Here is a 57671-nt window from a genome sequence, read left to right as displayed (position 1 = left end):
AATATTTTCTGGTGTATCAAATTGGATCACACGGCCTTCACTCATGATGGCGATACGGCTTGCTAGCTTAATCGCTTCATCCATGTCATGGGTTACAAATACGATCGTTTTTCCCAAGCGCTCTTGTAAATCTTTGACAAGGTCTTGCAAAGAATCACGAGTGATGGGATCAAGCGCACCGAATGGCTCGTCCATCAAGATGATATCTTGATTCGCTGCAAGGGCACGAACGACTCCAATACGCTGCTGCTGCCCACCAGATAATTCATGTGGGTAGCGATCTAACATCTCACGGGGCAATTCCACAAGATCAATCATTTTTTCAGCTGTTTTATTCCGTTCTTCTTGACTGACTTTCAACAATTTTTGGACAAGAGTGATATTTTCACGGATCGTCATGTGAGGCATCAATCCAATACTTTGGATAACATAGCCGATCTGACGTCGCAATTCCACTGGATCAATTTCTTGGATGGATTTTCCATCAATCAAAATTTTCCCTTGTGTTGGATCAGTCATTCGGTTGATCATCCGCATCGTCGTCGTTTTTCCGCTTCCGCTCGTACCGATAAAACAAATGAACTCACCCTTTTCAAATGAAAGATTGACGTCCTCTACAGCGACTTTTCCACCTTTATAAATTTTTGACACATTTTGAAATTCAATCATGGTGCCACCTCTTTTTCTATTTTCAATGAAGAACTATCTATTACTAGTATGCCTAAAACAATGAAAAAATACAAATAGGGTAGTTTTTTTATTTAGGAAAACAAAAAATAGAAGTGAAAAAGTGCTGATTTTGCCAACAGAACGAAAAACATGATAGAATGATGAAGCACATGATAGAAAGTGAGTGACGATATGTTAACAACAGAAGATTTTGATTTTGACTTGCCGGAAGAATTAATCGCACAAACACCATTAAAAGACCGCGATCATTCTCGTTTACTTGTTTTGGATCGGAAAACTGGAGAGATGGAAGATAAACATTTCCATGAAATCATTGAAGAGTTACAGCCTGGTGATGCGCTAGTTATGAATAATACACGAGTTCTGCCTGCTCGTTTATATGGAGAAAAACCAGATACTGGTGCGCATTTAGAAGTCCTTCTTCTAACGAATACACAAGGAGATACGTGGGAGACATTGATCAAACCTGCGAAACGTGCCAAAGTTGGGACAAGAATCTCTTTTGGTGATGGCAGATTGCAAGCAGTAGTGAAAGAAGAATTGGAACACGGCGGACGGATCATTGACTTTGAGTATGAAGGAATTTTTCTAGAGATTCTTGAATCATTGGGAGAAATGCCATTGCCTCCATATATCAAAGAACGTCTGGAAGACCCAGATCGCTATCAAACTGTCTATGCGAAAGAAAATGGTTCTGCTGCAGCGCCAACAGCTGGATTGCATTTTACGAAAGAATTACTTGATGAGATCGAAGCAAAGGGTGTGGAATTAGTCTATCTGACACTACATGTAGGGTTAGGTACATTCCGACCTGTCAGCGTAGATAAAATTGAAGAACACCATATGCATAGTGAATTCTACCGTTTGACGGAAGAAGCAGCTGAGCGATTGAACCAAGTACGTAAAAATGGCGGGAAAATCGTGGCTGTCGGAACAACTTCAATTCGAACATTAGAAACGATTGGAACGAAATTTAATGGAGAAATCAAAGCAGACAGCGGATGGACTGATATTTTCATTACGCCTGGCTATGAATTCAAAGTGGTAGAAGCTTTCTCAACTAATTTCCATTTGCCAAAATCGACTTTAGTCATGTTAGTTAGTGCCTTTGCAGGAAGAGAATTGACTTTATCTGCTTACCAGCATGCGATTGAAGAGCGCTATCGTTTCTTTAGTTTTGGAGATGCGATGTTCGTGAAATAAGGTTATGAAAAACCGCTAGTTTTGAATAACAAAAAAGCTTTACAAAGATTTTATGACAAAGAAAAAGCCGAGCTCTCGATAAGCTCGGCTTTCTTGTACCTCGGAAGGATTCAAATAAACAGAAATGATTGTAACTTTCCATCATACATGCAAAGCACGGTGTTGAATTTCTTCATGTTAAACAAAAATTTTGTTTTCGTTACATCTTCAACATTTGAAACATCTCTTGTTCCTATTCAATTTTCAGACGTTTACGTTATTCAATTGTTACGTATCGCATTACTTCTTGTTTCGGATACTTCGTGATCCAAACATCCATACGCATTCACTATTTATAGGTTTGTACTCTACACGCATGTCTGGGTGAAACCTGTACTTCTAACAACTTTGTTTGCTTACACTGTTCTATCGAGAAATTCTTCTGTCTATTTGATGGTATCCTCCTTCCTTACATCTATATAATAGCATTATTTGGTAGCGTTTGCAAATATAAGCACTTTAGATTTTACGCTTTCTTAACAAATAATCGATAAGCCCTTTATTTGAAGTAAATAAAAAAAGGATGTTATAGTAAAATAAGTACCTTTTTTTGTACGAAGATTTTAAAGGAGGAAATAGGATGGAAGAATACAAGCAGACAATAGAAGAAGTAAAGAAGGTAACAGAAGCAGATCCAGATACTGGGTTGTCTTCACAAGAAGTGGATGAACGGCGAAAAAAGCAGGGATTGAATAAATTCGATGAGGCGCCGAAAGAATCGATGATCAAAAAATTCTTTCGAAGCTTGTCCGATTTTACAACGATCATCCTTCTTGTAGCAGCGGTGATTTCCTTTTATACCGCATTTGCTACAGAACATGGGGATTTATTTGAAGGACTGCTGATCATCGCTATCGTTGTGATCAACTCGGTATTGGCGATTGTCCAAGAAGGAAACGCAGAAAAAGCACTGGAATCCTTGCAAGATATGAATAAACAAACGGCAACTGTCATACGAGACGGCAAAGTGACCACTGTTGAGTCAGAGCAACTGGTAGTGGGTGATATTCTTGTTTTAGAGTCCGGTGATGCTATTTCTGCCGATGCCCGTTTGATCGAAGCATCACAATTACGTGTAGAAGAATCGGCGTTGACTGGAGAAAGTGAAGCAGTTGAAAAAGATGCAGCATTTATTGCTGAAGAAGATGAGCCATTAGGTGACCAATTTAATATGGTATTTAAAGGATGTACGGTTGCTGCAGGTCGTGGGAAAGCTATCGTCACAGCCATTGGTATGGCAACAGAAATGGGTAAGATTGCGGATCTTTTGAACGAAAATACTATGCAAAAAACACCTTTACAGGTCCGATTGAATCAGTTAGGCAAACGAATCAGTATGATCGCTTTAGCGGCTGCGGCTTTAGTATTTGTGATTGGTGAACTGCAAGGAGAACCACTCCTTGAGATGTTCATGACTTCGATTTCCTTAGCTGTTGCAGCTGTACCGGAAACCTTGACTGTTATTGTTACGTTGACACTTGCATACGGTGTGCAGAAGATGGCGAGGAAACATGCGATCATCCGACAGTTGCCAGCAGTTGAAACGCTAGGAACCGCTAATGTTATCTGCTCAGACAAAACAGGAACGCTGACACAAAATGAAATGCGCGTCCGCCGGGTATGGAGCAAAGAAGATGAAGTAACGAATATCGAAGATTCAATGACGAACAGCGCGATGGAAATATTGAAAATGGCTGCACTATGTACAGATGTGACGGTCGAGCAAGAAGATGACGACCTTGTTATCAAAGGTAATCCAACAGAAGTAGCCATCGTAAGGGCTGTTGAAGAGAATTATCATACAAAAGCAGAATTAGAAGAAAAATATCCACGAGTAAACGAGCTTCCTTTTGATTCTGAACGAAAAATGATGACAACAGTTCACCAAATGGGCGAAAAATACATCTCAATCACCAAAGGAGCATTCGATGTTCTTGCTCCGCGCTTTAGTTCAGGCGATGTAGAACAAGCGGCGATCGTTAATGATCGCTTTGGTAAACGGGCACTGAGAGTGATTGCTGTTGGTTATGCTACTTATGACGAAGAACCGCAAGATATTTCTTCTGAAGCACTGGAAAAAGACTTACGTTTGATTGGTCTGATCGGAATGATCGATCCACCACGTCCAGAAAGTAAAGGAGCAATCAAGCGAGCGAAAAAGGCTGGCATCAAAACAGTCATGATCACTGGAGATCATGTGGTAACTGCCAGTGCCATAGCGAAAGAATTAGGTATCTTGAAGGATCCGTCAGAAGCACTCTCAGGATCAGAACTGCATCAATTATCAGACGAAGAATTAGATGCGCGTGTCAAAGCTCTCTCTGTCTATGCTCGGGTAACGCCAGAAGACAAGATCCGGATCGTCAAATCTTGGCAACGTACGGGTGCAGTCGTAGCGATGACTGGGGATGGTGTGAATGATGCACCAGCGTTGAAAGCAAGTAACGTTGGGTGTGCCATGGGGATCACAGGAACAGATGTGGCGCAAAGTGCCGCAGATATGATTTTGACGGATGACAACTTTGCGACGATCGTAGACGCTGTCAGTCAAGGACGTTCGGTTTATCAGAATATTCGTAAAGCTATCAACTTTTTGCTAAGCTGTAATATTTCGGAGATCTTTATTGTTTTGTTTGCGATGCTGTTAGGCTGGGGAGCGCCATTCACAGCTGTGCAACTACTGTTTGTCAATGTAGTTGCCGATGGACTTCCAGGATTTGCTTTGGGAAGAGAACCAGCAGAACACGGCATCATGGATCAGCCTCCTATTCCGAAAAACGAAGGGATCTTTGCTCGAGGCTTGTTGCAAAAAATCGCCATAAACGCAGGAGTCTTCACCATCGTAACGCTGTTTGGTTACTATTTAGGTAGTTATGTCGATACTATTAGCCCATGGGTAGATGCAAGTCAGCATGTCGGTCAAACTGTTGCATTCTTGATCTTAGCTTATTCATCGATTTTGCATGTGTTCAATGTACGCAGCAGCCAATCGATCTTCAAAGTCAATTTAGCAACCAATAAAGCTTTGTTGGAAATGGCGTTACTGGCATTAGCTATTACAACGGCTGTGGCTTTGCTGCCGTTTACGCAAGAACTATTCGGCCTAGTACACATCAGTTTGAATCACTGGTTCTTGGTAGGGATTTTATCTATCGTACCAATCGCGGTCAATGAACTGATCAAGTTCCATCGATTACCGGAAGCAGAAGAAGAGGAATGATTAACTGTTTCTAAGTTGATTTTCTTTTTACTGGAACTATACAAAAAGGAGGTGTGACATGAATGTTGTCACACCTCCTTTTTGCTAATGGGCTGAATGTTTCTTTTACTGCCTCTCGATAAACGGTGTTCTCCTACCAACCCCTCGGTCACAAGTCACACTCTCTTTTAAATATCTTTTGGCAATTGTTCATAAAATGCTGCTTTTGTTGCGGAAATGTATGGGCTGAGCCATAGATAACCAATACCAGCAGTTGCTAATGCTAAGATATGCCAGCCGATAAATGAAAGATCTAACCAGAAAAGTTGTCCTTTATAACCATCCATCAATTTTCGACTTGCAGTGATCGTATCCAGTACTTTAGGTGTTTGTCCTGTTTCTTGGACGATATCGTAGTAGATAAAATAGCTTTGAGAATAAGAATAGCTTTTAATGATTCCAGGAATAACTAATAGCAAACCCCATAATGTTGTAAAGATCGAGATCAGCACAGCTAAGCCGATCACTCCGCCGATAAACAAACCTTTGAATCCACGAAATGCATCTTTGAATGGTTCGATCTGATCTTTTTGTCCACGTAAAATATCAAGATAAGTCCAAGAAATACCGCTCATGAACAAAGCGCTAATGATGCTGGAAATAATTCCGCCACTGCCTCCTGAACTACCGCCTCCTGAAGTTGTCGCATCTGAGACGCTCGCTGATCCATCATATATGGTGGTGGCAAATAAGATAATAGGAATCATAATAAGAAGAATAGCAGCAATACCAATCAATGTAGGGATTAGATTTAGTAAAACAGCTTGTCCCCAACGTCCTTTTAGACTCTCTTTTGCTTGGCGTTTTAATTCTGCAGAAGATTGCATGATTTTTCCCTCCTTTTCTTTAATAACACCAATATACCATGTATCAAAAAATATTTCTGTCATAATGTTTTTCTTTTTTTTTGTTATTCATAAAAAAAGGATAAAAAAAAGAATATTAAATAAAGTAGAAGGAAGCCGAGGGAACTTGCAAAAAGCACTTGAAACGATTATGATGGTGGGAGTTGTCAAGATATTTTATATAGAAAGTAGGGAAATGAATGACGCAACCTGCCATTCGCTATCGTTTAATCAAGAAAGAAAAACATACTGGCGCGCGTTTAGGGGAATTGATCACGCCACACGGAACTTTCCCCACACCAATGTTCATGCCAGTAGGAACATTAGCTACAGTAAAAACAATGTCCCCAGAAGAGTTGAAAGAAATGGGTGCTGGCGTTATTTTAAGTAATACATATCATTTATGGCTACGCCCTGGTGAAGACTTAGTAGAAGAAGCTGGCGGACTGCATAAATTTATGAACTGGGATCAACCGATTTTAACAGATTCAGGCGGCTTTCAAGTTTTTTCATTAAGTGATATGCGGAATATCGAAGAAGAAGGCGTGCATTTCAAAAATCACTTGAACGGTTCGCGTATGTTTTTATCACCAGAAAAAGCAATCAACATCCAAAATAAATTGGGCTCTGATATCATGATGAGTTTTGACGAATGTCCACCATTCGATGAAAGTTACGACTACGTGAAAAAATCAGTAGAACGTACGTCTCGATGGGCAGAACGAGGATTGAAAGCTCATGCTAACCCAGACCGTCAAGGATTATTTGGAATCATCCAAGGAGCAGGATTTGAAGATCTTCGTCGTCAAAGCGCGAAAGATCTAGTCGGGATGGATTTCCCTGGTTACTCAATCGGCGGGTTATCTGTCGGGGAACCTAAATCAGAAATGAATCGTGTATTAGAATTCACTACACCGTTGATCCCCGAAAACAAACCACGTTACTTGATGGGTGTCGGTGCTGCTGATTCATTGATCGATGGTGTTATCCGTGGAGTAGACATGTTTGACTGTGTCTTGCCTACTCGAATCGCTCGAAATGGCACATGTATGACTTCTCAAGGCCGTCTAGTAGTGAAAAATGCGAAATATGCCCATGATTTCCGTCCAATTGATGAGAAATGTGATTGTTATACATGTAAAAACTATACACGTGCCTATATCCGCCATTTGATCAAATGTGATGAAACATTTGGGATTCGTTTGACTTCTTACCACAATTTATACTTCTTGTTGAATCTAATGAAACAAGTACGTCAAGCAATCATGGATGATAATTTGCTTGAATTTAGAGAAGCCTTTTTTGAAGAATACGGGTTCAATAAAGAAAACGCAAAAAGCTTCTAAAGGAAAATCTTTTAAAAATTAAGTAAAAAACTAGTGTTAGCAGCATTTTTCTGCTAAAGTGTTTTTTGTAGATACAGAATTAGTGAGGTGAAAAAAATGGGAACATTACCAATGCTTGTGATGTTTATCGCGCTATTAGCAATGTGGTTTTTTATGTCACGTTCGCAAAAAAAACAACAGCAAGAACGTCAAAACTTGTTAGATAGCATGAAACCAGGTGATTCAGTCGTAACTATCGGCGGATTACATGGAGTTGTTTCAGAAATCGACAATGACAAACGGACAGTTGTTTTAGACTGCGAAGGGATCTTCCTTGAGTACGATCGTGCAGCAATCAAAACGGTCAAACCAGGAACTGTCGTAACAAATGATGCAACGACTACTGTTGAAACAACAGAAGAACCAGCTGAGACAGTTGAAGTAAAAACTGAAACAACAGAAACGCTGGAAGAGACAGAAGAGAAGAAAGAAAAATAAGTATCAAAGCTTATTTAAAGACGAGGTAGGGCAGAAAGATGTCCTACCTCATTTTTTATTCAAAAAAGAAAGAGATAAGAGTATAGGATATATTGCTCAATATTGAATAATCGGGTGTGTCATATAAATAATAATAAATAACTTTATATATTTTTCTATACAAACACCTGTAAATAAAGCAATTTTATATTTAAAAATAACTGTGAAAAAAATCACAAAAAAGTGTTTACATAGAAAAACAAATATTGTATGATATACATGTGAATGATTTAACAAATAACCATGACCCATTAGGAGGATAATGATGGCTAAAGTAATGGAAAAAGAAAAAACGAAGACAATTGACGTACAAGCAATGATTGATGATTTGGCAGAAAAAGCAAATGCAGCATTGAAAGAAATGGAAAGCTTTGATCAAGAAAAAGTGGACCATATCGTGCATGAAATGGCAATGGCAGCTTTAGATCAACATATGCCATTAGCGAAGATGGCTGTGGAAGAAACAGGCCGCGGTGTTTACGAAGATAAAGCAATCAAAAATATGTATGCGTCCGAATATATTTGGCATAATATCAAACATGATAAAACAGTTGGTGTGATCAATGAAGATGTCCAAAAAGGATTGATTGAAATTGCTGAACCAGTCGGTGTGGTTTGCGGAGTAACTCCAACAACGAATCCGACTTCCACAACGATTTTCAAATCAATGATCGCGTTGAAAACAAGAAATCCGATCGTTTTTGCTTTCCATCCAAGTGCCCAAAAATCTTCTGCAGAAGCAGCACGAGTAGTACGTGATGCTGCTATCGCTGCCGGAGCTCCTGAAAATTGTATCCAATGGATCGAACATCCTTCGATCGAAGCGACTTCTATGCTAATGAACCATCCAGGTATCGCGATCGTCTTAGCGACAGGTGGAGCTGGAATGGTCAAGTCTGCTTACTCTACAGGAAAACCAGCTTTAGGTGTAGGTCCAGGTAACGTACCAGCTTATATTGAAAAAACAGCAAAAATTAAACGTGCAGTGAACGATTTGATCGTTTCGAAAACATTTGATAATGGAATGATTTGTGCTTCTGAACAAGCTGTGATCGTGGATAAAGAAATCTATGCAGCAGTAAAAGCAGAATTCCAAGCACACCAAGTTTATATCGTAAAACCAGATGAATTGCAAAAATTGGAAGATGCAGTGATGAACGAAGGAAAATATGCGGTCAATCCATCAATCGTTGGACATTCTGCGATGGAAATCGCAAAATTGGCAGGAATCAGTGTACCAAAAGGAACGAAAATGCTGATTGCTGAATTGGAAGGAGTAGGCCCAGATTATCCGCTATCAAGAGAAAAACTTTCTCCAGTTCTTGCCATGATCAAAGCTAACAACACGGACCATGCGTTTGATTTGTGTGAAGGTATGTTGAATCTTGGAGGATTAGGACATACAGCAGTTATCCATTCAGAAAACGAAGAGTTGCATGTCAAATTCGGTCTTCGAATGAAAGCTTGTCGTATTTTAGTGAATACACCATCTGCAGAAGGCGGCATCGGTGATATCTATAACGAAATGATTCCGTCATTGACTTTGGGATGCGGTTCTTATGGTAAGAACTCTGTTTCTCGTAACGTCTCTGCTGTAAACTTAATCAATGTCAAAACTGTAGCGAAACGGAGAAATAACATGCAATGGTTCAAATTACCGCCAAAAATCTTCTTTGAAAAGAACTCTCTATTGTACTTAGAGAAAATGGAAAACGTTGAACGTGTCATGATCGTTTGTGACCCTGGTATGGTCCAATTCGGTTACTGCGATACAGTTCGTGAAGTATTGGCACGACGTAAAAATGATGTGAAGATCGAAGTCTTCTCAGATGTTGAACCGAACCCATCGACAAATACCGTATACGCAGGAACGAAACTGATGGCAGACTTCAAGCCAGATACAGTAATCGCTCTTGGAGGCGGTTCTGCAATGGACGCAGCTAAGGGAATGTGGATGTTCTATGAACACCCAGACACATCTTTCTTTGGTGCAAAACAAAAATTCTTGGATATCCGTAAACGGACATATAAGATCGACAAACCAGAAAAAACACAATTCGTATGTATCCCGACAACATCAGGGACTGGTTCTGAAGTAACGCCATTTGCGGTCATCACTGACAGTGAAACACATGTGAAATATCCGTTAGCAGATTATGCATTGACGCCAGATGTCGCAATCGTCGATCCTCAATTCGTCATGTCAGTTCCCGCATCTGTCACAGCAGATACCGGGATGGATGTGTTAACACATGCAATCGAATCCTATGTTTCAGTCATGGCTTCAGATTATACACGTGGATTGAGCCTACAAGCAATCAAGTTAGTCTTTGACTATTTAGAAAAATCAGTAAAAACACCTGATATGGAATCACGTGAAAAAATGCACAACGCTTCTACAATGGCTGGTATGGCGTTTGCTAACGCATTCCTAGGTATTTGTCACTCAGTCGCACATAAAATCGGCGGGGAATACGGGATCCCTCATGGACGGACAAATGCGATTCTTTTACCGCATATTATCCGCTATAATGCAAAAGATCCACAAAAACATGCGATGTTCCCTAAATATGACTATTTCCGTGCAGATACAGATTACGCAGATATTGCAAAATTCTTAGGTCTGAAAGGCGAAACAACAGAGGAATTAGTCGAAGCTTTAGCAACGGCTGTTTATGAATTAGGAAAATCTGTCGGCATCAACATGAGTCTAAAAGCTCAAGGAGTCACACAAGAAACACTAGATACAACCGTAGACCGTATGGCTGAATTAGCTTACGAAGACCAATGTACGACAGCTAATCCGAAAGAACCATTGATCTCTGAATTGAAACAGATCATCATTGATGCTTACAACGGATAAGCAAAAGAAAGCGTAGAAAAAAGATAAGAAAATAGATGAAAAAGAACTTGGAAAACGTTGTTTCTCCAAGTTCTTTTTTTAATTTTCAAGTAACTGAAAGTTACTTTTGTTATTTAACATTTAGGTCAATTTTAGACAGTTTTTGTTCAAAAAGCGATATTTATAGTGGACGGTATTACTGCTATATTAAGGATATAAAATGAAAGCGTTTAAAAAGGTGGCGTAAAGATGATTATTAAAGAAGAGATTTTTGTACCTAAAGAATTAGTGAAAGAAAAAATTGACCTGCTCGTTGAAAACCTGACAACGATCAAAGACGATAATGGTGAATTTTTGTTGGACTTTGATGGACTGAAAGTAGATGACAAGAGCTGGACAGTGTGGAATTGGCCACAAGGTGTCGGTCTATATGGTATTTATAAAAATTACCAGATGACAAAAAATCCTCGCGCTTATCAAGTGGTCAATGAATGGTTTGAGGATCGTATGGAAGAAGGCGCTCCGCCCAAAAACGTCAATACAATGGCACCGCTATTGACTATGGCTTACTTGTATGAAGACACGAAAGATTCACGCTATTTGCCTTATTTAGAACAATGGGCAGAATGGGTCATGAATGACATGCCTCGGACAAATGAAGACGGGTTACAGCATGCCACATATGGACCGGAAAATAAGAATCAGTTGTGGGACGATACATTGATGATGACAGTGCTTCCTTTGGCAAAAATCGGGAAACTGTTGAATCGCCCAGAATATTTAGAAGAAGCTCGTTACCAGTTTATGATCCATATCAAATACTTGATGGATAAACGAACAGGATTGTGGTATCACGGCTGGACGTTTGAAGGAAATCATAACTATGCCGAAGCATTTTGGGCTCGTGGAAACTGCTGGTTGACGATTGCTATTCCAGAGATCATTGAAATCTTAGAATTATCGAAAGAAGATGCATTGCGCAAATTATTGATCGAAACACTTGAAGCACAAGTGCGTGCATTAAAAACTTATCAGTCTGAAAGCGGTTTATGGCATACGTTGTTGGATGATCCTTCTTCTTACGTAGAATCTTCTGCAACTGCAGGATTTGCTTACGGTATTTTGAAAGCGGTCCATAAACGTTATTTACCACAAGAATATAAAGAAGTCGCTTATCGTGCTATCCAAGGATTGCTTGAACAAATCGATGAAAAAGGAGAAGTTCAAAACGTTTCAATCGGGACAGGAATGGGGGACAGTTTAGATTTTTATCGGAATATCGGAATCACAGCAATGCCTTATGGACAGTCGTTAACGGTGCTTTGTTTGACAGAATTGCTCGTCTCTTATTGTTAAAAGAAAGGAAACCCATATGAAAAAACATCACTGCTGTTTGCAGCAAGTTCGCTTAGCCTAGGTCTGCTAGGTCTAAGCGGCTGCGGAAATAATTCTAGTGTGGCAACTGTCGCAGATGCAGACGTAAATGAGATAGTTACCTTGCGCTTTGCTTATGCAAGCAACAGCCAGCCAGTAATTGATGCAATGAATGAATTTGGGCGTTTAGTAAAAGAAAAAACAGATGGTTCCGTACAGATCCAGTATTTCCCAGATGGACAACTGGGTGGAGAACGTGAACTGATCGAATTGACACAGTCAGGAGCAGTAGATTTCACAAAAGTAAGTGCCTCAGCGTTGGAAAGTTTCTCTAAAGATTATTCGATTTTTTCAGTTCCTTATCTATTCAATGATGAAGAACATTTCTTTAAGGTGATGGATAATGAAGAAATAATGGAGCCAATCTACCAATCGACCAAAAATTTAGGATTTACCGGATTGACCTATTATGATTCTGGTCAGCGCAGCTTTTATATGGTAGACGGTCCGATCCATACGCCGGAAGATTTGAAGGGAAAGAAGATCCGTGTGATGCAAAGCGAAACCGCTATCAAAATGGTAGAGCTTTTAGGCGGTTCGCCCGTACCTATGGGAAGTGATGAAGTGTACACGTCTCTTCAATCCAATTTGATCAACGGATCAGAAAATAATGAATTTGTCTTGTATACAGCTGGACATGGCGGGGTAGCTAAATACTATTCTTATGATGAGCATACACGTGTGCCAGATATCATCATCATGAATGATGCCATCAAAGAACAGCTAACTGATGAGCAGGAAAAAGCCATTGAAGAAGCAGCGAAAGAATCAACGGTTTTTGAAATTGAAGCTTTTGCAAAAGCAATTGAAGAAGAAAAAGCTTTAGCACAAGAAGAACATGGAGTCCAATTCAATGATGTAGATAATACACCGTTTCGAGAGGCAGTTGCCCCACTTCATGATATATTCAAAAACGATCCTACCTACAAAGACCTTTATCAAAAGATCCAAGAGCAAGGAGCGTAGCTGTGATGAAAATGATTTTAAACAAGGTATTAGAGATCCTGGGAGCTGTTTTGCTTGTTGGGATGGTCGCTGTTGTTTTATGGCAAGTATTTTCCAGAACGGTTTTAGGAAATCCAAATACGGTCACGGAAGAACTTGTTCGATTCGGTCTTGTCTGGTTTGCCATGTTGTCTTCCGCGTATGTTGTGGGACAAAAAGCACATTTAGCCGTAACGGTTTTAAGTGAAAAATTAACTGGCAAAAAAAGTAAAATTTTAGAAGTTGTTGTTCAAAGTTTATTTCTGGTATTTGCTGCGATGATCATGGTGTATGGCGGATGGAATGCTGTCACATTGACAATGGGGCAGATCTCGCCTTCTTTAAGTATTCCTATGGGATATGTTTATCTGTCAGTACCTGTATCGGGGGTACTCATCATTATCTATAGCCTGATCAATCTAATCGATACATTAAGCAACAAGCCAGCAATTCAAGAAAAAATATAAAATTGGAGGAATAAAATGGCAATAGAAGCCGGATTAGTGTTATTTTTTGTGTTTGTTGTGTTGCTTGTATTAGGGATGCCGATTGCTATAAGTATTGCATTCTCATCGATGATGACTTTATTGTTAGTTATACCGTTTGATGTTTCTGCTTTTAGTTCAGCTCAAAAAATGGTGGGAAGTATCAATAGTTTTTCGCTGATCGCTATTCCGTTTTTCGTTCTCTCGGGCATTATCATGAATAATGGAGGGATAGCTAAGAAACTAGTGGATTTTGCGATGTTGTTCGTCGGACGCGTACCGGGGGCTTTAGCTCATACGAATGTGTTAGGGAATGCTTTATTTGGTTCCATCTCTAGCTCGGCCATTGCCGCTTCTACCGCGATTGGTGGAGTGTTGATCCCTCAGCAAGTGGAAGAAGGATATGACCGGAAGTTTGCGACAGCGGTCAATATTGCGTCAGCTCCGACAGGTATGGTCATTCCTCCAAGTACTGCTTTTATCATGTATTCACTTGTTGCTGGTGGTGCTTCGATCTCTGCTTTGTTTATGGGAGGTTATCTCGTAGGCGCTTTGTGGGCGCTAGGAATCATGCTAGTAGCATTCATTGTTGCTAAAAAGAATAAATACCCTGTTGTCGAAAAAGGACAGATGGCTCATGCTGGAAAAATAATAAAAGAGGCGATTCCTAGCCTTCTATTGATTGTCATCATTATCGGTGGTATCTTGACGGGGATATTTACAGCAGTAGAAGCTTCAGCGATAGCTGTCATTTACTCCCTATTGATTGCTATGTTTTACTATAAAACGGTAAAACTAAAAGATATACCTAATATGTTGTTTCAATCAGTAGCAATGTCAGGGACGATCATGTTCTTATTAGCTACTTCTTCCATGATGTCTTTCGCCATGGCGTTTACCGGTATTCCTCAGGCAATTAGTTCGTTGATTATGGGCGTAACGGATAATAAATTTATTATTCTGTTATTAGTCAATCTTGTGTTATTACTGGTGGGTATGTTTATGGATGTGGCGCCTGCTATCTTGATTTTTACACCAATATTTTTACCAATCGTCACAAGTGTAGGGGTTGATCCTGTACATTACGGGTTGTTTTCAATCATGAATCTGTGTGTAGGCTCCATCACGCCGCCAGTAGGTACAGGACTATATGTCGGTGCAAGTGTAGGAGGCGTAAAAGCAGAGGCAATGCTGAAACCACTTCTTCCGTTTTATGGGATTATCCTAGTTGTCTTGTTTTTGATTACCTATTTCCCGCAAATCGTCATGTGGCTACCCAATATGCTGAGTTAGGAGAATAATTATGTTAAACATTACAATTAGAGGACATGATCTTTCCCAAGTCCAAACGATAGAAGATCTTGCAGAAAAAACAAAAGAACAAGGGATCCATACACTGCAGCTCGCCTTAGGTCTTTCGTTTCCTGCAATACCTTCTGGCGCAAATGAAATCAATTCTGGGATGGGAAATTATGTCAAACGAGTTTTAGAAAAGCAAGAAGTGACTGTAGGAATTTTAAGTTGCTATATCAATATGATTCATCCAGATTTAACGATACGAGAAGAGTTGCTGACAAAGTTCGAGCAGTATCTTCGCTATGCTTCTTCCTTTGGTGCGTCGATGGTTGCTTCGGAAACTGGATGTGTCTTGCCGGAAATCCAATATACGGAAGAAAATTTCACAGATGAAGCATTTGCTGAAGCAGTGTCCGTTATCCGTCGCTTGGTAAAAGCTGGAGAAAAATACCAAATGATGGTGGGGATAGAACCAGGTTTGAATCATCCGGTGTATTCTTTAGCAAGAGTAGAGCAGCTGATCCAAGCAGTGGATTCGGACTATCTGGGAATCATTTTAGATCCGACAAATTTGATCACAAGTACTGATTATCAAGAACAAGTCCAATTGGTAGAAGAAGCTTTTGAGCGTTTTGGTGAAAAAATATGTGCGGTTCATTTGAAAGATTTTCGTGTCGAACAGGAAAAAATCGTGCCGGTAAATTTGGGAGACGGTATGATCGAGTACACAAAAATCAAAGAAATCATCAAGAAGAACCGTCCGTATCTGTATGTGGTTCTTGAAGAAACAAAAGATGATGGGATTCGTTATGGAAGAAGTCTTCTTGAATAATGTAAAGAATACATTGATTAACTAATATTTAGAATGGAGGGGGCGGGGCTAGAAGATGCCACGTCTCTTCTTTTTTATAAGAGTATATAAAAGCAGCTCTTTTTGATTACAAAAAACGTGGTATAATAAAATTGTGCATAAGTGAACAAAAGGAGGTGCGGCACATGCTCCAAAAGAAAATCAGCGGTGAACAAGTCAATACGATGGTTTCTGATCAGTATGAAATCTATCATGTCAAAGATGTCGTCAGCCAAAATAAAACGATCTATCATCATCATGATTTCTATGAGATCCATGCTACATTAAAGGGAGAAGCGACTTTTTATTTGAACGGACGACAATTTACGATCAAAGCAGGAAGTGTGCTGCTCATCCATTCCAATGATTTGCATCGTATCGTCCGCCAATCTTCAGATGTATTCGAGCGTGTCTATATCTTTGTCACCCCTTCTTTTCTAGAAAGTCGTTCCACGCCATGGTCTAATCTATCGGCTTGTTTTCAACCAATGGGAGAAAAGAGGAGTCGTGTATTGCAAATAGAACAGGAAGTATTGAAGCAAAAATTATCATTTATCGACCATCCTCCTGATAAAAAAATTTACGGTGAAGACATAAAATATGAACAAGCTCTGGTAGAATACTTGATTTTTCTCAATCAAGTTGTACAAAAAGAAGAGAGTGCGCAAGAACAGAATGCTGTAGTTCCTAATGAGCGTGTGGAACAAATGTTACAATATATCTCAAAAAATTTATCTCATCCGCTTTCTTTAGAGGAAATGGAAAAGCAGTTTTTTGTCAGCAAATACCATATCACACGAGAATTTAAAAAGTACACTGGATTTACGTTTCATCAGTATGTAATGAAGAAAAAGCTGATCTATGCCAAGCACTTGTTGCGAGAGTACCGCAGCTCTAGTGCTGTATATAGTAAAAGTGGTTTTTCGTCTTATCCGCATTTTCTGAAAGCATTCAAGAGAGAGTTCGGCATAACGCCTAAAGAATTTTTGAAACGTGATACACAGAAACAGTTGGTTCATTATGAACATTTTGAAGATGAACAATGAGAATGATCACTAAAAAATAACCGCAGTAGCTGCTGTTGTTTATATAGAAGCAGAAACTGCGGTTATTTTATTTTTATCTATATATTTCAAAATATTTTGAAAAAATGACGTACATATTATATGAATCAGCTGAATTTACGGAAGTCTCTCGGCGATAGTCCTGTTTTTGCTTTGAACAGGCGGCTAAAGTAAGCAAAATTCTCAATCCCTATTTCTTCGGAAATCATTCGAACCGTAAATTCTGTATACCGAAGAAGGTCTTTAGCGTAAGAAAGTTTTTTGCTGATCAAATAATCGATTGGTGGAGAACCGATAAATTTGGAAAAATCTTTGCTCAGCTGATATTTATTCAATAAGAATTGTTGTTCTAATTGATCAAGTGTAATCGTTTCTTTGAAATGTTCGTCTAAGTATTGCTTCAGTTTGTAAACGTAGGCGGGAATATCCTCTTCTTCGAAATCTAGCTGATACTTTTGCAAAATCAGTTCATTCAGCAACTCGTGGATAGCTACAGAGGACTGGAAATCGGTACGGGCATTCGTGCCTTGTTGCATGTGGATCAATTCTGTGATCAAATGGTGGATCTTGTTTTCTGATGGATCCCCTGTTGAATGGAAGGTGTTATGGCCGTCTTTTGTGAACTCCTGATAAAATGATTGGACGTTCTGACCATTCAAATGGATCCAATCCATTTCCCATGGTTCTTCGCTGATCGTTTGATAACGCTGATATTCTTGGCAGTCAATAAAAAATAAGTCTCCAGCTTTTAGCTGTTGCTGATTATCATTATATGTAAGCGAACCTTCGCCAGACAAAGTAAACTTTATCAAGTAAGAAGGTAAATGTGCTCGTTCAGTATAGTAAGGGATTGGTGCTTTGAAGTAACCGATTTCTTGGATATAAAAAAATAAATTCCTGCTTCTTTGTGTAGGCGTCAAGATCACTCTTTTTGAGTCTTCCGACCATGAGTGGTTGGCTTTTTCCCAGTAATCCATGTAAACACTCCCAACTTGTCAAGATAATGCAATTATATACCAAAATAGTGTGAAGCAAAATATAAGATTCTGTATTATGATAGCATTGTTAATAAATGATAACGCTTTATTAATAAAGTGCTAATCAACAATAAAGTAAAAGAGGTGGAGAAATGAATCCAACATTTGTTGCCATCGATATCGGTGCATCAAGCGGACGACTAATGAAAAGTACGAGGGATGCAAAAGGTTCTTTGATCTTGGAAGAAGTGCACCGGTTCAAAAACGGCTTTCGGAACAAAGACGGTCACGATCGCTGGAAGATCGATTATCTTATCAAAGAGATTTTGATTGGATTTGAAAAATTAAAGCAGACAGGGATTGATCGTCTTTTTGCGGGGATCGATACATGGGCAGTCGATTACTGTCTGATTGACGAACAAGGGGATCGGATAAATGATCCGATTGCTTATCGGGACAAGCGTACCAATGGAGCAGTAGAACAGTTTTCTGAAATCTATTCTCTAGATAAGTTGTATGAGCAGACAGGGATTCAGATCCAGCCTTTCAATACCTTGTTCCAATTGTTTGCTGAAGAAAAAGAAAATTTGGCAAAAGCACATAAATTGTTACTGATACCTGATTATTTAGGGTATGTCTTTACTGGTAACATGGTGACGGAGAAAACTAATGCATCTACTATGCAGCTGCTGAATGCAGGGACAAAAGAATGGGAAATAGAACTTCTTGAAAAAATCGGTGTCTCGAAGGAATTATTTCCACCATTGACAGAGCCGGGAACGATACTAGGAGATCTGCAAAAAGAACAATTTTCAAAATATGATTTGCCAGATGTGACCTTTATCACAGTAGCAAGTCATGATACGGCGTCAGCTGTATTAGGAACGCCAGGTCAAGGAGAACGTTGGGGTTATATCAGCAGTGGGACATGGTCGCTTTTAGGGATTGAAACAAAGATCGCCAATGTTTCTCGCAATGCTTTTTCTGAAAATTATACGAATGAATGGGGTGCCCATAACACGGTGCGTTTTTTGAAAAACATCATGGGGATGTGGTTGATCCAGGAAGTTGCCCGAATGCAAGAGTACGAGTACAGTTATGCGGAATTGGCAGAGCTTGCTGCAAAAGAAAAACCGCTGCAGCAAGTGATGGAAATCAATGACCCTCGATTTTTGAATCCCCCAAATATGATAGAAGAGATTCAGCAATACTGTTTTGAAACAGAGCAGCCAGTCCCTGTCTCATCGGGAGCTATCGCTCGTTGTGTGTATGATAATCTTGCTCTTTGTTACGCACAAGAGCTGATCAAAGTAGAACACTTAACTGGAACGAAATTGGAAAAGCTGCACATCGTAGGGGGCGGATCGAATAATCGTCTACTGAATCAATTGACAGCAGATTATGCCGGAATCATTGTAGAAGCAGGTCCTAGTGAAGCCACAGCAATCGGGAATGTTGCCATGCAAATGCTCAGTACAGGTCAGTTTTCGAATATAGAACAAGCAAGAAATGTAATCAAACAGTCGTTTCCATGTGAAACTTTTTACCCAGATGAAAATAAGCAAAACACGATGGAATGGTACGTGAATAAAATCAAAGGAGTAATCGTATGAACACGATTGAAAGAAATTACGAACAAGCAAAAGAAAAATATGCAACTATCGGTGTAGATACAGATGCTGTACTAGAAAAGATACAGGACATCAAAATTTCTATGCATTGCTGGCAAGGAGATGATGTCAAAGGTTTCTTGACACCGGATGGCGAATTGACCGGTGGAATCATGGCGACAGGGAATTTTCCAGGAGCCGCACGAACACCTGAAGAGCTTAGACAAGATCTGGAGAAGGCTTATTCGTTGATACCGGGCAAACACAAATTGAACCTTCATGCTATCTATTTGGATACAGAAGAATCTGTCAATCTAAATGAAATTGAGCCGAAACATTTTGAAAAATGGGTAGAGTGGGCAAAAAAAGAAGAAATCGGTCTTGATTTCAATCCGACTTTCTTTTCGCATCCAATGATGAAAGACGGCTTTACATTGGCTCATCCAGATAAAGAAATTCGTGAATACTGGATCGAACACGGGAAAAGAAGCCGCAAAATCGCGGAGTACTTTGGGAAAGAAACTGGACAAACAAGTATCAATAACTTTTGGGTACCTGATGGGATGAAAGATAATCCGATTGATCGTTTTACCCCACGGAAACGTTTAATGGAATCACTCGATGAAATTTTTACAGAAGAGTTAGATGAACGGTATGTACAAGATGCAGTAGAAAGCAAACTATTTGGTTTAGGCGCTGAAGCTTATACAGTCGGTTCCCATGAATTTTATATGGGTTACGGGTTGACTCGTGACAAACTTGTTTGTCTAGATGCTGGACATTTTCATCCAACAGAAGTGATTTCCAATAAATTATCTTCATTAGCTTTATTCAGCAAAGGAATCATGCTGCATGTTTCCCGTCCAGTGCGTTGGGATTCAGACCATGTGGTTTTGATGGATGATGAATTGCAGGAAATCGCTAAAGAATTAGTCCGTAACGAATTGTTGGAAAAAACAAATATCGGTCTGGATTTCTTTGATGCAACGATCAACCGTATCGCTGCTTGGGTCATCGGTACGAGAAATACACAAAAAGCACTGCTGAAAGCTATGCTGGAACCAGTTGAGCGATTGAAAGAAATGGAGCTGGCTTTTGACTTTACTTCAAGAATGGCTTATACGGAAGAATTGAAAGATTTCCCGTATGCCGATGTATGGAATTATTTCTGTTACAAAAATCAAGTTCCAGTTGGTTTGGATTGGCTGGAAGAAGTCCAGGAATATCAAAAAGACGTGTTGGAATTAAGAAAATAGGAGTGTGGCTATATTGAAAAAAATAGATATTTTACAAGCGCCTTATGTGAAAGAAATGATCGAAACGACGTCGAATCTTTATCGCTTGGGATGGGATGAAAGAAATGGCGGGAATATTTCTTATTTACTAAAAGAAGAAGAGATCACACCGTTCTTGGATCCTGAAAAAGTGATCCGCCGCATCTCGATGATTTTTGATGCCAGCCGTTTAGCAGGATGCTATTTTATTGTAACTGGTTCAGGAAGATATTTTAAAAATGTAGCGAGCGAACCTGCCGAGAATCTTGGAATCGTTCGAGTTGCTGAAGATGGCAAAACATTGGAACTTTTGTGGGGGCTGGAAAACGAATGCCTTCCTACAAGCGAGTTGCCAAGTCATTTCATGAGTCATATCGCCCGTTTAGAAGTAGACCCAGATAATCGGATCGTTATGCATTGCCATGCTAGTCATCTATTAGCGATGAGTTTTACGCATGAATTAGACGAACGTTCCTTTAGTCGTACGCTATGGCAAATGTGTACGGAATGCTTAGTTGTTTTTCCAGAAGGAATTTCCATCATTCCGTGGATGGTTCCGGGAACAAATGAGATTGGGGAAGCAACAGCTGAAAAAATGAAAGAAACTCGATTGGTTTTATGGCCACAACATGGAATCTACGGGTCAGGAAAAGACATGGATGAAGTCTTTGGTTTGATCGAGACAGCAGAAAAGGCAGCAGAAGTCTATACGTACGTCAAAGCGCAAGGACCAATCTTGCAAACAATCACAGACGATAATCTGTGGCGCTTAGCAGATGCGTTTGGTGTTACTCCGAAAGCAGGTTATTTGGAGGAAGTTCATACGAAAGCAGGTGTCTGACATGGTGAAAAAAGCTTTTTGCATGAAAGTTTACCCAGAAAAACAAGAAGAATACAAAAAAAGACATGATGAACTTTGGCCAGAGATGCGTACAGCACTTCGTGAACACGGGGTCATCGACTATTCGATCTATCTTGATCCGAGTATAAGTTTGTTATTTGGTTACTTAGTGATCGAAGATGAAAAGTTATGGGAAAAAATGGCAAATACATCTATCAATCAAAAATGGTGGAAGTACATGGAAGATATCATGGAGACAAATCCAGATGCCTCTCCAGTCAGTTGGGAATTGATGCCAGTCTTTGAACTGTAGTAACAAGCAACTGGGCAACCGGTTGCTTGGAGTTCTTTCGTTTTTATTGTGAAAAATAATACAAATTAGGAGGAATAAAAAATGAGTAATCGAATGATTTTAAATGAAACATCGTATTTTGGAAAAGGAGCGATTGAGTCGATCGTCCCTGAATTTCAGCAGCGAGGATTCAGCAAAGCAGCTGTCATTACTGACAAAGGATTGATCGAGCACGGTATAGCAACAAAAGTAACAGAACTTCTAGATAAAGCAGCAATCGATTATGCTTTATACGACGGGATCGTACCTAATCCAACGATCCAAAATGTAAAAGATGGAGTGGCTTTTGTTAAAGAGGCAGAGGCAGACTGTTTGATCGCAATCGGTGGAGGTTCGCCAATCGATACGGCAAAAGCCATTGGGATTATTTTGACGAATCCAGAGTTTTCAGACGTCATTAGTTTAGAAGGTGTTGCTGATACGGAAAATCCATGTTTACCTATATTAGCTATACCAACGACTTCTGGAACAGCAGCAGAAGTAACGATCAACTACGTCATCACAGATGAAGTAAATCACCGAAAATTTGTTTGTGTTGATCCTCATGATATCCCAATCGTCGCGTTCATCGACAGCGATATGATGATGGGAATGCCGAAAAAATTGGCTGCATCAACAGGTATGGATGCTATGACGCATGCTATTGAAGGGTTTATCACAAAAGGCGCTTGGGAAATGACTGATATGCTGCATTTAAAAGCAATCGAAATCATCGGTCATTCTTTGGAAGCTTCTGTAGATGGCGATCAAAATGGGCGAGAAAAAATGGCATTAGGACAGTATATTGCGGGAATGGGCTTCTCAAATGTCGGTTTAGGACTGGTACACGGGATGGCTCACCCGTTAAGTGCATGGTACAACATTCCTCATGGCGTAGCGTGTGCAGCACTTTTGCCAACTGTCATGAAATATAACAAAGAATATACTGGAGAAAAGTACCGTGAGATCGCTCTTGTTCTAGGGATTAAAGGAGCAGCTGAAATGTCTTTAGAAGATGTAAGAGAAGCGGCTTGTGGTGAGATCGATCGGTTGAGCAAAGCGGTTGGAATCCCAGAAACCATTTCTGAATTAGGTGTAAAAGAAGCAGATATCCCAGCAATTGCAGAAGATGCTTTGCGAGATGTATGCACACCAGGAAATCCAAGAGAAACGACAGTAGAAGAAATCATTGCTTTATATCAAAGTTTGATGTAAAAACGAAGCGGATCTTCAACATTAAATTGCCTGTAAAGAGAAATGGTAGTTTATATCTGGATATCTCTTTTAAATTGATGGTATTTCCGCTATAATTTTTCTTATAAAGAAATAGGAGAATATTATATGGAAAATAAAAAGCCTTATGGAACTGTATTGATCAAAGCCTCTAAAATACTAGACTATTTAGAGGAAAACCAAGATGTCTCTTTGCAGACGATCGCAAAGGGTGTGGGAATGACCTCTTCTACAGTCTTGAAAATACTAGATACTTTGCTGATGATCGGCTACGTAAATAAAAATTCAGAGAAAAACTATCGTTTAGGTGCAAAGCTTATTCGCTACGCGAATAAAAACATTGAACAAATCGATTTGGTAGAGTTGACTTTACCGTTTTTAGAACAGCTGCAGCAAAAGATCGATGAGACTATCCACTTAGGAGTATTGGACAACAATGAGATCTTGTACGTGAACAAACTAGATCCAAAACATCAAACGATCCGCATGTCTTCAAAAATCGGAATCACCCGACCATTATACAATTCTGCGATGGGCAAAGCCGTATTAGCAGAATTCAGTGAAGAGCAGTACACTGATTATCTTGAAAAGCATCCGTTGATCCCTTACACAGAATATACGATCACCAATGCATTACGGTTGAAAAAGGAAATCCAAACGGTAAAAGAAACCCACATCGCATTTGACGATGAAGAAATCGAACGTGATATTTTTTGTATAGGAGCCTCAATTGTGAAAAACGAACAAATCATTGGTGCATTTAGTGTAAGTATGCCGAAATATCGTTTAACAGATGAGACAAAAGAACAAATAATCAGTGCCCTCAAGCAAACAAAAAGCGAAATCGAGCAAAGAATTCAAAAATAATGAAAAAAGCGTTTGCAATTTTTCTTTTCTGCCGTATAATATGGGTATAGATTTCCAAGTTATAAAATAAAATTTCTAAATAGGAAATAGGTGGAGAAGATGAAAAAAATTGATATTTTATCTCGATTGAAAAACGCCGGAGTGATTGCGGTGGTACGCGGAAAAAGCAAAGAAGAAGCTTTGAATGCTTGCCACGCAATCATCAAAGGTGGTCTAACTGGTATTGAGTTGACTTTTACAGTCCCTCAAGCAGATCAAGTAATCAAAGAACTTTTGTCATTCTACAAAGACCAACCAGAAATAGTGATTGGCGCAGGCACAGTATTAGACGCTGTCACAGCTCGCTTGGCTATCTTAGCTGGCGCAGAGTATATTGTTAGCCCTTCCTTTGATCAAGGAACGGCAGAGATGTGCAATCTGTATCAAATTCCTTACTTACCAGGATGTATGACTATTACCGAGATCAAAACAGCGCTGAAAAGCGGGGTAGATATCGTCAAACTATTTCCTGGAAGCGCTTATGGACCAAGTATCATTTCTGCCTTCAAGGCGCCGATGCCTCAAGTCAATATCATGCCAACTGGCGGTGTGAGTCTGGACAATATGAAAGAGTGGTTCGATGCTGGTGTCGTAACAGTCGGAGTAGGTGGGAACCTTTTAGCACCCGCAGCTACAGGAGATTTTGACAAAGTAACGGAAGTCGCGCAACAGTATGCAGCAAAAATGAAAGAAATCAAGAGGTAGCTGCTTATGGGAAAAGTAGTGACACTCGGAGAAATCATGTTGCGATTGTCCACAGATCAGGGAACCCGTATCGATTCAAGTGAACGATTCGCTGCCCATTATGGCGGAGGGGAAGCAAACGTAGCAATTTCTTTAGCTAATTACGGACATGAAGCGATTTTTGCTACAAAAGTACCTGATAACGCATTGGGAAAAGCAGTCAAAAAGCACTTGCAATGTTATGGAGTAGATACGAAACAGGTATTATCTGGTGGATCAAGACTAGGTACTTATTATATGGAAACTGGTAGTGGCGAACGCGCCGCCTCAGTGATCTATGATCGTGCCGGATCAAGTTTTGCTGAAATGGATCATTTGGAATGGTCGCTAGAGGAGTTATTCCAAGGAATAGATATATTTCATGTTTCGGGAATCACCCCAGCTTTGTCTAAAAAATGGCAAAAAATGACGAAACAGGTGATAGAAGCTGCAAAAAGAGCTGGCTGCCTGATCAGCTTCGATATCAACTATCGTGGAAAATTATGGACACAGCAAGAAGCCAGCGAAGTAATCCATCAGCTTTTACCTTTAGTAGATATCTGCTCAGCTGGAAAAATGGATGCTCTTTATTTGTTAGGTATCGAGAAAGCGCCAGAAGCAGAAGAACAACCTCTAATTTATTATTATCAAAAAATGCAGGAAAAGTTCCCGAATATTCAGGTGTTTTATTCGACCAAGCGTACCGTTCATTCAGCAAGTGAAAATGAACTGAAGGGGACATTGTGGATGAACCATGAATATGTGGAATCCCAAGTCCATAGAATTACCCCAATCGTGGATCGAGTAGGTGGCGGAGATGCTTTTGCAGGTGGCGTGCTCCATGGGATTTTATCCAATATGTCTCCGCAAGAAATCATTGATTTTGCTACGGCAGCTTCTGCCTTGAAGCATACGATCCATGGGGACTGCAACCAATTTAGTCAAGAAGAAGTCGCACAATTTTTAGCATGCGGCTCTGGAAAAATCATTCGATAGAAGGAGTAGAAGAAAATGCAAGAAATGGAAACACGTTATACACACAGTCCAGAAGATATCCGTCATTATTCAACGGAACAATTGAGAAAAGAATTTTTAGTAGAAAAGGTATTTGAACCAGGGAAAATCAGTTTGACTTATACGCACAACGATCGAATGATCTTTGGTGGAGTGACACCTACTGAAAAAGAATTAGAAATCACATTAGACAAAGAACTAGGTGTTGATTACTTCTTAGAGCGTCGTGAACTAGGTGTGATCAATATCGGTGGACCAGGATTCATCGAGATCGATGGGCAAAAAGAAGAAATGAAAAAACAAGACGGATACTATATCGGAAAAGAAACACGACATGTTGTATTTTCTTCTCAAGATGCTGAAAACCCAGCTAAATTCTATATTAGTTCTGTTCCAGCTCATCATAAATATCCAAATGTAAAAATCAGTATCGACCAAGTAAAACCAATGGAAACTGGTGAAGGCCTGACACTGAATGAACGTAAAATCTACCAATACATCCATCCAAATGTATGCGAAAGCTGTCAATTACAAATGGGTTATACGATTTTAGAACCAGGAAGTGCTTGGAATACGATGCCTTGTCATACACATGAACGTCGTATGGAAGCTTATGTCTATTTTGATTATGCCAATGAAGATACACGTGTGTTCCATATGATGGGCAAACCAGATGAAACAAAACATTTAGTCGTAGACAATGAACAAGCCATTATTTCGCCAAGCTGGTCGATCCATTCAGGTGTAGGTACAAGCAATTACTCATTCATCTGGGCAATGTGCGGAGAAAATATCACCTATACAGACATGGATATGGTGCAAATGGATCAATTAAAATAAGCATAAGGGAGAGAAAATGATGGAATTTAGTATGGATATGTTTCGTTTAGATGGAAAAGTAGCATTAGTCACCGGTGCTGTCTATGGTATTGGATTTGAGATTGCACGCTCTTTAGCTACAGCAGGAGCAAAAATCGTATTTAATAACTTGAATCAAGAATCAGTTGATGAAGGTATAGCGCATTATAAAGAAGCAGGCATCGATGCAAAAGGTTATGTCTGCGATGTGACCGATGAAGAAGCGGTTCAAGCGATGGTTCAACAGATCAAAGAAGATGTAGGTTCAGTTGATATTCTAGTCAACAATGCAGGGATCATCAAACGGACACCGATGATCGAAATGGATGCGGCAGACTTCCGCCAAGTAATCGACGTGGATTTAAATGCCCCATTCATCGTTTCAAAAGCAGTTATTCCGGATATGATCGAAAAAGGCGGCGGTAAAATCATCAATATCTGCTCCATGATGAGTGAATTAGGACGCGAAACGGTCAGTGCTTATGCTGCGGCAAAAGGCGGATTAAAAATGCTGACGAAAAACATCGCTTCTGAATACGGTCAATACAATATCCAATGTAATGGAATTGGACCAGGTTATATTGCTACACCGCAAACTGCTCCATTACGCGAAACACAAGAAAACGGTGAACGTCATCCATTCGATCAATTTATCGTTGGACGTACGCCAGCAGCACGCTGGGGCGAGCCAATCGATTTGGCTGGACCATCTGTCTTCTTGGCTTCTAGCGCATCTGATTTCGTTAACGGCCATGTCTTGTATGTGGACGGAGGCATACTTGCCTATATCGGAAAACAACCTTAAAAGAGCTTTAGTACACTGTTTAGTGGAGAGGTTGTGAAATCAGCGGATTGAACGAATACCGAAGGACAGCTGATTAAACATCATTTATTCGAAAAAAGAGGCTGGGACAGAAGCGTTTAACTCCAAGAAATAAGAAGGAATTCACGAAAATTGCTTTTCAAATTTTTGTGAATTTCAGCTTATTTCCGAAGGAGTTGCTTTTGCTTCCGCCGTTTGTACGTGTTTAGAGCGTGAGACAAAAGTGTTCTTTACTTTTGTCCCACGCTCTTTTCTGTGCGTCTTCCATACTTCACTAAGTCGATCCCTCTTGCTTCGCACCAATCCTTCACTGGTCCGGAAAAGATCAGTGACTGTTGGTGTAGGGCCGCGGTATTCGTTGCGCCGACCATAGTATAAAGCAGACGAAGCTCTTCTTGCCATTGCTTCATCAGTATAATAGTTTCTTCTACGCCATGATTCATCAGATGCGTCAGTACGGTTCCTGAAGTACCCACTGCATTTGCGCCGAGACAAAGGGCTTTAAATATGTCATAGGCATTGCGGATACCTCCGGAGGCTAGGATTTCCATAGAAGTGTCTGCTTCATTTGCTTCAAGCAATGAAGAGACTGTCGATTGCCCCCAGTCAGCTAAATAACTCAGTTCCCGCTTGGAGCGACGGGCGTTTTCGATCTGGGTGAAGCTTGTTCCACTTCGACCGCTGATATCAACTGTATGAACTCCTAAAGCAGCTAGATCATTGAGCGTTTCTCTTGTCATGCCAAAACCGACTTCTTTTACGATGAGGGGGACGTCAATGGCTGTTTGAGTCTCTTGAATAAGTACTTTCCAATTGGTAAAATCACGGTCTCCCTCAGGCATAACCAACTCTTGAGGTGCATTCAAATGAATCTGTAAGGCATCTGCGTGAAACAATCGGATAGCTTCTTGGGCTCTTTCGACAGAAGTCCCTGCACCGATGTTGGCAATGATTTTCCCGTGAGGATATTCTTGTCGCATAATCGTATAAGTATCGGCTAAAGAAGGGTCTTTCAAGGCAGCGCTGACTGAACCAGTGGCAATCATCAAATCTGCTTCTCTTGCGACGATTGCAAGATCTTGGTTGATTTTTTTTGTTTTTTCGCTTCCGCCAGTCATCGCATTGATATAAAATGGGCTGCTTAGTGTAAACCCAACTGCCTGTGTACTTAGATCGACATCAGAAACTGCTATTTGCGGCAAAGGGTTATGGATGATCCGTACGAAGTCAAATTCGTTTTTTTGTTTATCATGAAAGGCTTTAGCTAGTGAAACATGTTCGTCTTTTCGATTCATCGTTTTTCCTTTCTTTGATCGCTATAGACATGTAACGGCAGTGGAGTGATTTCTGCTTTTTCCCATGCACTCATTAAAGGAAGGATGCCAGATTTCTGGTCAACAATTACGATTCCGCAATCGCCACCACCTGCACCAGAAGATTTTGCGGCTCCTTCATACTGTTCAGCTAAATTACACAATTTGTTCAAAGCAGGCGTTTCGATGACGACCCCAGTGATTGCAGATAAATCATGCAGTAATTGTCGGTTTTTTCGAATCATCTGTTGGATCAAAGTTACATTATTTTCTTTAAACCCTTTGATCATTTCGTTGACACATTCTGTACTGTTTTTTAAGAAAAGCTGATAAGCCACCATTTTATCTTCTCTCGAACGGTGAACTTGATCGACCAAATCAGAAGTAGAGGCAGGGCTACCCGTCCAACCAATCAATAAACGTAAATCTTCAGGAGCAATCAATGGCTCAATGGATAGACCTGGCCAATCCAGGGCAAGTAACTCACTGATAGAATGCTGAGTTTCTTGTTCTTGGAGCCAAGGATGGTCGAAGGTTGAGAAAGCGATCCAGCCACCATAACAGCTAGCAGCGATGTCGCCGCAGGAACCATTATCTTGAACTGCTAAATTGGCTAGTGCTGCAATCTTGAAAATCTCCAACTGAGATAAATTCAACGCGTAAAAAACATTCAAGGCTTTGACCGTTGCAACGGTCACGGCACCGCTAGAACCCAATCCATATTTCCGGCCATTTGAACTGTCTAACTCACTTGTTACTTTCAGATCATAAAAGGATAAAAGAATGTTTTTTTCTTGTGCATACTTTTCAGTCAAGCGAATAGCAGCAAGGATATAATGAAAAGGATTTTCCCGAATATCTAAAACTAATTCTCCGTTGCGTCTTGTCCAACGTACAGGCATCCCACTATATTGTGCAGATTGGATACTTCCGACTTTTCGTGCAGATTCTACAGTGACTGTCACGAATTGATCGACTGCAGCGATAACTGCTGGATGGCCTGTTTCAACAACTGCATATTCTCCGGCAATATAGAGTTTGCCTGGTGCAGATACTTCAATCATAAAAATCTCCCTTTATTCAATAATCGCAATTCCTGGACCAGCATGGGCAGTAATTACTTGTTCTTTGCTAAATAATTTGGTAAATGTTTCTTGTACCTCAGATAAATGACTGTTTTCCACTAAAACTTTGACATTAGGGCCAGCATCCATCGTAAAGTAGCATGGAATGCCTTGCTTTCTCAATTGTCGCACCGCATCCATCGCTTTTAAGCTGTCAGGAGACCAGTAAGTGAATGGAGGCTGGGCAGCTAAAGTCGTTCCATGCATTTTTAGTCCGTTTCTTTCCATCGTTTCTCCGAGAAGTTGGAAATCTTTTGTTTTGATTGCTTGTTTCAATTGATATAGATCCCCTTCAACGGAATCTAACCAGCCTTGATAAAAACTGGATGTTTCGACTGTCCGACGCATCCCATTTCTGCTGGACACTTCTTTTTTTTGGTCGTTGATCAAAACGAAAACCATTGCTAAATCGTCTTCGAAAGAATCGGAAGGGACTGGCTTAGCGTAAGAACTTAAGTCGTCATGGCCTTTTTCCCATTCGACGAAACCACCGAAAATACTTCGGCAAGCTGAACCAGACCCGCGTCGAGCAAATCTTGAAAGAGAGAGATCATCTAATCCAAGCTTAAGAGCAGTATTGCAAGCGCCTGCTAAAGCAGCTAGCCCGCTGGCAGAGGAGGCTAATCCAGCTGCGGTAGGAACGAAATTCTGACTGATTACTGAAGCTTTTAGTGAGAGGCCGGCTTCTTTACGAAAAAGGTCAAGAAACTGACTGACTTTTTTTGTTGCTTTTTCGTCTTGCAAGGTGCCATCTAGATAAAATTCATCTACCATATAGCTATCAGAAAAGATGACTTCTGTCTCTGTATAAAATGCATCCAATGTTAACGAAAGGCTGTTGTTCATTGGAAGGATGAGTTCTTCATTTTTCTTACCCCAATATTTGATTAGAGCAATGTTGGTATATGCGCGTGCTTTGCCTTTAAACATAGGTATGTACTCCTAATCCTTGTATCCAAGTTTCAGCAGCACCCGCATCTTCAAGTGCTTGACTGATTTCTTGGGCTTTTGTTTTTGTTTGTGCTAATGCAATCATACAGCCACCGCGTCCACCGCCAGTTAATTTGGCACCCAATGCCCCGGTATCTTTTGCTGTTTGGATCAATAGATTAAGAAAATCATTGCTGATTGTCAGCTTTTCCAGAAGTGATTGTGATTCATCCATTGTCTGTGCCAACGTTTCTGGTGAATTTTCAATGATTGCTTGTTTTGCTTGCTTCGTCAAGTATCCTAATTTTTGGATCATTTGTCCAGTTTCATGAGGCTGGGTTTCAAAGAGGTGAGCGACATCTTTGACGGCTTCTCTTGTTTGTCCTTTGATTCCTGTATCAGCGACAATCAAAAAAGCATCGATGTTCAAAGAAAAGTAGTCGAAAGGATGCCCTTTTGTAAAATAAATCGGCTGCAAGCTGCTAGTAGCGGCTGCATCGATTCCACTAGGATTACCGTGGGCGATTTTTTCCGAAAGCTGGACATTTTCTAATAGTATTTCACGAGACAAAGGAAATGCTAAGTAATCATAAAAAGCACGAGTGACTGCTGTGGCGACTGCAGCGCTTGATCCCATTCCACGTTCAGCAGGAATCGTGCTTTCAATGGTCAGTTGCAAGTTTTTTTGGATGTCATGCTGTTTTTTTAAGTGAATGAATAATTTTTTGATATTTTTTAATGCATGAGGAGCTTCGGCTAAATTTCCTGAATAGTAGGAAGAAACCAGTTGATCGTCCATTGCATCCAGCTCTTCAAGGAATGCGGTGACTTTTGTTGCATAGAAAGGAAAGGCAATCGCTGGTTCTCCATAAACAACCGCGTGCTCGCCCATCAATATGATCTTTCCGCTTGATTCTCCTTGGCCATAGTTTGCCATAATCTAACTCCTTCTCACGTAAAAGTGATTTTTAAGCAAAAAATAAAGCGCCCAAAACGAGTTGCGCTGCTTCACGAATTTTTTTGTCCACTAAGGGTCTCAAAAAACATTCCTCCTTTATTTTACTAAAACCATCTCAGAAGTAAAACTAAGAATACGTTTTCTAAAGAAAAAACACTTTTTTCTTAAGAATTTTTTGACTTTTTTTCTTCTTTGACTAGAAAAAAATACAATTGACACTACTAGATATTGGGGGTATATTTAAAAAGGTTGGAGTTAAACACAATATTTAGTGATGAAGTGAGCTGGAGGTAAATGAGCGTGATCGTTTTAGCAGGTACAATTGGTGCCGGAAAATCAAGTTTAACAGAAATGATGGCTGAACACTTTGATAGTCAGGCATTTTATGAATCGATTGATGATAATGAAGTCTTGCCCTTATTTTATGCAAACCCTGAACAGTATGCTTTTTTGCTGCAAATTTATTTTTTGAATAAACGTTTTGCAAGCATCAAACAAGCAATGAAAGATGACAATAATGTATTGGACCGTTCGATTTATGAAGATTCGCTGCTTTTCCATCTAAATGCAGATCTAGGAAGAGCGACGGAAACGGAAGTTCGTGTGTATGATGAACTGCTGAAAAACATGATGGAAGAACTGCCCTATGCTGCCCATAAAAAACACCCGGATTTATTAGTTCATATTCGTGTATCTTTTGATACGATGCTAGAACGGATCGAGAAACGTGGTCGTTCGTATGAACAATTGTCCTTTGACCCAAGTCTGTACGATTATTACAAAGAATTGAACAGACGTTACGATCAATGGTATGAAGAATACAAAGAAAGTCCAAAAATCCAAATCGATGGAGACCGCTATAATTTTGTGGAAGATCCTCAAGCAAAAGAAGAAGTCTTGAAAATGATCGAAGAAAAATTAGCAGAGATTCGCCAAACCAAAGTAGCCATTTGATTTACAGTTGCTCAAATAAAGGGTAAACCTTTATTTGAGCGACTTTTTTCTTTATACTGGAAACAAATGTCAGGAGGATAGAGTATGCGGGAAAAACACTATTTTAATCAAGACCGTAATTTTTGGATCAATGTACAGCAAAACGATGTGCTAGCTGTTAAAAACTTAAAAGAAGAATATGGCATTAGTGACGAGATGCTGACTTATTCTCTAGATAAAAATGAACGGGCGCGCGTAGAGTACGATTCTTTTGATGAAGCGTTACTGCTTGTATCAAATGTTCCGCACCAGCAAAAAGTCGATAATCATTATGAAACTAGTCCTATCGCTTTTATTTTAAAAGAAGACGGTTTGTTTACATTTACCACGCCGAATACCGAGTACGTGATTCGACTAATTCGATCGCTTTTGGAACGAATGCCAGACATGAGTGTATACAGTTTATTGTTTCGTACATTGTTTTTGATTTCTGATTCCTTTTTTCCTTTAATCGAGGAAGTGAATAGTGAACGTCAGCGGCTTAATCTGAAATTAAGAGAAAAAACAACGAACAAGAATCTGCTGCAACTTTCAGATTTAGAGATCGGTTTGGTTTACTTAGTTACAGGAACAAAACAAAATGTAGTACTTTTAGAACAAATCAAGGCACTGGCTATTTATCGCAAGTTGTCAGAAAAGGAAAAAGAAGAGTTGGACGATGCACTGATCGAAGCACGACAAGCAGTTGAAATGACGAACTTAGCTTCGCAGATTTTAGACCAGCTCTCTGGCACTTATAATAATTTGCTGAATAACAACTTGAATGACACGATGAAATTTTTGACGGTCTGGTCGCTGATCTTGACCGTTCCAACTATTGTGACAGGATTCTTCGGAATGAATCTCCAGTTACCCTTTACCCATTCCGTTTTCGGATGGGGAATCGCCTTGATCATCAGTTTGGTCTTATCTATTTGGATGCTTATTGCACTGTGGCGGCGGATTCGTTGATCTAGTCTTTGATCTGCAAACCAAGGGCTTGGGCGATCACAAGTGCTTGCTCTTGGTTGACGATTAGTCCCGCCAAAGAATCTTGAGATAAAGCGATTGCTGTGAAGAAATTAGTCGTAAAGTCTAATCCCTTCAGAGAAGTTCGAAACCAGTTCGAACCGGTTAACTGATTGTCAGACAAAAAAAGGTTTTTCCAAGTGACCTCATAAAATTCGCTGTCTTCTAATTGACAATGATCGAAGGAGACAGCTTTCAAGTTTGTACTACTAAAGGAAGCCATCGAAGCAATACAATCAGTGAAAGTACAGTCTCGAAGATAACTTTCGGCAAAATTCGTACCTGTTAATTTACATTGATGAAACACGACTTGGTGGAAACTGCCACCAATCCACTCCAGATTGGAAAAATCACATTTTTCAAAAATGACATTACTGCATTCAAAATGACGTAAAACTGTTTTTTGCATCGTAAGTTTTTGGATATGACTCTCTCTTAATACCATATTTTTGGCATCGAGATAGCTTTGGTCACCCCCGTTGATCAGAAGACCAGAGAAGATCTCCTCATCTTCTAAATAAAACTCTCCCTTTGTAAGAAGAGGAAGAGAAGGTGGAATAGGTTCGATTTTTTTCATGTGGGTTCACCTCGTTTTTCTTTAGTATAGCAAAGAAGCGGGAATCACTGCTAGAAAGTCTGCTAATCTAATCATTTTCAGAAAAGGAAGACAAACTGTATGAAAAACATTGACAAAAAGATTAATTTTTGCTATACTATGATGGTTGAGAAATAAAAGCAGAAGCACCCGCTTCTCGCCTTAGTTGATAATGTCACTGGGCTAGATAGTTTTCACTGGTTCTATTAGGTGAAGTACGCGCGGGTTCTGTAAGAGAACTCGTTTTTTTATTGCCGTTTATTCGGTAAGCTTTTCTTTCTCTCATAATATTTGGAGGTGAATGACCATAGCAAAGGATATGATGGTTAACGACGGCATTCGTGCACGAGAGTTACGATTGATCGGTTCAGATGGTGAGCAATTAGGAGTTAAGACAAAAGCAGAAGCATTGAATATTGCAGAACAAGCAAACTTGGATCTTGTGTTAGTTGCCCCTGGTGCGAAACCACCAGTTGCGCGAATCATGGACTACGGTAAATACCGTTTCGAACAACAAAAGAAAGACCGCGAAGCGCGTAAAAAACAAAAAGTGATCAATGTAAAAGAAGTTCGCTTAAGTCCTACGATCGACTTGAATGACTTCAATACAAAACTTCGTAATGCACGTAAGTTCTTGGAAAAGGGCGATAAAGTGAAAGCTTCTATCCGTTTCAAAGGCCGTGCCATTACCCATAAAGAAATTGGTCAAAAAGTCTTGAATCGCTTAGCTGAAGAAACTGCGGATATTGCAACAGTGGAACAAAAAGCGAAAATGGACGGACGCAGCATGTTCTTGACGCTGGCACCGAAAAACGACAGTAAGTAATTTGAATGACTAACTGGCTGTTGGACAGCCGATAGTCGGATAACGAAAGATTTTGAGGAGGAAATATAGTCATGCCAAAACAAAAAACACACCGCGGATCAGCAAAACGTTTCAAACGTACTGGTAAAGGCGGATTGAAACGCTTCCGCGCGTTTACAAGTCACCGTTTCCACGGCAAAACAAAAAAACAACGCCGTCAATTGCGAAAAGCAAGCATGGTTTCTAGTGGCGACTTCAAACGTATTCGCCAACAACTAGCAAAAATGAAATAAGAAGTACAAATAACAGAATCTGAAGATTTATTTTTATTAGGAGGAATTATACATGGCACGTGTTAAAGGTGGAACAGTAACTCGTAAACGTCGTAAAAGAGTGCTAAAATTAGCAAAAGGTTACTACGGTTCAAAACACACTTTATTTAAAACAGCAAAAGAACAAGTAATGAATTCATACAACTACGCATATCGCGATCGTCGTCAAAAGAAACGCGACTTCCGTAAATTGTGGATTGCTCGTATCAACGCAGCAGCTCGTATGAATGGCTTGAGCTACTCAAAATTAATGCACGGTTTGAAAGTTGCTGAAATCGACATCAACCGTAAAATGTTAGCTGACTTGGCTGTTAACGATGCAGCAGCATTTACTGCATTGGCTGACCAAGCAAAAGACGCTTTGGCTAAATAATTAAATAAACGTTGTCGTATCAACGTATACCCCGCCTTTATTGAGCGGGGTTTTTATTATTGTTTTAAGACCTAATTGAGCTCGCAAAGCGAGTAAAACACAAAATTACCTGCTATGCGGATGGCAAAAGTGTCAAGGTCGTATGGATTGAACATAAAATGTGAAAGTCAGCGTCTTTAGGCGCTGTCCGGTATTGTGGCTTTTTATAGTTCTGAAACAAACCACCCTTTTGAAGAGTGGTTATGATTATTTCAGCTAGTTAAAAATCTGATGCTTGATTAATCTAACTATGTTAGTATTGAATAAATAAGCTTTTTTATGGAAAATTAAAAGAGCTAACAAGGAGTGGAAGCAAATGAGTGTTTACCGAATTACAGCGTGTGTACAAGTGAAAGGGGACTATCAAGCTTGTTATGATTTTTATACGGAAAAAATAGGGCTGGTACCGATCTATGGTGATGGATCAGGTCCTTATACAAGTTTTGCATCAAAGAAAGAGGAATCTCCCTTTTTTGCGATGTTTCAAATAGGTGCTGTAGTTGAACAAATGGAGGGTTATCCTATTTCGGATAATCGGATCTCGTCTGACACCCTCTCAGCAACTTTTCATACCACAACCTTTGATGATGATTACAATAGAATGGTCAATGCTGGAGTAGTGTTTGAAGTTGGGAAAAAAGTATTAGGTGAAGGTGCAGAAGCTTTTCATATAGCTTACTTTCGTGATCCAGAAGGGAATTTGATGAGCTTAGAGGACGGTGGAGTATAGTCAGAACTGTGTTGCTAAGGACAGGTAAGTTTTTAATTCTCTTTTTTTGTCTGTATAAGTTATATAGTCAAAACTACCGTTTCGGTATTTAAGGTGTAAATGGTCATGGTAAAACAGAGAGAAAAAACGTTCACACTTATAATTTACAGAAGGAGTGATTACTTAATGTCCCAAATTACTCGAGAGACTAAAAATGGATTGATGAACTATAGGCGCTTAGTACGCGTCTTACAGGTTGTTCGTATTCTCTTGATGAAGGTTGTCGTGTATCGAAGAAAGTTTCATGAACGAAGCAACAGAGCTGCAGTTTGCGGTTGAATGTTGGTTACAGAATCTGCTTGAATTTAGGAAACGCCCAAAATGGTTAGTCCTAAAGTAGCGCTTGCCGGTATTAGAATGTAGCTGAGGGCAAAAATGCGCTGTCCACAGAAATGCGGTGAGCAGTACATCGCTATGGTTTTAACTCATAAAGAAAAAGAGCAACCCTCAATACACATAAGTATGCTCTTTGTTTCCTCTTTTTTGTTTACAATCCTCCATCAAATGAAACAGGACAATAACGTATAAGTCTAAAATAACATAATTAAGGTTTTTTAATTGAAAACTGAACATTTATGGTCATCCTTTAATGAAAGCGCTAACTACATAAGTTAGAATGAGTTTTACTGATATATTAGTTTGCTTATCAGAAAAACAAAATGGACGGAGGAATAACATGAGTGATATTATTATTGGTATTTTGTTAGTTATCTCATTCTTTTTCATGGTCTGGTACTGTGTAAAAGGCTACAACTTGATGGTCGGCTTTGCCATCATGGCTACTGTATGGATGGGATTAGCGCTAGTCGGAAACACGTTTTCACCAAACCCGGCGATGGAAGGGCAAGGAGTAATTGATGTGTTGACGCATATCTATACGACGGGGCCAGCTGAGTACGCCAAATCGATCTTGGTAAATGTCTTCTTTGGTGCCTTTTTCGGGCGTGTTCTAGTAGATAGCGGAATCGCAGCTACCCTGATTCGAAAGGTAGTTGAACTTGGAGGGGACAAGCCAAGAATCACGATGAGCTTACTATGTATTGTAACCGCTGTTATATTCATGTCGATGACAGGAATCGGACCAGTGATTTCTATTGCAGTTATTGTGTTGCCGATCTTGATGTCATTAGGTATTTCAGTACCGGTTGCACTGTTCTCATTTATGGGCTCGATTATGGCTGGAATCTTTGCTAATATCGTCAATTTCAAACAATATCAAACGATTTATGCTGGTTTCAATCCAGCGGCTGAAAGCTATACTTATAATGACTATTTCCAAATTGGTATGATTGGGATGATTGTAAGCTTAGTTGTGGTACTAACGGTCGCTAATATATCAATGAACAAAAAGAAACGCTATGCAATGGCAGCAAACGTACCAGCTGAAGGTGGCGACGCACCAATGATCTCATGGTTAGCCGTATTATTACCAGTTTTAGGGGTCGTTCTTTTAGATCTTCCAATCATCTTAGGTTTTATTCTAGCAGGTATCTGGGCATTGCTGTTTACTGGAAAATTGCGCGGAGGTTATAAAGAAATCTGTCGTCAGTTTGCGAAATTATTTACAGATGGCGCAGTCGATGTTGCACCAATGGTTGGTTTCTTGATGACCTTAGCGATGTTCAATAATTCAGCTGCGTATGCTTCTCCTTATTTTTCAGCTATTTTTGGAGATTGGATACCGCAATCACCATTAGTCTTGGCAATCGTATTTGCTATATTGACACCACTAGGATTTTTCCGCGGTCCAATGAATCTAGTCGGTTCAGGCTCAGCTATTTTAGCTGTCGTGTTAGCTGTTAATCCAACGATGTCGCCAGCCTTTTTGTTCCCGTTATTTGCAATCACAACGATTGCTCCTCAGCATTTAGATATTACACAATCTTGGGTTGCTTGGGGATTAGGTTATACAAAAGTAACTTCTCGAGAAAATATGAAGAAATCCATCCCAACTGGTTGGATCATCGGAGCGATCTTATGCCTGATCACGTTCTTATTATACGGGAACGCCTAGTAAACAAAACGTCGATAAAAACGATTAGATGAATGGAGGAAAAGAAAATGAAACGTTTTGTGCGAATGGGAATTGATGTTGGCGGTACACATACGAAAGCAGTCGCAATCGATAATGCGACGCACGAAATCATCGGAAAATCTTCAGTGAAAACAACCCACGATGATGTCCGTGGAGTAGCCGCAGGTGTCGTTCAGTCTTTTCAAAATTGTTTGCGGGAAAATAATATCAGTCCAGAAGATGTTGTGTTTGTTGCACATTCTACCACACAAGCGACTAATGCACTGATTGAAGGAGACGTAGCAAAAGTCGGCGTAATCGGGATGGCAAAAGGTGGATTAGAAGGTTTTTTAGCAAAACGACAAACTAGATTGAACGATATCGATTTAGGGAATAAGAAAAAAATAGAGATTGTCAATGCATTCTTACCTGTCAAACACTTAAATGTAGACCGTGTTTCAGAAACGATTTCTTCTTTAGAAAGAGAAAGAGCGGAGGTCTTGGTTTCTTCTATGGCATTTGGAGTAGATAATGGGGAACCAGAACGAGTTGTTTATGAAGCAGCATCTGTGAAAGCGATCCCTACAACGATGGCTTCTGACATCACAAAATTATATGGATTGACAAGAAGAACTCGGACAGCAGCAATCAACGCATCTATTTTACCAAAAATGCTAGATACGGCAACCTCTACAGAAGATTCCGTACGAGAAGCAGGGGTCAATGTTTCTTTGATGATTATGCGCGGAGACGGCGGAGTAATGGAAATCAATGAAATGAAAAAACGACCTGTTTTAACCATGCTTTCCGGTCCAGCAGCATCAGTCATGGGCTCTTTGATGTACTTGAGAGCGTCTAATGGTGTTTATTTTGAAGTAGGCGGAACAACAACCAATGTCGGGGTCATTAAAAATGGACGTCCAGCAATCGATTATTCAATTGTAGGTGGCCACCCAACATATATCTCTTCATTAGATGTTCGGGTTCTAGGTGTGGCAGGCGGTTCGATGGTACGGGCTAATCAGTCAGGAATCATCGATGTCGGTCCACGTTCTGCACATATTGCCGGTCTAGATTATGCAGTATTTACGGAGACAGAAAAAATCAAAGGTCCTAAGGTTGAATTTTTCTCTCCTAAAGAAGGAGACCCTGCTGATTACGTCAAGGTAGTGATGGAAGACGGAGAAGAAGTGACTATTACAAATACATGTGCAGCCAATGTCCTTGGATTAGTGCAAGAAGAACATTTTTCTTATGGAAATGTCCCATCTGCACGAAAAGCCATCCAAGCATTAGCTGATTATTGTCATACGACGGTTGAAGACATCGCAGAACAGATCATGGAAAAATCCTATGCTAAGATTGAACCAGTGATTTTAGAGTTGGCAGACAAGTATCATTTGGAGAAAGATCAGATTTCTCTTGTAGGTGTAGGGGGTGGCGCCGCCTCATTGATTACTTACTTTAGTAATAAAATGGGTGTGAAATATTCGATTCCTGAAAACGCCGAAGTGATTTCTTCTATTGGTGTAGCACTTGCAATGGTCCGAGATGTTGTAGAACGTATCATCCCTTCGCCAAGTAAAGAAGATATACGATCGTTGAAAAATGAAGCGATGAATAAAGCGATTGAATCAGGCGCTACACCAGAATCGATTGAAGTCCACGTAGAAATCGATCCACAGACTTCAAAAGTAACGGCTATCGCTACTGGTTCTACGGAAGTGAAAGCAACCGATCTAACCAAGGAGATCACAACAGAAGAAGCACTAGAGCTTGCTGCAGAGGATATGCGATTAAATAAAAATGAAGTTTGCTTATTGGAAAATACACCTTTCTTTTATGTATGCGGCGAACAGAATCGTTCAAAAAATGCTGGAAGTCTTCGGATCATCGATCAAAAAGGATTTATCAAGGTCCAACGTGGACATGCTTCATGTATGAAAACAACTGCAACCAATTATATGACAGCTGTCGAACAACTTTGGGAAGATATGGCAGTTTATCAAACTGAATTGATTGCCCGACCAGAATTTTATCTCTGCTTAGGAGCAAGAGTCTCTGATTTTACAGCGACGGATCTGGAACAACTACAGCTTTTGATGGATCTGGAAGTATCTACTATGGAACCGGAGGAAGAAGTGATCGTCGTTGCCGGAAATATCAAACAAACATAAGTTAGAAGAGTTACTAAACGAATTACAACAGATCCCCGAAGAAATTTGGGGATTCTACCAGTTTCGGCGAGATTTATTTTGGAAAAAGATTCCTTTGTCCAAGCAGAAAATTCTTATACAAAAATCAATCGATTGTGGTATCGAAACGGCATGTAGCATCAAAAAAAAGTACCCTTTTGCCGATGTAGGAGAAATTTGTGAACAAATGGCTGTTCCAATCGTTTCCTGTGAATCAGAGCAAATAAACGAACGAATCACTTTTGCAACTTATGCAGAAGATGAAGGGATCCGATTGATGACGGAGCCGTTAGAAAAATTAAAATGTTCAGGACTAGCTTCGATCTCTAAAGAAACAGCGCAAGCTTTGATTATTGGACATGAACTATTTCACCACATCGAAGCTTCTGTTAAGGGAATTTATACGCAAAGCGAAAAAATTGTGCTGTGGCGGTTGCCTTTTTATACACATCAATCAAACATTCGTGCATTGAGCGAGATAGCAGCGATGAGTTTTTCAAAAGAGATGAATCAAAGCGATTTTTCGCCTTATGTATTAGAGGCAGTCTTACTTTGGCCATATAATGAAATTCGTAGCCAAGGGATCTTAGAAGAAATAAAAAAAATAGAAAAAAGATGTACGGAGTATGATTTAGATTACAAATAAAGAGACTGTGACAAAAGTCGTGTCACAGTCCTTTTTTTCCGAATAAACGGTGTTCTCCTGTCAACTCCTCGGTCACAAGTCAAAATATTCAACAAACATGAGAAGCTGTTTTTTGAAATTGTTCCTTGTGACTCGGAGATGAACGGCAGGCTCACGACCTCTTGGAAAACGGTGTTCAAAAGCTTGCATCTGCGGTAATAAGTCCAGCCAAGTTAAAAACATAAGAAGCTATTTTTACTTGGCTGTTCTTATTACTTGATGCAGGGCAGCTTTTTCACAACCTCTCAATAAACGGTGTGCAATCAGCTGACCCTCGGTATTAGCTCAAAAAAAACGGCAAAATATGAGGAACTATTTTGCCGTTTATTTCTCTAATACTCAGGTCAAAACGCTGATTCCAAAACCTCTTATTTGATGGGTCTGTCCTGAATATCTTCAAAATAATCGGGGTAATTATGAATCACGTATTCTTGCTCCTCGATAATCATATGTAAATGCATCGTGCAAAGAAATCCGACTTCATCAAAGTTATGATCAATCATTGATTGAAGCATTGTCTGATGTTCATCTAATACTCGACCCCAGTCTAATTCTGAAATCGTCAAACGTAACCATCTGAAACGGTTCAAGTGCGTACTATAACTTTCTAGCCAATCCCAAATTTCTCGTTTTCCAGCAATTTCATAACAAGTTCGGTGAAAATCAGTATCCAAATCAAAAAAAGCTTTTTTATTTTGAGCGATCACTGCCTGATCGGTTTGTTCTAGTATTTTTTCTAGTTTAGCTTGATCTTGCTTGGTCATTTTCGCACTGCATTCTTGCAGGATCGGTTTTTCCAACTTTTCCCGCGTATAACGGGCTAATGAAGCAGATCGGATATCGATTTTTGAAACATAAGTGCCGGACTGTGGAATGGTTTTTACAAGCTCTTGATTGCGCAGTTGGATCAGTGCTTCTCGAATCGGTGTACGCCCGATAGCTAGTTGTTCTTCTAACACTTTATCGGAGATTTTACTTCCAGGTGCTAACTCGGAATAAATGATTTGTTTACGTATAGATTCATAAGCTTGCTGTTGCAAATTATTGATAACCATTTAACCTTCCTTTCTATGCAGATATAATCTATTATAACATAAATCGCTTACAAATCGTGTGGGCATAAAAACACAGTCTGCAAAAAAAGCCCTGATAGGCATGCCTATTAGAGCCTCGAAAAGAAAAATATTGAATCAATCTGGTCGTACCTCTTGGATCGGTTTGACACGACCGCCGATTCTTTTAGCAAAAGCTTCGGATTCTTTTTTGTCTTTGAAAATGAGCAGATTGTCTAAGTTTTTTTCCCGAGTGCGACAGCCAGTTTTATCGATGTAACCGTGCATTACTTTAACGACATACATGGGGATCACCTGCTTTTTTCTTTTCATTATACGAACTACTCGACACAATACAAGAAAAATGCTTAGACGGTCTTTATTAAGAATTTACATCATCCAAAGAAGCGTACGCTTGGAATAACTGATCTAACTCCGGATTGACTTTGCTCAGCTTCACTAATCGTTGCGAATCAGAAAGTAAAAAACAGTGTTTACTACTGCCAGTAGTTTTTAATTTTTTGTCTTCAGTTCCCACAATTTCGTAGCTAAAATCCAACCGTGTCCCCGTATACTTTTGGATAGTTGGATGGATGCTCACTTTTTCTCCGTAATGGATCATTTCTTTATAGCTGCAATTTACTTCCAGAACGGGGATGATGATCCCAGATTCTTCGATTTTTTTATAGGGAAACCCTAGATGTACCAATAAGACTACCCGAGCCTCTTCAAACCAGCGGATATAATTGCTGTGATGAATAATCCCCATTTGATCTGTTTCATAATAAAAAGGTTCTCGCACATAACCTGTAAATTTCTCCATGACTCATGCCTCGTTTTCCATTGATTTTTTACAAAAATAATTCATCCATTTCGGAAGTGCTTCGCTGATTTGTGTCGGCAAAACAATATATTGTTCTTTTGCCAGCTGGTCTCCAATGAAACTATGAAGATAAACAGCTGCTGCAATCGTTTGGTCATTTTGAGGAAACTGGGCTAAAAATCCTGTGATCATCCCAGCTAAAGTGTCACCCATGCCGCCTGTTGCCATAGCAGCAGAACCTAAAGGATTGGTGTAGAAGTGCTGGTGACCATAAATTTTTGTCTCATGACTTTTCAAAACGAGCACAGCACCGATTTCCTGTTGCTTCTTTTTGTTTTCTTCATCCCGTTGTTCTTGTATCGGTAGAGAACTCAACCGTTGCCACTCCATTTGATGAGGTGTAAGTACAGTTTGTTCGGGATAGGGTAGCAAAAGATGATTAGCAGCAAGTAAACTTAAAGCAGAGCCATCAATCACCAGCCATTGTTCTTTTGATTGGTTTTCTAGTACTTGTTTGAACCGTTCCAAACTCTTAGAAGAAGTACCCAATCCGGGACCAATCAAGAGTACATCTGCTTGCTTTATTACGGAAAGAAACTGGTCAGTATCCGTCCAATCTACAATCATTGCTTCTGGCAGATGACTGTGAAGAGCACTCCGATTTTTTTCATCAGTTACTACAGTCGTGAGACCCGCTCCAGTGTGTACGGCAGCTAAAGCACTCATAATGATTGCTCCGCCATATTGTTCATTGCCGCCAATCAAAACGATACGTCCAAATGTTCCTTTATGTGAAATTTTTGGACGAGGTGTGATGACTCTTTTCACTAGTTGTTCGTTTATCAGCATCGAAAAACCTCCTTTTACTCATTATAGCGTATATTTTTTTTAGAGAAAAACAGATAAGAAAAGGAATTGTCAGATTTTTTGAACTATTTTTTTCTGTAATTTGTGGTATCATGAACACGAAGACTTAAATAAGTGGAGGATTAACTTTATGACAATTGATTGGCAAAAAGAAGTAGAAGCACGTAAAGAAGACTTGCTTGAAGACTTGAAAAATCTTTTACGTGTCAACAGCGAGCGCGATGACTCAAAAGTAACACCAGATGCACCATTTGGACCTGGACCTCGCGACGCATTGAAACATATGTTAGCTTATGGCGAACGTGATGGATTTAAAGTAAAAAATGTCGATAACTATGCAGGGCATATTGATCTTGGCGAAGGAGACGAAACGCTAGGGATATTTGGACACATGGATGTCGTTCCTGCAGGAGATGGCTGGGACACAGATCCTTATGAACCAGTAATCAAGGATGGAAAGATCTTTGCACGCGGATCAAGCGATGACAAAGGTCCAAGTATGGCAGCTTACTATGCGATGAAGATCATTAAAGAACTTGACTTGAAACTATCAAAAAAAGTTCGCTTCGTAGTCGGCAGCGATGAAGAAAGCGGCTGGGGCGATATGGCTTATTATTTCGAACATGAAGAAGAACCAGATTTTGGTTTCTCACCAGATGCTGAATTCCCAATCATCAATGGTGAAAAAGGAAATGTTTCTTTAGCTTTACGCTTCAAAGGCGACAATGCAGGAGATTATGTCTTGAAATCTTTTGTTTCCGGACTTCGCGAAAATATGGTGCCAGGAACAGCAACTGCAGCACTTCAAGTACCAAGTGCAGATGCAGCTATCGCGATGGAAGAAGTATTTTACCAATTCATCGAAGCAAATCCAGTAAGCGGAACGATTGAAGCAGACAATACGTATGTAAAAATCGAATTAGTTGGTAAAGGCGCACATGGTGCAAGCCCACAATCTGGTATCAATGCAGGTTCTTTCTTGGCATTGTTCTTAGATAACTATGAATTCCTAGGATCTGCTAAACAATTTATCCATGTAGCAGCTGCTTATGTCCATGAAGATTTTTATGGAGAAAAACTAGGAGTCGCTTATGAAGATGAAAAAATGGGCAAATTGACAATGAATGCTGGACTATTTGCTTTTGAAGAAAATGGTACAGAGGAAGCGAACTTCATCAATATGAATTTCCGTTTTCCAAAAGGTGTAACAGTAGACGGATTGCAAAGTGACATCGAACAAACAGTGGGGCAAGAAGGCGCAACAGTTACTCGAGGTGCTCGCGTAATGGAACCACATTACGTACCAATGGATGATCCATTGGTGGCTACATTATTGCAAGTCTATGAAGACCACACTGGAGAAAAAGGCTACGAACAAATCATCGGTGGCGGAACTTACGGACGTTTGTTGAAACGTGGCGTTGCTTATGGAGCGATGTTCCCAGGATATACTGATACAATGCACCAAGCAAACGAATTTATGAGTCTTGATGACTTGTTCAGAGCAACAGCAATCTATGCAGATGCCATCTATCGTTTGGCAAAATAAAAATACTAAAAAACTCCGGCTATCTCTGACAGCTGGAGTTTTTATGTTTAAAAGTGAATTAGTACATCGGTATTCTTAAAAGTAATTTAGTTCGTCTTTTGATTTCTCAGGAGGGATCAAAAAGGCGAAAGCACTAAGTATAGCAAAACTTGTGATGATTTGCGTACGATACGTAAACCAATAATGAATCTGTGAGTGATTAGCTAAAATATTGTACCAAATATACGGCGTTACAGCAGCTAAAACAAACAAAACTAGAAGTTGGAACGGACGCCAGCTATTTCGTTTACGATAAGCAAAATAGAGAAAAACAAGACAAGTAATCAATAGCAATAATATTGCTACTTTTGGATACATCAATCTAATATTGCTTTTCAGCATCTCCAATCGATGCAACGGGTATTTGTCGTTTCCTTCCGTTCGAAAGAGGATTTGGTTGATTGCATCTTTTACAATGTTTTTGTTCAATATGATCGATGATAGGATCCATTTAGCCACCCATGTCAAACCATAGCCTAATCCCCAAAAGATACCGGTAAAAACAAAACTGCCTACTTGTTTGCTCAATGAACTGCGTTTATCTATTAAATACTTATTTGTTACATAATAAATAATGATCACAGGTATCCCCCAAGAGATGACCGGTGTTGTCAACAAGTCAAAAAAGTTAGCTAAAGAACCAATGACAAAGAAATACAAGAATAATTGTTGGTTGGTGTTGGAGAGTTGTGGTTTTGTTAAAAATAGTAATACAGACAATAAAGTCAAAATCCAAATATTTGAAAATTGCATACTGAAGAAAAAGGTTGCAGCATTTCCTATAGCAAGCGAAATCAACAAGGCTGTCGTTAAATAGATGTCGCTACACTTGGTTAAAAAGTAGCTCGTCAATCCAATCAGCAGAAAAAGAATGGCTGCGTAAATCATTCGAATACTCCCCAAACTCATCCCTAGCAGTAAAGGTCGTAAAAAAAGCTGATAACCATGCCAATAACGGGGATAATCCGCCATAGACATCGCGTTCTCCAAGGAGTTCAATTCAGGATCTGCTTTTGTTTTTCGTATCATCAAATGATCAGTAAAATTATCTAACCGAGTGCCTAGCATATTTCCTTGATTGATAGAAGGATACATTCCTTCTTTTTCAACCATCTGTAGAGATTTTTCTGCATTCGATTCAATAGAGTGCTGCGGAATGAAAAAAGTAATTGTCAGTAGTACGCAATAGCTAGCGATCAAGAGAACAAAAGCAAAAAATATCTTTTTAAATAGTTTCATGAGTATCTCCTATATCTGTTTTCATTTTTTCTCTTTTATCTAGTAAAAAAGGAGAGAGGATATAAACAGGTAGACCTAATGCTAAAACAAACACATACCGTAAACTAAATGCCACAGGAGTAGCAATCATAATAGTAGTAAAAACAAGCATACCGGGAAGAAAAAGGAGTAAATACCGATATTTTTTCTTAAAGATTGCTAAAAGTGCACTGCCGATAGCTAACCACAGTAATGTGCCGGAACCAAAGAAATCACGAGCATCGATGATTTTTTTCATTCCTGACAATCCAGTAAGATGTTCAATCAAATCTACTTGCTTCATCCCATAATTATTCGTGTTTACACGAGTATCTAAAAAGCCGTAACTATTTTTTGTACCAGGTACCCAGAACCCGAACGTTTCTAAAATATAAGCATCTGTATAGATTTTTATATTACTTGGTAAATTTCTTGCCCATAGTGATAGAAATTCTTTTTTATGTGTATTCAAAAACTCATTGTTAAAATTTTTATGCCACTTGATTGAGTCTGCAAGACTAGGAGAATACGCTTCATAATCTTTTATCGGGAGTAGCTGATTCATGAATGCTTTATCTTTCTTAGACAAGTCACCATCCATAACAATAGTTCTAGAAATTTGCTGCAAAGGAACACCTAATTGTTCAGCAGTTTCTGTAGGAATAGCATAACGAGCCATCAACGGGTGGATGAGTAGTCCAGCAATCACTGTATAACCCAGCACCACTTGAAAGAATGCTTGATACCTTTTTTGTTTCAAAATAATCAAGCCGCAAATTAAACCTGTGGCGGTTACTACATAAATCCCATTATTTCTTAGATAGGTGGTCAGTAAAGCAAGGATGATTACGTAAATCTGATTGAGAATCGTTGGCTTTTCTCGTTGAAAAATAAAGTCAAAAACCGCTAAGGAAAATAAAAAGCAAGCGATAGAGAACAAAGTATCTTTTTGCATGTTCAAGGCGTAGATTGGAAAAACCGGTGCAAATGCAAAATAGCATAAACTAATGAGTACCGGAAAAAAATGGATGTTTCTTTTTAACAGCCAGCAAAGAGAATAACTTATCGCTGAAGCTGTTATCAATGTTTGAAAAATCGAAAATAAAAATACACCGTGATTGATCGTATCAGTTGGTAAATCATGAACAAATAGCTTGACCAGTAAGGTGAATAAGACTGGATGATGATTGCTTATAGGAACATCACCCATAGATTGGGCGACCGAACTTAACGAATCAGGCAAAACCACTCCAGGATACAATGCCAACAGATAAGGAAGCCAACACAGAACTAAAAAGACAGTAAAGAATAAAAAATATTTTCTTGAAGAGAAAGCCTGTGTGTTTTGAGCAGTAAAAAATGTTTCCAGTTTTGGCATTGATAAATAAATCGATTGTAAAAATAAAAAAGAATACACAAAAATGGAGAAATAAACAAGAAAGTAAAAAATACTTCCATCAGCAATCGTTGTCTTTGTATAGTTTGCTGAGACATACTGAAATTGTATCTGTCTGCCAATAGAAAGTGTAAGAGCAAAAGCTGCAGAAAAAAACAATCGGGCAATAGCTGCAACTTTGTTTTTTATTGAAAACAACTCTATTCCATATTGCTTAAAAGCAAGTAGCAAAACCATGGCTAAACCAATGATTACTGCTGGATTCAAAGTTCCTAGACCATAAGAAGTAAAAAAAGCAAAACCTGACGCAAATAAAGTTGCAAAAAAAGCAGGAAATAGATTCTCCTTTTTCTTATGCATAAAAAAGGCCTCCTACTTCATTTCTTTATTTTGATATTCGTGGTAGACATGGTATAAATTCAATTCATATTCTTTCTTGGCATTTGTGACGACCGTATCCAAAATCAACCCTGTTACTAATGAAAGAAGGGCTAAAGTCATCAATCCAGTACTTAAAATCGCAGAAGGGATGCGTGTAATAAAGCTTGTCAGCATATATTCACGAATCACAGGAATCCCCATGACCAATCCAAATAAAAAGAAGAAGATGGTCCAGATCCCAAAGAAAAGCAAAGGTTTATAATCTTTGCACATTTTGATGATCATCATGATCACTTTGAATCCGTCAGAGAATGTATTCAATTTTGATTCGCTACCTTCAGGACGATCGCGATAATCGATTGGAATCTCAACGAACTTGAATTTTTTATCTAAAGCATGAATCGTCAATTCTGTTTCGATTTGAAAACCAGAACTCATAATAGGGAAGCTTTTGACAAAAATTCGATTGAATCCTCGATAGCCGGTCATGACATCGCGAATTTTTGTTTTATATAAGTAAGTAATTGTATTTTTAACCAGATTATTCCCAAAATCATGGAAAGGACGCTTATTTTCATCAAAATAGGTTCCATTTGATAGACGATCGCCAATGACCATATCTGCTTCGCCAGAACGTAATTTCTCAAGCAAACCATGTGCAGCTTCTGCAGGATAAGTATCATCACCATCTACCATCAAATAATAATCGGCATCAATATCAAAAAACATTTGACGGATTACATTTCCTTTTCCTTGACGTGGTTCTTTCTTTACGATTGCTCCACCTTGAACGGCCAATTCGTATGTTCGATCGGTCGAATTATTATCATAGACATAAATATCTGCTTCTGGTAATTCCCTTTTAAAATCTTCAATAACAGTTGAAATTGTCGCCTCTTCGTTATAACAAGGAATGAGCACGGCAATTTTTTCACGTGATTCCATTTGTCACTCTCCTTATATAATAAAACTAATCTTATTTCAAGAATACCGTATAATAACTATAAATACTAGCTATTCCAAGAGGAAATAGCCCTATTTTTATAAAAATCACCCACTATAAAAGAAGGATAGGATACCTCTCTTTTGAATAGTGGGTGCGTATTCGTTCTCTCACTTTTTTGACGTATTAATCTGTTGCACCTTTTTTTCTTGAAATTTCTAATACGGTTCCTGTATGAGCATCTGCTAAAAATTCATAATAAACAGTTTCGCCATCTTCTATTCGAGAAAGACCTCCCCGATAAGCACTCGACCGAACGGCGAATTTCCTAATAGGTTCCTTTTCAAAAGAGATCCAAGAACCTTCGATTGCACCTTCTTTTAGAAAAGATGACTTGATATTTTCAAGTACTTGGTCTGCTGACAATACTTTTTTGCGATGATACCAAATCGTTGAAGCTACCCCGCTCAATAATCCTAGACCGATTCCAACTGCTAACCCGCCTTTAAAATAGCTTAGTTCGCTTTCTTCATACATGTGGACATACCTCCTTCTTCTCACTTGTTACTCCTTGTGCTTATTTTACCACACTCTCATATTTTCTTTGAAATAAATAACCGCTACCAGAAAAAATAAGCTATAATAAATACGATCGGTCTGCAGAAAAAATCATATTTTATCCGCAGATCAATATAAGTCTGAGAGGAGTTTAGTCTGAAATTTAGACGAATAGCATATGGAAGAAAAAACATTTCAACGAATCAAAGAGTTAACAGAATTACAAGGAACAAGCGGTTTTGAACAAGATGTTCGCGCTTATATGGAAAGTCATATGGAACCGCTGGTAGATGAGTTACAGTTAGATGGTTTGGGCGGCATTTTTGGTCTGCGCCATCATGAAGAAGCGGATGCACCCCGTGTAATGGTCGCAGCACATATGGATGAAGTCGGATTCATGCTGACACAAATCCAAGAAAACGGGCTTTTTAAAGTCGTACCTCTAGGCGGCTGGAATCCTTACGTTGTTTCTGCACAGCGTTTTACACTTAAAACCTCTACTGGTAAGAATTATCCATGTATTTCTTCTTCCGTTCCCCCGCATTTATTGCGAGGAACAAGCGGACAAAAATCAGTAGAAGTAACCGATATTTTGTTCGATGCTGGGTTTGAATCAAGAGAAGAGGCAATGAGTTACGGTGTCCTTCCAGGAGACACAATCGTTCCTTACGCTGAAACGATCAAAACAGCCAACGGAAAGAATATCATCAGCAAATCATGGGACAACCGCTATGGCTGTACAATGGTATTAGAAGCTTTAGAAGCGTTGCAAAATGAAACATTAGGTCATACATTGATTGCAGGCGCGAATGTCCAGGAAGAAGTAGGCTTGCGTGGTTCTAAAGCTTCTGTCAATAAATTCAAGCCAGATCTGTTCTTTGCAGTAGACTGCTCTGCAGCAGATGATACAGTGACGAAAAATGGCACATTCGGACATTTAGGAGAAGGTACATTGATGCGTATCCAAGATCCAGGTTTGATCATGCTTCCTCGTTTGCGCGAGTACTTGCTGGATATCGCTGAAACAAACAATATCCCTTATCAATACTTTGTTTCAAAAGGCGGTACAGATGCAGGTGCTGCTCATACACAAAACGAAGGAATCCCAAGTACAGTGATTGGCGTAGTGGGACGTTATATCCATACGCATCAAACGATGTTCAGTATTCGCGATTTTGAAGCTGCACGAGAAATGCTGATTCAAACACTGAAAGGTTTGGATAAATCAACAGTGAATACGATCGTATACGGAAAATAACGCGATAGTGAAACTATAAAATCTGGCAAAAGATTGCTTTTGCCAGATTTTTTTTATAAAAAGAGGATCAATGTTTTTTAGTTCGAAAGAAAGGTGTATAATTTAATTGAAAAATACATAAACAGAAAGTAGAGGACAAAGAATGATTATCCCAAATAGTTTAGAAGAATTAGCAGGCTACGTAGAAACTGGAAAGAGTGTATTTTTCTTTACTGCCGGCTGGTGCGGAGACTGCCGTTTTATCAAACCGCAAATGCCTGAAATTGAAAATGACTTTTCTGATTGGCAATTTATTGAAGTAGACCGTGACAAGTACATAGATGTAGCCGCTGAATGGAACATTTTTGGTATCCCAAGTTTTGTCGTGATCCAAGACGGAAAAGAATTAGGTCGTCTAGTGAATAAAGATCGTAAAACAAAACAGGAAATCGAATCGTTCCTAGAAAGTGTAACAAAAGGCTGACATCTGTTAGGAGGGGTCAAGATGAATCAAGAATATAAGAACATTTTAGTAGGTATCGACGGTAGTGAACAAGCACTTGCTGCTTTCAAAAAAGCGGTAGAAGTGGCTCGCCGTAATAATGGGAAAGTATATGTAGCAAACGTAATCGATCAGCAATTTTATAACTTTATGGGCTATGCACCTATTGATCAAAATCTAGTCGATCAGCAAACTGAAACAGCCAAGGAAATGATCGAAGAATGTAAAGAATATGGGAAATCTGTTGATTACACAAATATAGAAGGAATTATTGCATATGGTTCTGTTCGTGAATCCATGGCAGTCAAATTGCCAAAAAAATATGAGATCGATCTAATCATGGTTGGGCAGTCAGGTCTAAATGCAGTCGAACGTTTTATGACAGGAAGTGTAGCCAGCTACGTGATACGTCATTCACCTTGTGATGTCTTGATCGTTTCTGACGAAGAAGAACAGCCAAGTAATTAAGCAAGTGGAACTTGTACGACCTTTTTAATCAATTAACTAAAACAGTAAAGGGACTGTGACAAAAGTCTTGTCACAGTCCCTTGTTACGAATAAATGGTGTTCCAGCAGAGGCTTCTTCGGAAATAAAGCATGAAAAAAATCTCATGCAGTGAATGCAATTTTTTGTTAAGATAAATCTCAGCAAAGGATAATGGAGGAAAGAACATGATTTTTGCTTATAACAAAGCACACGTCGGAGACACTTTGATGGTTATTATAGCCGACGATAAAGGAACAGAAAACACCGTTGAACGCAAATGGAATGTTGCTCGGATCAAAGATGAACAAGGACAAGTTGTTGCTTGGAACTTTTTCCATATCTCCGATCATCTAACGATCGAAGGGAACGGCCAAGTAAGATTAACCGATGAAGAATTAGCGAAATTGAATCGATTGATCAAAGAAGCAGGATTCGAAGAACAGCTTGAAGCTGATCATGAACCGAAGATCGTTGTCGGGTACGTAAAAACATGCGTCCCACATCCTGATTCTGACCATTTATCGATTACTGAGACAGAAGTAGACAATGGTACAGTATTGCAAATCGTTTGCGGTGCACCCAATATCGAAGCTGGACAAAAAGTTGTCGTTGCAAAACCAGGAGCTATGATGCCAGATGGAATGATGATCTGGCCAGGAACTTTGCGAGGGGTAGATAGCTATGGAATGATCTGTTCCGCTCGTGAATTGCATTTGCCAAATGCTTCAGCAAAAAAAGGAATCTTAGTATTGCCTGAGGATGCCGTAGTCGGAGAAGCATTTCCAAAATAAAGAGGTTGTGAGTCTGCCGTTTCACTCTGAGTCACAAGGAGCAATTTCAAAAAACAGCTTCTCATGTTTGTTGGATCTTGTGACTTGTGATCGAGGAGTTGGCAAGGAAAATATAGTTTATAAAAAAGAGGTTGTGACAAGTCTTTGTCACAACCTCTTTTTTATTAATTTTCACTATTTTGATTTTGTTTTAATGCCGATTGATCGATCGTCAATTCAACAGTAGTTGTTTTTTCTTTCGAGCCTTCATAGTAAGTGATTTTGACAGAATCTCCCACTTTTTTCTTATACAAAGCAGATTGAAGTTCTACACCAGAAGAAACTTCTTTGTCATCGATCTTAGTAATGACGTCGTATTGTTTCAATCCAGCTTTTTCAGCCGGTGTAGCTGTTTGGACATTTGTCACGATGACACCGTTAGTTACAGATGAAGGAATCTTCAAGATTTGTTCTTGTTGCTGAGTAGAAACGGCAGATAAGTCGACCATTGTGATACCTAGAGCTGGACGTGTCACTTTTCCGTCTTTTTCCAGTTGATTGATGATATTCACTACATCGTTACTTGGAATAGCAAATCCCATTCCTTCTACGCTTACATTAGAAGTAGATTCAGAAGTACTTGCGATCTTACTTGAGTTGATACCGATAACTTGTCCTTCGATATTAACTAAAGGACCACCAGAATTTCCAGGGTTGATTGCTGCATCTGTTTGGATCGCATTGATATTGACTGTTTCGTTCGATTCATTCGTACTTGTCACTTGTCGGTTCAAGGAAGAAATGATTCCTGAAGTGACAGAATTTGCATATTCAGATCCTAGTGGGGAACCAATCGCAATCGCAGGCTCACCAACCTTCAGAGCACTTGAGTCACCAAAAGAGGCAACTGTTTCGACTTTGTCTGAATTGATCTTCAACACCGCTAAATCTGAATAAGCATCTGTTCCAACTAATTCAGCTTTTACCTTCGTACCGTCTTTCATCAAGACTTCAAGACCTTGCTGGCCATCTACTACGTGATTATTCGTGACTACATAAGCAGTATTCCCGTCTTTTTTGTAGATCACGCCGCTTCCTTCACTATAAGCTTCCAAATTACTATCATCTGAGCTGCTACTTTCTTCTTGCTGCCCGAATAGTCCGCCAAAACCGCTTGATTGGTTTTGACTTTGTAAGTTGATAACAGAAACGACAGCGTCTTGAACTTTATCTACCGCTTTGGTGATATCAGAATCTACATTGACTTTGACATTTTCCACAACTGTTTCACCGGCAGAATTCTGATTGCCGCTTGTAGCAGTAGAACTATTGTTGCCAGTGCCCATCGCTGCATAAAAAATGCCAGCTGTCAGTAGTCCTCCAACGATCCCTCCAACAAGCCCCAGACCTAACTTACGCCAGAGGCTATTATTTTTACTTTTTTTCATCTTTGGTGTCACATTTTTTCTATCCATGTGTTCCTCCTCCAATTACATTCATTTATCTACTGTTAGTATAGTCTTATTTGTTGACTTTAGTCTACTTTGAGACTGTGAACTTTTTATGAAAAACTTTAGGAAAAATCATTGTTTTCAGATGAAAATATTTGATTTTCTTTTTCCACAGATACTGTGTAAAACTACGCGGATAGGATTGGAAAAATAAAGGATAAAACATATCCACAGCCTGTGTATAAAGTGGATAAATTCTTATAAAACGTATGTTTGCCTAATGAATGTGATGAAATAAGGTAAAATAACACTGTTTTCTGTGGATAAACCTGTGGATGTTGTGCATAACTGTTGGGGAAATCTTTTTAACAAAAATAGCCAAAATAAACATATAGACGAAAAAATTGATTATAATAAACAAAGTGAGCGTGAAGACCAAAGGAGAGAAAACATGAATATCAAAATTATCTCAGTAGGAAAATTAAAAGAAAAATACCTGATCCAAGGTATCAATGAGTATGTCAAACGGCTGAATGCCTATGCAAAAATCGAATTGATCGAAGTTCCTGACGAAAAAGCCCCGGAGAATTTAAGCGAAGCGCAAATGAGACAAGTAAAAGAAAAAGAAGGGGAACGGATCTTAGCGAAAATCAAAGAACAAGAATACGTCTATGCCTTAGCAATTGAAGGGAAAAATCCTACAAGTGAATCTTTTGCTAAACAAATCGACCAATTAGGTATCCAAGGAAAAAGCCACCTTGTTTTTGTTATCGGCGGCTCTTTAGGACTCAGCGAAACCGTCATGAAAAAAAGCAATGCTCAGATCTCTTTTGGAAAAATGACGTATCCACATCAATTGATGCGTCTGATCCTTGTCGAGCAAATCTACCGTGCCTTCCGGATCAATGCGGGGGCTCCGTATCATAAATAATGATATTTTTTAAAGACAGGGAAAAAATAGTAAAACAGGGGAGTATCAAATGAGTGAACTTAAAAAATTTTCTACGTCTACTTTAGCTGAGTTGCAAAAAGACGAAAAGCATCTTTACTATGTTTATTGCTTGGTCGATCCTAGAAACAACCAGACTTTTTACATTGGGAAAGGAAAAGGAAATCGTATTTTTGCCCATCGTCAAGCGGCAATGAGTATGTTAAGAAAATCAGATTTACTTGAAGAAAATGAAACAGCTAAAACATTGAAAATAAAAACCATCCAAGAAATAAACAGAATGAATCTACAAATACTAAGTTACATACTTAGTTATGGTTTAACTGAGAGCGAGGCTTATGCCAGTGAGAATACGTTAATCAATTATGCTCAACTGATTCAAGGACTTTCTTTGACAAATTTAGTAAAAGGGCATGGTTCTAAGGCAATGTTAGTGGAAGAGATAGAAGAGCAATATGGATTCCAACCGATGCCAATCAATGAAATAGCGACAGATGAGTTGATTTTAGCAGTAAAAGTGAGAGATGCTTTTAATCTTTGTAAAGATGAGTCAAAAGAATATCCGATTGACGACAGTTTTCGTGATGATGATAATTTAAAATCTCGTACGCTAGGTAACTGGGTAATTGGTCGCGATAAAATACATCGAATTCGCTATGTTATAGCTGTTAATACAGGAGCAGACAACGCGGTTGTTGCTGCGTATAAAGTTTCTTCTCAATATTCGGAATCGAAGAAATTTGAAAATGGCCGAACACGCTATGCATTTCAAGCATTATCGAATAGAGAAGATACTTTGCGAGAACTTAATTTATATAAACGATCTTTGCCAGATATCAAATTTGGTAGTGGGAGTGCAATTGCTTACATTAACAACTAGAATAACGTTAATTATAATATTCATTTTCAACGGTATTTCCGGTAGTAGTAGTTAGCTGAAATAAATATAAATTTAACTATATATTATATCCATGAAGCCCAATCTTCTTTAAAGAAGATTGGGCTATTTTTAATGGCAAAGAATTTGTGCGCGTTTATTCATATCTTGTTTTGAGACATCTGGATATACCTAAAATTTATGCTCTTATTTTAACGGATAAAAAAGGCAAAGCACTAAAAACCTCAGTATTTTGTCTACAGTCTGAAACCACTAGCTTGCACCAATGGTTTTAATTAATTGAATTACTTGTATCACGTTTTTTACCAACTGAATTTTTTGTTCTTTTTCCTCTTCTTCTTTTTTTAAAGTTTCTATTAACTCCTCAAAAGATATTATGAATTCCTCTTTTATTTTGTGCGTATCAGTAAATTCTATAAGAAAGGCTTTTTCCAATTCTATAAAGAAGACTTCTTCAGGAAACAGTTTTCTTAAATTCTCATGTTCTAGTCTATGTTTAATTTTAGAGTTTAAATTTTCATCCTTGTGGAGAGAGACATCCTGAAGATCGAAGATGTTAAAATTGAAATATGTCTTTGTTAAAGTTTCAAGAATTTTCATATGATCGTAACCCTTCCAAGGACCTTCATATTTCATTTGCATAAGATGAATTTTTTCTATCCATTCACTCCACGAATTCTTTTTTTCTTGAATTATTGGTAAAGCGTATTCAACTATATTATTTATAACCCGTGGTGCTAGTTAATTTTTTCCTAGAGGAAAATGTCTAAACATGTTGGTAAATCAACAAAAAAACGCATATAATAGTTTCAAAACTCCCAAGAAATGAGGACTACATATGCGTTCATCAAAATATACTGAACATTATACAGATACTTTTATAACATTCAAGGAAATTATGAGAACTGTTTCTAACATATACCACAATTGTGTACC

The 57671-nt window shown here is 39.2% G+C and carries 55 protein-coding genes, 1 pseudogene and 1 other annotated feature (1 of these 57 running past the window's edge); of the genes and pseudogenes, 38 read left to right on the top strand and 18 right to left on the bottom strand.

The genetic code is table 11. The annotated features are described in order from the left end of the window. A protein-coding gene (locus OS139_RS08095; RefSeq protein WP_002294192.1) for a betaine/proline/choline family ABC transporter ATP-binding protein crosses the window boundary here: on the bottom strand, positions 1 to 669 show its 5' portion. The gene continues 507 nt to the left of window position 1, outside the view; only the first 669 of its 1176 coding nucleotides appear in the window; the start codon lies at positions 667 to 669; its stop codon lies beyond the left edge, outside the window. A 192-nt stretch (positions 670 to 861) separates the two neighbouring features. Here OS139_RS08095 and queA point away from each other — a divergent pair, with 192 nt between their 5' ends. Both queA and OS139_RS08085 read left to right on the top strand, forming a co-directional pair. Then, complete coding sequence (gene queA / locus OS139_RS08090; protein WP_002296565.1) at positions 862 to 1893, top strand: tRNA preQ1(34) S-adenosylmethionine ribosyltransferase-isomerase QueA; 1032 nt, start codon at positions 862 to 864, stop codon at positions 1891 to 1893. 619 nt (positions 1894 to 2512) lie between these two features. After that, complete coding sequence (locus tag OS139_RS08085; protein ID WP_002307404.1) at positions 2513 to 5152, top strand: cation-translocating P-type ATPase; 2640 nt, start codon at positions 2513 to 2515, stop codon at positions 5150 to 5152. A gap of 167 nt (positions 5153 to 5319) precedes the next feature. Here the strand turns inward: OS139_RS08085 and OS139_RS08080 are convergent, their stop codons facing one another. After that, entirely contained in the window at positions 5320 to 6018 is a 699-nt protein-coding gene (locus OS139_RS08080; RefSeq protein ID WP_002331994.1) for a DUF975 family protein, read from the bottom strand. 218 nt (positions 6019 to 6236) lie between these two features. Between OS139_RS08080 and tgt the strand changes: the two genes are divergently transcribed. The 9 genes from tgt to OS139_RS08035 all read left to right on the top strand — a co-directional run bounded on the left by tgt (position 6237) and on the right by OS139_RS08035 (position 16835). Then, positions 6237 to 7382 (top strand): tRNA guanosine(34) transglycosylase Tgt, encoded by a 1146-nt coding sequence (gene tgt / locus OS139_RS08075; protein WP_002294183.1) that lies wholly within the window; start codon positions 6237 to 6239, stop codon positions 7380 to 7382. Between the two features lie 96 nt (positions 7383 to 7478). Then, a complete protein-coding gene (gene yajC, locus OS139_RS08070) occupies positions 7479 to 7859 on the top strand; it encodes a preprotein translocase subunit YajC (protein ID WP_002300794.1) in 381 nt (126 codons plus the stop codon). A gap of 304 nt (positions 7860 to 8163) precedes the next feature. Beyond that, positions 8164 to 10761 carry a bifunctional acetaldehyde-CoA/alcohol dehydrogenase gene (gene adhE / locus OS139_RS08065; RefSeq protein ID WP_002294180.1) on the top strand — a complete coding sequence of 866 codons (2598 nt, stop codon included), beginning with the start codon at positions 8164 to 8166 and terminating at the stop codon, positions 10759 to 10761. Between the two features lie 228 nt (positions 10762 to 10989). Further along, positions 10990 to 12096, top strand: coding sequence for a beta-galactosidase BglB (bglB, locus tag OS139_RS08060; RefSeq protein ID WP_002288261.1), 1107 nt, complete (start codon positions 10990 to 10992; stop codon positions 12094 to 12096). Positions 12097 to 12129: 33 nt separating this feature from the next. Continuing rightward, the gene (locus OS139_RS08055; RefSeq protein WP_002304080.1) at positions 12130 to 13140 is read left to right on the top strand and encodes a TRAP transporter substrate-binding protein; all 1011 of its coding nucleotides are present in this window, start codon (positions 12130 to 12132) and stop codon (positions 13138 to 13140) included. Positions 13141 to 13145: 5 nt separating this feature from the next. Further along, positions 13146 to 13625, top strand: a complete 480-nt coding sequence (locus tag OS139_RS08050; protein ID WP_002288258.1) for a TRAP transporter small permease — start codon at positions 13146 to 13148, stop codon at positions 13623 to 13625. Positions 13626 to 13640: 15 nt separating this feature from the next. Further along, positions 13641 to 14936: a TRAP transporter large permease gene (locus OS139_RS08045; protein ID WP_002307410.1), complete on the top strand. Its 1296-nt coding sequence runs from the start codon at positions 13641 to 13643 to the stop codon at positions 14934 to 14936. A 10-nt stretch (positions 14937 to 14946) separates the two neighbouring features. Next, positions 14947 to 15771, top strand: a complete 825-nt coding sequence (locus tag OS139_RS08040; RefSeq protein WP_002307412.1) for a sugar phosphate isomerase/epimerase family protein — start codon at positions 14947 to 14949, stop codon at positions 15769 to 15771. A gap of 164 nt (positions 15772 to 15935) precedes the next feature. Further along, positions 15936 to 16835 carry an AraC family transcriptional regulator gene (locus OS139_RS08035; RefSeq protein ID WP_002288252.1) on the top strand — a complete coding sequence of 300 codons (900 nt, stop codon included), beginning with the start codon at positions 15936 to 15938 and terminating at the stop codon, positions 16833 to 16835. Positions 16836 to 16960: 125 nt separating this feature from the next. Here the strand turns inward: OS139_RS08035 and OS139_RS08030 are convergent, their stop codons facing one another. Continuing rightward, complete coding sequence (locus OS139_RS08030; protein ID WP_002298317.1) at positions 16961 to 17830, bottom strand: AraC family transcriptional regulator; 870 nt, start codon at positions 17828 to 17830, stop codon at positions 16961 to 16963. A gap of 152 nt (positions 17831 to 17982) precedes the next feature. Between OS139_RS08030 and rhaB the strand changes: the two genes are divergently transcribed. The 10 genes from rhaB to OS139_RS07980 all read left to right on the top strand — a co-directional run bounded on the left by rhaB (position 17983) and on the right by OS139_RS07980 (position 27425). Next, a complete protein-coding gene (gene rhaB, locus OS139_RS08025; RefSeq protein WP_002288250.1) occupies positions 17983 to 19443 on the top strand; it encodes a rhamnulokinase in 1461 nt (486 codons plus the stop codon). Continuing rightward, positions 19440 to 20696, top strand: coding sequence for an L-rhamnose isomerase (rhaA, locus tag OS139_RS08020; protein ID WP_002307415.1), 1257 nt, complete (start codon positions 19440 to 19442; stop codon positions 20694 to 20696). Before rhaB ends, rhaA begins: the two co-directional genes overlap by 4 nt. A gap of 13 nt (positions 20697 to 20709) precedes the next feature. After that, entirely contained in the window at positions 20710 to 21555 is an 846-nt protein-coding gene (rhaD, locus tag OS139_RS08015) for a rhamnulose-1-phosphate aldolase (RefSeq protein WP_002307417.1), read from the top strand. 1 nt (position 21556) lies between these two features. Beyond that, the gene (gene rhaM, locus OS139_RS08010) at positions 21557 to 21868 is read left to right on the top strand and encodes an L-rhamnose mutarotase (RefSeq protein ID WP_002298313.1); all 312 of its coding nucleotides are present in this window, start codon (positions 21557 to 21559) and stop codon (positions 21866 to 21868) included. Positions 21869 to 21949: 81 nt separating this feature from the next. Beyond that, positions 21950 to 23101: a lactaldehyde reductase gene (fucO, locus tag OS139_RS08005; RefSeq protein WP_025481647.1), complete on the top strand. Its 1152-nt coding sequence runs from the start codon at positions 21950 to 21952 to the stop codon at positions 23099 to 23101. A 126-nt stretch (positions 23102 to 23227) separates the two neighbouring features. Then, complete coding sequence (locus OS139_RS08000) at positions 23228 to 23986, top strand: IclR family transcriptional regulator (protein WP_002331992.1); 759 nt, start codon at positions 23228 to 23230, stop codon at positions 23984 to 23986. Between the two features lie 99 nt (positions 23987 to 24085). Next, positions 24086 to 24730, top strand: coding sequence for a bifunctional 4-hydroxy-2-oxoglutarate aldolase/2-dehydro-3-deoxy-phosphogluconate aldolase (locus OS139_RS07995; RefSeq protein WP_002331991.1), 645 nt, complete (start codon positions 24086 to 24088; stop codon positions 24728 to 24730). A 6-nt stretch (positions 24731 to 24736) separates the two neighbouring features. After that, a complete protein-coding gene (locus OS139_RS07990; RefSeq protein WP_002331990.1) occupies positions 24737 to 25744 on the top strand; it encodes a sugar kinase in 1008 nt (335 codons plus the stop codon). Between the two features lie 15 nt (positions 25745 to 25759). Next, a complete protein-coding gene (kduI, locus tag OS139_RS07985; protein ID WP_002288239.1) occupies positions 25760 to 26602 on the top strand; it encodes a 5-dehydro-4-deoxy-D-glucuronate isomerase in 843 nt (280 codons plus the stop codon). Between the two features lie 19 nt (positions 26603 to 26621). After that, positions 26622 to 27425 (top strand): gluconate 5-dehydrogenase, encoded by an 804-nt coding sequence (locus OS139_RS07980; RefSeq protein WP_002294167.1) that lies wholly within the window; start codon positions 26622 to 26624, stop codon positions 27423 to 27425. A gap of 248 nt (positions 27426 to 27673) precedes the next feature. On the opposite strand, the gene fni is transcribed toward OS139_RS07980, so the two are convergent. Genes fni through mvk form a run of 4 tightly spaced genes read right to left on the bottom strand, consistent with a single transcriptional unit; the run spans position 27674 to position 31747 of the window. Continuing rightward, a complete protein-coding gene (gene fni / locus OS139_RS07975) occupies positions 27674 to 28738 on the bottom strand; it encodes a type 2 isopentenyl-diphosphate Delta-isomerase (RefSeq protein ID WP_002300048.1) in 1065 nt (354 codons plus the stop codon). After that, positions 28735 to 29820: a phosphomevalonate kinase gene (locus OS139_RS07970; RefSeq protein WP_002331989.1), complete on the bottom strand. Its 1086-nt coding sequence runs from the start codon at positions 29818 to 29820 to the stop codon at positions 28735 to 28737. Before OS139_RS07970 ends, fni begins: the two co-directional genes overlap by 4 nt. Positions 29821 to 29832: 12 nt before the next feature. Continuing rightward, positions 29833 to 30810 (bottom strand): diphosphomevalonate decarboxylase, encoded by a 978-nt coding sequence (gene mvaD / locus OS139_RS07965; protein ID WP_002288232.1) that lies wholly within the window; start codon positions 30808 to 30810, stop codon positions 29833 to 29835. Further along, on the bottom strand, positions 30803 to 31747 hold the full coding sequence (mvk, locus tag OS139_RS07960; RefSeq protein WP_002288231.1) for a mevalonate kinase: 945 nt from the start codon (positions 31745 to 31747) through the stop codon (positions 30803 to 30805). Before mvk ends, mvaD begins: the two co-directional genes overlap by 8 nt. A 315-nt stretch (positions 31748 to 32062) precedes the next feature. On the opposite strand from mvk, the gene OS139_RS07955 reads away from it, so the two are divergent. Together OS139_RS07955 and OS139_RS07950 are read left to right on the top strand one after the other, a co-directional pair. After that, positions 32063 to 32722: a deoxynucleoside kinase gene (locus OS139_RS07955; RefSeq protein ID WP_002307422.1), complete on the top strand. Its 660-nt coding sequence runs from the start codon at positions 32063 to 32065 to the stop codon at positions 32720 to 32722. Positions 32723 to 32806: 84 nt separating this feature from the next. Beyond that, complete coding sequence (locus OS139_RS07950) at positions 32807 to 33712, top strand: magnesium transporter CorA family protein (RefSeq protein WP_002294163.1); 906 nt, start codon at positions 32807 to 32809, stop codon at positions 33710 to 33712. A 1-nt stretch (position 33713) separates the two neighbouring features. Here the strand turns inward: OS139_RS07950 and OS139_RS07945 are convergent, their stop codons facing one another. Next, positions 33714 to 34346 (bottom strand): pentapeptide repeat-containing protein, encoded by a 633-nt coding sequence (locus OS139_RS07945; protein WP_002294161.1) that lies wholly within the window; start codon positions 34344 to 34346, stop codon positions 33714 to 33716. A gap of 150 nt (positions 34347 to 34496) precedes the next feature. Beyond that, positions 34497 to 34622: a sequence feature (ribosomal protein L20 leader region), on the top strand. 43 nt (positions 34623 to 34665) lie between these two features. Here OS139_RS07945 and infC point away from each other — a divergent pair. The 7 genes from infC (at position 34666) to OS139_RS07910 (ending at position 41537) form a co-directional block, all read left to right on the top strand. Next, the gene (gene infC, locus OS139_RS07940) at positions 34666 to 35190 is read left to right on the top strand and encodes a translation initiation factor IF-3 (RefSeq protein WP_002293357.1); all 525 of its coding nucleotides are present in this window, start codon (positions 34666 to 34668) and stop codon (positions 35188 to 35190) included. 71 nt (positions 35191 to 35261) lie between these two features. Then, entirely contained in the window at positions 35262 to 35462 is a 201-nt protein-coding gene (gene rpmI / locus OS139_RS07935; protein ID WP_002289309.1) for a 50S ribosomal protein L35, read from the top strand. A gap of 52 nt (positions 35463 to 35514) precedes the next feature. Next, positions 35515 to 35874, top strand: a complete 360-nt coding sequence (gene rplT / locus OS139_RS07930; RefSeq protein ID WP_002293355.1) for a 50S ribosomal protein L20 — start codon at positions 35515 to 35517, stop codon at positions 35872 to 35874. A gap of 355 nt (positions 35875 to 36229) precedes the next feature. After that, a complete protein-coding gene (locus tag OS139_RS07925; protein ID WP_002307426.1) occupies positions 36230 to 36643 on the top strand; it encodes a VOC family protein in 414 nt (137 codons plus the stop codon). 715 nt (positions 36644 to 37358) lie between these two features. Then, on the top strand, positions 37359 to 38696 hold the full coding sequence (locus OS139_RS07920) for a citrate transporter (protein ID WP_325066872.1): 1338 nt from the start codon (positions 37359 to 37361) through the stop codon (positions 38694 to 38696). 47 nt (positions 38697 to 38743) lie between these two features. After that, on the top strand, positions 38744 to 40873 hold the full coding sequence (locus OS139_RS07915) for a hydantoinase/oxoprolinase family protein (protein ID WP_325066871.1): 2130 nt from the start codon (positions 38744 to 38746) through the stop codon (positions 40871 to 40873). Continuing rightward, positions 40848 to 41537, top strand: coding sequence for a hypothetical protein (locus OS139_RS07910; RefSeq protein WP_002325232.1), 690 nt, complete (start codon positions 40848 to 40850; stop codon positions 41535 to 41537). Before OS139_RS07915 ends, OS139_RS07910 begins: the two co-directional genes overlap by 26 nt. A 407-nt stretch (positions 41538 to 41944) precedes the next feature. Here OS139_RS07910 and OS139_RS07905 read toward each other — a convergent pair whose 3' ends face one another. The 4 genes from OS139_RS07905 to OS139_RS07890 form a co-directional block, all read right to left on the bottom strand. Beyond that, a complete protein-coding gene (locus tag OS139_RS07905; protein WP_002289316.1) occupies positions 41945 to 42631 on the bottom strand; it encodes a GntR family transcriptional regulator in 687 nt (228 codons plus the stop codon). Between the two features lie 135 nt (positions 42632 to 42766). Beyond that, complete coding sequence (locus tag OS139_RS07900) at positions 42767 to 42961, bottom strand: hypothetical protein (protein ID WP_002315615.1); 195 nt, start codon at positions 42959 to 42961, stop codon at positions 42767 to 42769. Between the two features lie 49 nt (positions 42962 to 43010). After that, the gene (locus tag OS139_RS07895; protein ID WP_325066870.1) at positions 43011 to 43451 is read right to left on the bottom strand and encodes an acyl-CoA thioesterase; all 441 of its coding nucleotides are present in this window, start codon (positions 43449 to 43451) and stop codon (positions 43011 to 43013) included. 3 nt (positions 43452 to 43454) lie between these two features. Next, positions 43455 to 44300 (bottom strand): NAD(P)H-hydrate dehydratase, encoded by an 846-nt coding sequence (locus tag OS139_RS07890; RefSeq protein ID WP_002307435.1) that lies wholly within the window; start codon positions 44298 to 44300, stop codon positions 43455 to 43457. Between the two features lie 148 nt (positions 44301 to 44448). Here OS139_RS07890 and pepV point away from each other — a divergent pair, with 148 nt between their 5' ends. Then, a complete protein-coding gene (gene pepV / locus OS139_RS07885) occupies positions 44449 to 45867 on the top strand; it encodes a dipeptidase PepV (protein WP_002307437.1) in 1419 nt (472 codons plus the stop codon). A gap of 75 nt (positions 45868 to 45942) precedes the next feature. Here pepV and OS139_RS07880 read toward each other — a convergent pair whose 3' ends face one another. The 4 genes from OS139_RS07880 to OS139_RS07865 all read right to left on the bottom strand — a co-directional run bounded on the left by OS139_RS07880 (position 45943) and on the right by OS139_RS07865 (position 50420). Then, positions 45943 to 47145 carry a hypothetical protein gene (locus OS139_RS07880; protein ID WP_002307439.1) on the bottom strand — a complete coding sequence of 401 codons (1203 nt, stop codon included), beginning with the start codon at positions 47143 to 47145 and terminating at the stop codon, positions 45943 to 45945. Next, complete coding sequence (locus tag OS139_RS07875; protein WP_002307441.1) at positions 47132 to 48919, bottom strand: DUF6020 family protein; 1788 nt, start codon at positions 48917 to 48919, stop codon at positions 47132 to 47134. The genes OS139_RS07880 and OS139_RS07875 overlap by 14 nt, the downstream gene beginning before the upstream one ends. Positions 48920 to 48931: 12 nt before the next feature. Continuing rightward, positions 48932 to 49885, bottom strand: coding sequence for a glycosyltransferase family 2 protein (locus OS139_RS07870; protein WP_002299300.1), 954 nt, complete (start codon positions 49883 to 49885; stop codon positions 48932 to 48934). Positions 49886 to 50069: 184 nt separating this feature from the next. Beyond that, positions 50070 to 50420, bottom strand: coding sequence for a PepSY domain-containing protein (locus OS139_RS07865; RefSeq protein ID WP_002289862.1), 351 nt, complete (start codon positions 50418 to 50420; stop codon positions 50070 to 50072). Positions 50421 to 50619: 199 nt separating this feature from the next. On the opposite strand from OS139_RS07865, the gene pepA reads away from it, so the two are divergent. From pepA to ytpR, 4 genes are all read left to right on the top strand, one after another. Continuing rightward, complete coding sequence (pepA, locus tag OS139_RS07860) at positions 50620 to 51699, top strand: glutamyl aminopeptidase (protein ID WP_002294156.1); 1080 nt, start codon at positions 50620 to 50622, stop codon at positions 51697 to 51699. A gap of 142 nt (positions 51700 to 51841) precedes the next feature. Continuing rightward, a complete protein-coding gene (locus OS139_RS07855) occupies positions 51842 to 52162 on the top strand; it encodes a thioredoxin family protein (RefSeq protein WP_002287837.1) in 321 nt (106 codons plus the stop codon). A 21-nt stretch (positions 52163 to 52183) separates the two neighbouring features. Continuing rightward, a complete protein-coding gene (locus OS139_RS07850; RefSeq protein WP_002287838.1) occupies positions 52184 to 52648 on the top strand; it encodes a universal stress protein in 465 nt (154 codons plus the stop codon). Positions 52649 to 52852: 204 nt separating this feature from the next. Continuing rightward, the gene (ytpR, locus tag OS139_RS07845; RefSeq protein WP_002331984.1) at positions 52853 to 53458 is read left to right on the top strand and encodes a YtpR family tRNA-binding protein; all 606 of its coding nucleotides are present in this window, start codon (positions 52853 to 52855) and stop codon (positions 53456 to 53458) included. A 164-nt stretch (positions 53459 to 53622) separates the two neighbouring features. On the opposite strand, the gene OS139_RS07840 is transcribed toward ytpR, so the two are convergent. Further along, positions 53623 to 54912, bottom strand: coding sequence for a S1C family serine protease (locus OS139_RS07840; protein ID WP_002294152.1), 1290 nt, complete (start codon positions 54910 to 54912; stop codon positions 53623 to 53625). A gap of 427 nt (positions 54913 to 55339) precedes the next feature. Here OS139_RS07840 and rlmH point away from each other — a divergent pair, with 427 nt between their 5' ends. After that, positions 55340 to 55819 carry a 23S rRNA (pseudouridine(1915)-N(3))-methyltransferase RlmH gene (gene rlmH, locus OS139_RS07835; protein WP_002331983.1) on the top strand — a complete coding sequence of 160 codons (480 nt, stop codon included), beginning with the start codon at positions 55340 to 55342 and terminating at the stop codon, positions 55817 to 55819. 49 nt (positions 55820 to 55868) lie between these two features. Next, positions 55869 to 56717 carry an LEM-3-like GIY-YIG domain-containing protein gene (locus tag OS139_RS07830; RefSeq protein ID WP_002331982.1) on the top strand — a complete coding sequence of 283 codons (849 nt, stop codon included), beginning with the start codon at positions 55869 to 55871 and terminating at the stop codon, positions 56715 to 56717. Positions 56718 to 56987: 270 nt separating this feature from the next. Here OS139_RS07830 and OS139_RS07825 read toward each other — a convergent pair whose 3' ends face one another. After that, positions 56988 to 57335: a hypothetical protein gene (locus OS139_RS07825; protein ID WP_230198362.1), complete on the bottom strand. Its 348-nt coding sequence runs from the start codon at positions 57333 to 57335 to the stop codon at positions 56988 to 56990. A gap of 238 nt (positions 57336 to 57573) precedes the next feature. On the opposite strand from OS139_RS07825, the pseudogene OS139_RS07820 reads away from it, so the two are divergent. Next, a pseudogene (locus tag OS139_RS07820) lies at positions 57574 to 57671 on the top strand (IS982 family transposase); the annotation flags it as partial.

Origin of the sequence: Enterococcus sp. E4-223 (assembly GCF_035727065.1) — a bacterium.
In the GTDB taxonomy this organism is placed as follows: Bacteria; Bacillota; Bacilli; order Lactobacillales; family Enterococcaceae; genus Enterococcus_B; species Enterococcus_B faecium.
Note: the sequence above shows the minus strand (reverse complement) of the source record. Positions and strands in the feature narration are given on the sequence as shown.

Bases quoted from the DNA above. Each gene is read 5' to 3' on its own strand.
- queA (WP_002296565.1), top strand. From the start codon at position 862: ATGTTAACAACAGAAGATTTTGATTTTGACTTGCCGGAAGAATTAATC.
- OS139_RS08045 (WP_002307410.1), top strand. From the start codon at position 13,641: ATGGCAATAGAAGCCGGATTAGTGTTATTTTTTGTGTTTGTTGTGTTG.
- tgt (WP_002294183.1), top strand. From the start codon at position 6,237: ATGACGCAACCTGCCATTCGCTATCGTTTAATCAAGAAAGAAAAACAT.
- OS139_RS07905 (WP_002289316.1), bottom strand. From the start codon at position 42,631: ATGGTTATCAATAATTTGCAACAGCAAGCTTATGAATCTATACGTAAA.
- infC (WP_002293357.1), top strand. From the start codon at position 34,666: ATGACCATAGCAAAGGATATGATGGTTAACGACGGCATTCGTGCACGA.
- OS139_RS07945 (WP_002294161.1), bottom strand. From the start codon at position 34,346: ATGAAAAAAATCGAACCTATTCCACCTTCTCTTCCTCTTCTTACAAAG.
- OS139_RS07970 (WP_002331989.1), bottom strand. From the start codon at position 29,820: ATGATTGAAGTATCTGCACCAGGCAAACTCTATATTGCCGGAGAATAT.
- OS139_RS07955 (WP_002307422.1), top strand. From the start codon at position 32,063: ATGAGCGTGATCGTTTTAGCAGGTACAATTGGTGCCGGAAAATCAAGT.
- yajC (WP_002300794.1), top strand. From the start codon at position 7,479: ATGGGAACATTACCAATGCTTGTGATGTTTATCGCGCTATTAGCAATG.
- OS139_RS08000 (WP_002331992.1), top strand. From the start codon at position 23,228: ATGGAAAATAAAAAGCCTTATGGAACTGTATTGATCAAAGCCTCTAAA.
- OS139_RS08080 (WP_002331994.1), bottom strand. From the start codon at position 6,018: ATGCAATCTTCTGCAGAATTAAAACGCCAAGCAAAAGAGAGTCTAAAA.
- pepV (WP_002307437.1), top strand. From the start codon at position 44,449: ATGACAATTGATTGGCAAAAAGAAGTAGAAGCACGTAAAGAAGACTTG.
- OS139_RS08035 (WP_002288252.1), top strand. From the start codon at position 15,936: ATGCTCCAAAAGAAAATCAGCGGTGAACAAGTCAATACGATGGTTTCT.
- OS139_RS08050 (WP_002288258.1), top strand. From the start codon at position 13,146: ATGAAAATGATTTTAAACAAGGTATTAGAGATCCTGGGAGCTGTTTTG.
- OS139_RS07990 (WP_002331990.1), top strand. From the start codon at position 24,737: ATGGGAAAAGTAGTGACACTCGGAGAAATCATGTTGCGATTGTCCACA.
- rhaB (WP_002288250.1), top strand. From the start codon at position 17,983: ATGAATCCAACATTTGTTGCCATCGATATCGGTGCATCAAGCGGACGA.
- OS139_RS07950 (WP_002294163.1), top strand. From the start codon at position 32,807: ATGCGGGAAAAACACTATTTTAATCAAGACCGTAATTTTTGGATCAAT.
- OS139_RS07980 (WP_002294167.1), top strand. From the start codon at position 26,622: ATGGAATTTAGTATGGATATGTTTCGTTTAGATGGAAAAGTAGCATTA.
- OS139_RS08085 (WP_002307404.1), top strand. From the start codon at position 2,513: ATGGAAGAATACAAGCAGACAATAGAAGAAGTAAAGAAGGTAACAGAA.
- rplT (WP_002293355.1), top strand. From the start codon at position 35,515: ATGGCACGTGTTAAAGGTGGAACAGTAACTCGTAAACGTCGTAAAAGA.
- mvk (WP_002288231.1), bottom strand. From the start codon at position 31,747: ATGGCAAACTATGGCCAAGGAGAATCAAGCGGAAAGATCATATTGATG.
- OS139_RS07875 (WP_002307441.1), bottom strand. From the start codon at position 48,919: ATGCATAAGAAAAAGGAGAATCTATTTCCTGCTTTTTTTGCAACTTTA.
- OS139_RS07865 (WP_002289862.1), bottom strand. From the start codon at position 50,420: ATGTATGAAGAAAGCGAACTAAGCTATTTTAAAGGCGGGTTAGCAGTT.
- OS139_RS07920 (WP_325066872.1), top strand. From the start codon at position 37,359: ATGAGTGATATTATTATTGGTATTTTGTTAGTTATCTCATTCTTTTTC.
- OS139_RS07870 (WP_002299300.1), bottom strand. From the start codon at position 49,885: ATGGAATCACGTGAAAAAATTGCCGTGCTCATTCCTTGTTATAACGAA.
- rlmH (WP_002331983.1), top strand. From the start codon at position 55,340: ATGAATATCAAAATTATCTCAGTAGGAAAATTAAAAGAAAAATACCTG.
- OS139_RS07995 (WP_002331991.1), top strand. From the start codon at position 24,086: ATGAAAAAAATTGATATTTTATCTCGATTGAAAAACGCCGGAGTGATT.
- OS139_RS07895 (WP_325066870.1), bottom strand. From the start codon at position 43,451: ATGGAGAAATTTACAGGTTATGTGCGAGAACCTTTTTATTATGAAACA.
- bglB (WP_002288261.1), top strand. From the start codon at position 10,990: ATGATTATTAAAGAAGAGATTTTTGTACCTAAAGAATTAGTGAAAGAA.
- OS139_RS07915 (WP_325066871.1), top strand. From the start codon at position 38,744: ATGAAACGTTTTGTGCGAATGGGAATTGATGTTGGCGGTACACATACG.
- ytpR (WP_002331984.1), top strand. From the start codon at position 52,853: ATGATTTTTGCTTATAACAAAGCACACGTCGGAGACACTTTGATGGTT.
- mvaD (WP_002288232.1), bottom strand. From the start codon at position 30,810: ATGTTTAAAGGCAAAGCACGCGCATATACCAACATTGCTCTAATCAAA.
- OS139_RS07900 (WP_002315615.1), bottom strand. From the start codon at position 42,961: ATGAAAAGAAAAAAGCAGGTGATCCCCATGTATGTCGTTAAAGTAATG.
- OS139_RS07840 (WP_002294152.1), bottom strand. From the start codon at position 54,912: ATGGATAGAAAAAATGTGACACCAAAGATGAAAAAAAGTAAAAATAAT.
- OS139_RS07850 (WP_002287838.1), top strand. From the start codon at position 52,184: ATGAATCAAGAATATAAGAACATTTTAGTAGGTATCGACGGTAGTGAA.
- fni (WP_002300048.1), bottom strand. From the start codon at position 28,738: ATGAATCGAAAAGACGAACATGTTTCACTAGCTAAAGCCTTTCATGAT.
- rpmI (WP_002289309.1), top strand. From the start codon at position 35,262: ATGCCAAAACAAAAAACACACCGCGGATCAGCAAAACGTTTCAAACGT.
- OS139_RS08030 (WP_002298317.1), bottom strand. From the start codon at position 17,830: ATGGATTACTGGGAAAAAGCCAACCACTCATGGTCGGAAGACTCAAAA.
- OS139_RS07925 (WP_002307426.1), top strand. From the start codon at position 36,230: ATGAGTGTTTACCGAATTACAGCGTGTGTACAAGTGAAAGGGGACTAT.
- OS139_RS08040 (WP_002307412.1), top strand. From the start codon at position 14,947: ATGTTAAACATTACAATTAGAGGACATGATCTTTCCCAAGTCCAAACG.
- OS139_RS07880 (WP_002307439.1), bottom strand. From the start codon at position 47,145: ATGAAACTATTTAAAAAGATATTTTTTGCTTTTGTTCTCTTGATCGCT.
- OS139_RS07825 (WP_230198362.1), bottom strand. From the start codon at position 57,335: ATGAAAATTCTTGAAACTTTAACAAAGACATATTTCAATTTTAACATC.
- kduI (WP_002288239.1), top strand. From the start codon at position 25,760: ATGCAAGAAATGGAAACACGTTATACACACAGTCCAGAAGATATCCGT.
- OS139_RS07830 (WP_002331982.1), top strand. From the start codon at position 55,869: ATGAGTGAACTTAAAAAATTTTCTACGTCTACTTTAGCTGAGTTGCAA.
- rhaM (WP_002298313.1), top strand. From the start codon at position 21,557: ATGGTGAAAAAAGCTTTTTGCATGAAAGTTTACCCAGAAAAACAAGAA.
- fucO (WP_025481647.1), top strand. From the start codon at position 21,950: ATGAGTAATCGAATGATTTTAAATGAAACATCGTATTTTGGAAAAGGA.
- adhE (WP_002294180.1), top strand. From the start codon at position 8,164: ATGGCTAAAGTAATGGAAAAAGAAAAAACGAAGACAATTGACGTACAA.
- rhaA (WP_002307415.1), top strand. From the start codon at position 19,440: ATGAACACGATTGAAAGAAATTACGAACAAGCAAAAGAAAAATATGCA.
- OS139_RS07890 (WP_002307435.1), bottom strand. From the start codon at position 44,300: ATGCTGATAAACGAACAACTAGTGAAAAGAGTCATCACACCTCGTCCA.
- pepA (WP_002294156.1), top strand. From the start codon at position 50,620: ATGGAAGAAAAAACATTTCAACGAATCAAAGAGTTAACAGAATTACAA.
- OS139_RS07855 (WP_002287837.1), top strand. From the start codon at position 51,842: ATGATTATCCCAAATAGTTTAGAAGAATTAGCAGGCTACGTAGAAACT.